General features: G+C 56.3%; 54 protein-coding genes and 4 pseudogenes (1 of these 58 cut by a window edge). 30 read left to right on the top strand and 28 right to left on the bottom strand.

Going from position 1 to position 56,867, the window contains the following annotated elements:
- The 3 genes from BLM14_RS31320 to BLM14_RS25345 form a co-directional block, all read left to right on the top strand.
- Positions 1-101, top strand: the 3' end of a protein-coding gene (locus BLM14_RS31320; protein WP_335672088.1) for an aspartyl/asparaginyl beta-hydroxylase domain-containing protein. 376 nt of this gene lie to the left of the window's left edge; only the last 101 of its 477 coding nucleotides appear in the window; its start codon lies beyond the left edge, outside the window; its stop codon occupies positions 99-101.
- Positions 102-380: 279 nt separating this feature from the next.
- Positions 381-566 carry a hypothetical protein gene (locus BLM14_RS25350; protein ID WP_100002824.1) on the top strand — a complete coding sequence of 62 codons (186 nt, stop codon included), beginning with the start codon at positions 381-383 and terminating at the stop codon, positions 564-566.
- A 409-nt stretch (positions 567-975) separates the two neighbouring features.
- On the top strand, positions 976-2,103 hold the full coding sequence (locus BLM14_RS25345) for a YihY/virulence factor BrkB family protein (RefSeq protein WP_237143645.1): 1,128 nt from the start codon (positions 976-978) through the stop codon (positions 2,101-2,103).
- 200 nt (positions 2,104-2,303) lie between these two features.
- Here BLM14_RS25345 and BLM14_RS25340 read toward each other — a convergent pair whose 3' ends face one another.
- The 5 genes from BLM14_RS25340 to BLM14_RS31315 form a co-directional block, all read right to left on the bottom strand.
- Positions 2,304-2,483 (bottom strand): YdcH family protein, encoded by a 180-nt coding sequence (locus tag BLM14_RS25340; protein ID WP_100002820.1) that lies wholly within the window; start codon positions 2,481-2,483, stop codon positions 2,304-2,306.
- 375 nt (positions 2,484-2,858) lie between these two features.
- Entirely contained in the window at positions 2,859-3,095 is a 237-nt protein-coding gene (locus BLM14_RS25335) for a hypothetical protein (protein WP_133123926.1), read from the bottom strand.
- Between the two features lie 213 nt (positions 3,096-3,308).
- Positions 3,309-3,665 carry a hypothetical protein gene (locus tag BLM14_RS25330; protein ID WP_133123925.1) on the bottom strand — a complete coding sequence of 119 codons (357 nt, stop codon included), beginning with the start codon at positions 3,663-3,665 and terminating at the stop codon, positions 3,309-3,311.
- 11 nt (positions 3,666-3,676) lie between these two features.
- Entirely contained in the window at positions 3,677-3,871 is a 195-nt protein-coding gene (locus tag BLM14_RS25325) for a hypothetical protein (protein WP_099998559.1), read from the bottom strand.
- Positions 3,872-4,391: 520 nt separating this feature from the next.
- Positions 4,392-4,562, bottom strand: coding sequence for a hypothetical protein (locus BLM14_RS31315; protein ID WP_157929598.1), 171 nt, complete (start codon positions 4,560-4,562; stop codon positions 4,392-4,394).
- Between the two features lie 660 nt (positions 4,563-5,222).
- Here BLM14_RS31315 and BLM14_RS25315 point away from each other — a divergent pair.
- The 3 genes from BLM14_RS25315 (at position 5,223) to BLM14_RS31310 (ending at position 7,466) form a co-directional block, all read left to right on the top strand.
- Positions 5,223-5,636 carry an NAD(P)/FAD-dependent oxidoreductase gene (locus BLM14_RS25315; RefSeq protein ID WP_237143644.1) on the top strand — a complete coding sequence of 138 codons (414 nt, stop codon included), beginning with the start codon at positions 5,223-5,225 and terminating at the stop codon, positions 5,634-5,636.
- Between the two features lie 355 nt (positions 5,637-5,991).
- Complete coding sequence (locus tag BLM14_RS25310; protein ID WP_100002810.1) at positions 5,992-6,780, top strand: sulfurtransferase; 789 nt, start codon at positions 5,992-5,994, stop codon at positions 6,778-6,780.
- Positions 6,781-7,319: 539 nt separating this feature from the next.
- Positions 7,320-7,466 (top strand): hypothetical protein, encoded by a 147-nt coding sequence (locus tag BLM14_RS31310; protein ID WP_157929597.1) that lies wholly within the window; start codon positions 7,320-7,322, stop codon positions 7,464-7,466.
- Positions 7,467-7,682: 216 nt separating this feature from the next.
- Here the strand turns inward: BLM14_RS31310 and BLM14_RS25305 are convergent, their stop codons facing one another.
- Both BLM14_RS25305 and BLM14_RS25300 read right to left on the bottom strand, forming a co-directional pair.
- Positions 7,683-8,660 (bottom strand): L,D-transpeptidase family protein, encoded by a 978-nt coding sequence (locus BLM14_RS25305; RefSeq protein WP_100002809.1) that lies wholly within the window; start codon positions 8,658-8,660, stop codon positions 7,683-7,685.
- Positions 8,661-9,127: 467 nt separating this feature from the next.
- Positions 9,128-11,053: an LTA synthase family protein gene (locus tag BLM14_RS25300; RefSeq protein WP_418314272.1), complete on the bottom strand. Its 1,926-nt coding sequence runs from the start codon at positions 11,051-11,053 to the stop codon at positions 9,128-9,130.
- 410 nt (positions 11,054-11,463) lie between these two features.
- Between BLM14_RS25300 and BLM14_RS25295 the strand changes: the two are divergent.
- Positions 11,464-11,900: pseudogene (locus BLM14_RS25295) on the top strand (YbhB/YbcL family Raf kinase inhibitor-like protein).
- 263 nt (positions 11,901-12,163) lie between these two features.
- On the opposite strand, the pseudogene BLM14_RS25290 reads toward BLM14_RS25295, so the two are convergent.
- Positions 12,164-12,334: pseudogene (locus BLM14_RS25290) on the bottom strand (NAD(P)/FAD-dependent oxidoreductase); the annotation flags it as partial.
- A 148-nt stretch (positions 12,335-12,482) separates the two neighbouring features.
- Entirely contained in the window at positions 12,483-13,130 is a 648-nt protein-coding gene (locus BLM14_RS25285) for a glutathione S-transferase family protein (protein WP_100002807.1), read from the bottom strand.
- Positions 13,131-13,347: 217 nt separating this feature from the next.
- Here BLM14_RS25285 and BLM14_RS25280 point away from each other — a divergent pair, with 217 nt between their 5' ends.
- The 7 genes from BLM14_RS25280 (at position 13,348) to BLM14_RS25250 (ending at position 20,277) form a co-directional block, all read left to right on the top strand.
- Positions 13,348-14,109 (top strand): IS5 family transposase, encoded by a 762-nt coding sequence (locus tag BLM14_RS25280; RefSeq protein WP_100002805.1) that lies wholly within the window; start codon positions 13,348-13,350, stop codon positions 14,107-14,109.
- Positions 14,110-14,354: 245 nt separating this feature from the next.
- Entirely contained in the window at positions 14,355-15,710 is a 1,356-nt protein-coding gene (locus tag BLM14_RS25275; protein ID WP_100002803.1) for an LLM class flavin-dependent oxidoreductase, read from the top strand.
- A 31-nt stretch (positions 15,711-15,741) separates the two neighbouring features.
- A complete protein-coding gene (locus BLM14_RS25270) occupies positions 15,742-16,629 on the top strand; it encodes an ABC transporter ATP-binding protein (protein WP_100002929.1) in 888 nt (295 codons plus the stop codon).
- A gap of 1 nt (position 16,630) precedes the next feature.
- Positions 16,631-17,707 carry an ABC transporter substrate-binding protein gene (locus tag BLM14_RS25265; RefSeq protein WP_100002802.1) on the top strand — a complete coding sequence of 359 codons (1,077 nt, stop codon included), beginning with the start codon at positions 16,631-16,633 and terminating at the stop codon, positions 17,705-17,707.
- A 96-nt stretch (positions 17,708-17,803) separates the two neighbouring features.
- A complete protein-coding gene (locus BLM14_RS25260) occupies positions 17,804-18,583 on the top strand; it encodes an ABC transporter permease (protein ID WP_237143643.1) in 780 nt (259 codons plus the stop codon).
- Positions 18,583-19,371 carry an ABC transporter permease gene (locus BLM14_RS25255; RefSeq protein WP_100002798.1) on the top strand — a complete coding sequence of 263 codons (789 nt, stop codon included), beginning with the start codon at positions 18,583-18,585 and terminating at the stop codon, positions 19,369-19,371. Before BLM14_RS25260 ends, BLM14_RS25255 begins: the two co-directional genes overlap by 1 nt.
- Positions 19,372-19,407: 36 nt before the next feature.
- A complete protein-coding gene (locus BLM14_RS25250) occupies positions 19,408-20,277 on the top strand; it encodes an NADPH-dependent oxidoreductase (RefSeq protein WP_100002796.1) in 870 nt (289 codons plus the stop codon).
- Positions 20,278-20,446: 169 nt separating this feature from the next.
- Here the strand turns inward: BLM14_RS25250 and BLM14_RS25245 are convergent, their stop codons facing one another.
- The 11 genes from BLM14_RS25245 to BLM14_RS25195 all read right to left on the bottom strand — a co-directional run bounded on the left by BLM14_RS25245 (position 20,447) and on the right by BLM14_RS25195 (position 30,965).
- Positions 20,447-21,901, bottom strand: coding sequence for an NAD-dependent succinate-semialdehyde dehydrogenase (locus tag BLM14_RS25245; protein ID WP_100002795.1), 1,455 nt, complete (start codon positions 21,899-21,901; stop codon positions 20,447-20,449).
- A gap of 13 nt (positions 21,902-21,914) precedes the next feature.
- Positions 21,915-23,000 carry an ABC transporter ATP-binding protein gene (locus BLM14_RS25240; RefSeq protein WP_100002793.1) on the bottom strand — a complete coding sequence of 362 codons (1,086 nt, stop codon included), beginning with the start codon at positions 22,998-23,000 and terminating at the stop codon, positions 21,915-21,917.
- Entirely contained in the window at positions 22,997-23,797 is an 801-nt protein-coding gene (locus tag BLM14_RS25235) for an ABC transporter permease (protein WP_100002791.1), read from the bottom strand. The genes BLM14_RS25240 and BLM14_RS25235 overlap by 4 nt, the downstream gene beginning before the upstream one ends.
- 1 nt (position 23,798) lies before the next feature.
- Positions 23,799-24,677 (bottom strand): ABC transporter permease, encoded by an 879-nt coding sequence (locus tag BLM14_RS25230; RefSeq protein ID WP_100002789.1) that lies wholly within the window; start codon positions 24,675-24,677, stop codon positions 23,799-23,801.
- A gap of 79 nt (positions 24,678-24,756) precedes the next feature.
- Positions 24,757-25,770 carry an ABC transporter substrate-binding protein gene (locus tag BLM14_RS25225; protein WP_100002787.1) on the bottom strand — a complete coding sequence of 338 codons (1,014 nt, stop codon included), beginning with the start codon at positions 25,768-25,770 and terminating at the stop codon, positions 24,757-24,759.
- A 41-nt stretch (positions 25,771-25,811) separates the two neighbouring features.
- Positions 25,812-26,141, bottom strand: a complete 330-nt coding sequence (locus BLM14_RS25220) for an NIPSNAP family protein (protein WP_100002785.1) — start codon at positions 26,139-26,141, stop codon at positions 25,812-25,814.
- 4 nt (positions 26,142-26,145) lie between these two features.
- A complete protein-coding gene (locus BLM14_RS25215; RefSeq protein ID WP_100002783.1) occupies positions 26,146-27,609 on the bottom strand; it encodes an aldehyde dehydrogenase in 1,464 nt (487 codons plus the stop codon).
- Positions 27,609-28,655 (bottom strand): LLM class flavin-dependent oxidoreductase, encoded by a 1,047-nt coding sequence (locus tag BLM14_RS25210; RefSeq protein WP_100002781.1) that lies wholly within the window; start codon positions 28,653-28,655, stop codon positions 27,609-27,611. The genes BLM14_RS25215 and BLM14_RS25210 overlap by 1 nt, the downstream gene beginning before the upstream one ends.
- Before the next feature lie 3 nt (positions 28,656-28,658).
- A complete protein-coding gene (locus BLM14_RS25205; RefSeq protein ID WP_100002779.1) occupies positions 28,659-29,588 on the bottom strand; it encodes a flavin reductase family protein in 930 nt (309 codons plus the stop codon).
- Positions 29,585-30,388, bottom strand: a complete 804-nt coding sequence (locus tag BLM14_RS25200; RefSeq protein WP_100002777.1) for an alpha/beta fold hydrolase — start codon at positions 30,386-30,388, stop codon at positions 29,585-29,587. Before BLM14_RS25200 ends, BLM14_RS25205 begins: the two co-directional genes overlap by 4 nt.
- The gene (locus BLM14_RS25195) at positions 30,363-30,965 is read right to left on the bottom strand and encodes an amino acid synthesis family protein (RefSeq protein WP_100002775.1); all 603 of its coding nucleotides are present in this window, start codon (positions 30,963-30,965) and stop codon (positions 30,363-30,365) included. Before BLM14_RS25195 ends, BLM14_RS25200 begins: the two co-directional genes overlap by 26 nt.
- 102 nt (positions 30,966-31,067) lie before the next feature.
- Between BLM14_RS25195 and BLM14_RS25190 the strand changes: the two genes are divergently transcribed.
- Entirely contained in the window at positions 31,068-31,778 is a 711-nt protein-coding gene (locus tag BLM14_RS25190) for a GntR family transcriptional regulator (protein WP_100002773.1), read from the top strand.
- A gap of 26 nt (positions 31,779-31,804) precedes the next feature.
- On the opposite strand, the gene BLM14_RS25185 is transcribed toward BLM14_RS25190, so the two are convergent.
- Genes BLM14_RS25185 through BLM14_RS25170 form a run of 4 tightly spaced genes read right to left on the bottom strand, consistent with a single transcriptional unit; the run spans position 31,805 to position 36,824 of the window.
- Positions 31,805-32,341, bottom strand: coding sequence for a sarcosine oxidase subunit gamma (locus BLM14_RS25185; protein ID WP_100002771.1), 537 nt, complete (start codon positions 32,339-32,341; stop codon positions 31,805-31,807).
- Complete coding sequence (locus tag BLM14_RS25180) at positions 32,334-35,291, bottom strand: sarcosine oxidase subunit alpha (protein WP_100002769.1); 2,958 nt, start codon at positions 35,289-35,291, stop codon at positions 32,334-32,336. The genes BLM14_RS25185 and BLM14_RS25180 overlap by 8 nt, the downstream gene beginning before the upstream one ends.
- Positions 35,288-35,560: a sarcosine oxidase subunit delta gene (locus tag BLM14_RS25175; protein ID WP_100002767.1), complete on the bottom strand. Its 273-nt coding sequence runs from the start codon at positions 35,558-35,560 to the stop codon at positions 35,288-35,290. The genes BLM14_RS25180 and BLM14_RS25175 overlap by 4 nt, the downstream gene beginning before the upstream one ends.
- Before the next feature lie 13 nt (positions 35,561-35,573).
- On the bottom strand, positions 35,574-36,824 hold the full coding sequence (locus tag BLM14_RS25170; RefSeq protein ID WP_100002928.1) for a sarcosine oxidase subunit beta family protein: 1,251 nt from the start codon (positions 36,822-36,824) through the stop codon (positions 35,574-35,576).
- Positions 36,825-37,010: 186 nt separating this feature from the next.
- Here BLM14_RS25170 and BLM14_RS25165 point away from each other — a divergent pair, with 186 nt between their 5' ends.
- The 12 genes from BLM14_RS25165 to BLM14_RS25110 all read left to right on the top strand — a co-directional run bounded on the left by BLM14_RS25165 (position 37,011) and on the right by BLM14_RS25110 (position 49,391).
- Positions 37,011-37,973: a GlxA family transcriptional regulator gene (locus BLM14_RS25165; RefSeq protein ID WP_100002765.1), complete on the top strand. Its 963-nt coding sequence runs from the start codon at positions 37,011-37,013 to the stop codon at positions 37,971-37,973.
- A gap of 94 nt (positions 37,974-38,067) precedes the next feature.
- Positions 38,068-38,721 (top strand): helix-turn-helix domain-containing protein, encoded by a 654-nt coding sequence (locus BLM14_RS25160; RefSeq protein WP_100002763.1) that lies wholly within the window; start codon positions 38,068-38,070, stop codon positions 38,719-38,721.
- A gap of 132 nt (positions 38,722-38,853) precedes the next feature.
- Positions 38,854-39,750, top strand: coding sequence for a class II glutamine amidotransferase (locus BLM14_RS25155; protein WP_100002927.1), 897 nt, complete (start codon positions 38,854-38,856; stop codon positions 39,748-39,750).
- 1 nt (position 39,751) lies between these two features.
- Positions 39,752-40,438: a GltB/FmdC/FwdC-like GXGXG domain-containing protein gene (locus BLM14_RS25150; RefSeq protein WP_100002761.1), complete on the top strand. Its 687-nt coding sequence runs from the start codon at positions 39,752-39,754 to the stop codon at positions 40,436-40,438.
- 17 nt (positions 40,439-40,455) lie between these two features.
- The gene (locus tag BLM14_RS25145) at positions 40,456-41,784 is read left to right on the top strand and encodes an FMN-binding glutamate synthase family protein (protein ID WP_100002759.1); all 1,329 of its coding nucleotides are present in this window, start codon (positions 40,456-40,458) and stop codon (positions 41,782-41,784) included.
- Between the two features lie 85 nt (positions 41,785-41,869).
- Positions 41,870-43,177 carry a type III glutamate--ammonia ligase gene (glnT, locus tag BLM14_RS25140; protein WP_100002757.1) on the top strand — a complete coding sequence of 436 codons (1,308 nt, stop codon included), beginning with the start codon at positions 41,870-41,872 and terminating at the stop codon, positions 43,175-43,177.
- A 46-nt stretch (positions 43,178-43,223) separates the two neighbouring features.
- Entirely contained in the window at positions 43,224-44,108 is an 885-nt protein-coding gene (purU, locus tag BLM14_RS25135; RefSeq protein WP_100002926.1) for a formyltetrahydrofolate deformylase, read from the top strand.
- Between the two features lie 118 nt (positions 44,109-44,226).
- Complete coding sequence (locus BLM14_RS25130) at positions 44,227-45,360, top strand: aminomethyl transferase family protein (protein ID WP_100002755.1); 1,134 nt, start codon at positions 44,227-44,229, stop codon at positions 45,358-45,360.
- Positions 45,361-45,363: 3 nt separating this feature from the next.
- A complete protein-coding gene (locus tag BLM14_RS25125; RefSeq protein WP_100002753.1) occupies positions 45,364-45,969 on the top strand; it encodes a dimethylamine monooxygenase subunit DmmA family protein in 606 nt (201 codons plus the stop codon).
- Positions 45,966-46,931 (top strand): PDR/VanB family oxidoreductase, encoded by a 966-nt coding sequence (locus BLM14_RS25120; protein ID WP_100002751.1) that lies wholly within the window; start codon positions 45,966-45,968, stop codon positions 46,929-46,931. The genes BLM14_RS25125 and BLM14_RS25120 overlap by 4 nt, the downstream gene beginning before the upstream one ends.
- A 35-nt stretch (positions 46,932-46,966) precedes the next feature.
- Entirely contained in the window at positions 46,967-48,007 is a 1,041-nt protein-coding gene (locus tag BLM14_RS25115) for a heme-dependent oxidative N-demethylase family protein (RefSeq protein WP_100002750.1), read from the top strand.
- A gap of 46 nt (positions 48,008-48,053) precedes the next feature.
- Positions 48,054-49,391 carry an NAD(P)-binding domain-containing protein gene (locus tag BLM14_RS25110; RefSeq protein ID WP_100002748.1) on the top strand — a complete coding sequence of 446 codons (1,338 nt, stop codon included), beginning with the start codon at positions 48,054-48,056 and terminating at the stop codon, positions 49,389-49,391.
- 52 nt (positions 49,392-49,443) lie between these two features.
- Here BLM14_RS25110 and BLM14_RS25105 read toward each other — a convergent pair whose 3' ends face one another.
- Positions 49,444-51,813, bottom strand: coding sequence for a DUF1989 domain-containing protein (locus BLM14_RS25105; protein WP_100002925.1), 2,370 nt, complete (start codon positions 51,811-51,813; stop codon positions 49,444-49,446).
- A 248-nt stretch (positions 51,814-52,061) separates the two neighbouring features.
- On the opposite strand from BLM14_RS25105, the gene BLM14_RS25100 reads away from it, so the two are divergent.
- Positions 52,062-53,846, top strand: a complete 1,785-nt coding sequence (locus tag BLM14_RS25100; protein WP_100002746.1) for an APC family permease — start codon at positions 52,062-52,064, stop codon at positions 53,844-53,846.
- Between the two features lie 254 nt (positions 53,847-54,100).
- Here the strand turns inward: BLM14_RS25100 and BLM14_RS31465 are convergent.
- Positions 54,101-54,235: pseudogene (locus tag BLM14_RS31465) on the bottom strand (IS630 family transposase); the annotation flags it as partial.
- On the opposite strand from BLM14_RS31465, the pseudogene BLM14_RS31460 reads away from it, so the two are divergent.
- Positions 54,173-55,038 (top strand): annotated as a pseudogene (locus tag BLM14_RS31460) (NtaA/DmoA family FMN-dependent monooxygenase); the annotation flags it as partial. The pseudogenes BLM14_RS31465 and BLM14_RS31460 sit on opposite strands and share 63 nt — an antisense overlap.
- 126 nt (positions 55,039-55,164) lie before the next feature.
- On the opposite strand, the gene BLM14_RS25090 reads toward BLM14_RS31460, so the two are convergent.
- Both BLM14_RS25090 and BLM14_RS25085 read right to left on the bottom strand, forming a co-directional pair.
- Positions 55,165-55,572, bottom strand: coding sequence for a helix-turn-helix domain-containing protein (locus BLM14_RS25090; protein WP_100002744.1), 408 nt, complete (start codon positions 55,570-55,572; stop codon positions 55,165-55,167).
- Positions 55,572-55,868, bottom strand: a complete 297-nt coding sequence (locus tag BLM14_RS25085; protein ID WP_100002742.1) for a type II toxin-antitoxin system HigB family toxin — start codon at positions 55,866-55,868, stop codon at positions 55,572-55,574. The genes BLM14_RS25090 and BLM14_RS25085 overlap by 1 nt, the downstream gene beginning before the upstream one ends.
- A gap of 624 nt (positions 55,869-56,492) precedes the next feature.
- On the opposite strand from BLM14_RS25085, the gene BLM14_RS31455 reads away from it, so the two are divergent.
- Positions 56,493-56,699: a hypothetical protein gene (locus BLM14_RS31455; protein WP_100002738.1), complete on the top strand. Its 207-nt coding sequence runs from the start codon at positions 56,493-56,495 to the stop codon at positions 56,697-56,699.
- The last annotated feature ends 168 nt before the right edge of the window (positions 56,700-56,867 follow it).

Raw genomic sequence — 56,867 nt, 5'->3', positions numbered from 1 at the left:
GCGCCTCGGTGGTACCCAACACGCCAGAAGACCATCGAGGCCTGGCCAACACGATCTTCGCAGGGCTCGCGCGCCCCTGCTGGCACGCAGCAAGGCACTGAAAGCGACGAATCGGTCATTATACCTCGTCATCAAGTGGTCGGTGAATATCCTGCTGTTGCTGCTGCTTCTGGGGCTGGTCGTGGGCGTGGTGCAATTGCTCGGCGGACTCGTCTGAAGGCATGGCGTGGTATGTACGGATGGCGTACGTGGCTAACCTGCACGTGGCGCTTCCCTCCGCGGGCCAGCAAGACCGGCATGGGTTAAGCCGAACAGTTGGTCGTGAATGAGCACCCGTCCTATGGTGCTAATGGTGATCATCCTTGTGAGGGCATACCGCTATGTACCGGCAGGAAGGCTGGGAGCGTTTTGATGAAACCAGCCCGGACTTCACGGCAGAAGAGCTGGCTCGAGAACGGATCGGATTCACGACTATCGGCCGTTATGACCAAGACCGGCTGCAAGGATTGGATCGCCTTGATTGGCGTCCATTCCTTGAGATGGCGTCCCGACTTGCTTCCATCTGAAGTGGACTTGGCGCTCTCTCGGTCCATTTCGACGGAACCAATACGTCTCGAAGAGAGTTGGCACCTGAAAATAACCTGCAGAGGAAGGATGAAGATACTGAAAACAAATGTCACTCTACACGAGCATGGCAAAGGCGGATACTTAGTGGAGTTCTTTGTGAGGATGGAAAACATGTCTCGATTAATTTGCGATCCGGGGACACTAAAGGTCGTGACGAGCAGGGAATTATCCTAAAGGCGAAGACGTTGTTGGACCGAGCTGACGCCAGTGGGGACAGAGGCGGGATGCCGTCCTATCACGTTCACGGCAAGGAAAATTTTGACCGGACTACAAAGCGTCTGCGACGGAGACGAGGACCGCATCTCACAAGGCAAACCTGGCGTGTTCCGCCGCGAAATTCGATGCTGCATGAGCGGCACGACAGGCCCGTTTGGCACGCGGCGAGACCAAGATGCTCAACCCTGTACCGTGATACGCACTAGAAATTTGGATCAAGTTTTTGCGATGGCCTCAACATCGAAGAAGGCAACTGCTCGTGAGACGCTACTGCGGCGCGCAAGGCAGCGCGGGCGGGGACGCCGTGCGCGCGCTCCTGCTGAAATTCCGACGAAGGGTTGGAAAGACGTGCTCTACCGAGTTTACGACGCTTTGTGGGAAGATCGGATTATGTTAATTGCGGCCGGGGCAACATTTTATTTGTTGCTTGCCTTGTTTCCGGCGCTGACCGCGTTCGTGTCGGTCTATGGCTTTCTGGCTGATCGCGCCACCGTCGCTGGCAACACCTCGCTGCTCATCGGCATTCTGCCGATAGACTCGGTTAATCTGATCCGGTTGCAGCTGGAGGCCCTTGCTGCCCAAGATACTAAGGTACTCAGTCTCGGCTTCTTCATCGGACTTTCCGTGGCGCTTTGGAGCGCGAACAATGGCATCAAAGCCATCTTCGAAGCATTGAATGTTGCATACAGCGAAAACGAAAGCCGCAGCTTCCTGAAACTAAATGTGGTGTCGTTTGTGTTTACCTTCAGTGGCATTTTTTTTGGGATCATTTTGATCACTACATTGGGTATTATCCCACGCCTGTTGACGCTGTTTGGCCTTGACGGGTGGAATGCTGCATTGGTTAGCTTGGCACGATGGCCGCTAACTGCTGTCGTTGTTGCTGGGGCGATCTCTGTTATTTATCGCTTCGGGCCGGATCGGGAACACGCAAAGTGGCGCTGGCTGTCGTGGGGAGCCGTTCTTGCAACCTTGGTGTGGATGATTACATCTGCAGGCTTCACATTCTATCTTACAAATTTTGCAGACTACAATGCCACCTATGGTGCGCTGGGTGCAGTCGCCGGCCTGATGGTATGGACGTGGATTTCGGTGATAGTCCTCATCCTCGGCGCCGAACTAAACGCGGAACTGGAACATCAAACCGCAATCGATACCACGACCGGGGATCCGCTTCCCATGGGAGAACGCGGGGCGACGGTTGCTGATACACTCGGCGAATCTGTCAATGAGACCGGAAGCAAAAAGCCATCCTCCTGAAGCGACTTGCCCTATGCCCGCCTGGCATTTGGTAGAGCGGTGCCGCTAGGGCGGTCGAAATTTCGGTTCGTCTGTGATTGACCGCAGACATGAGCCTCGTACGCCAAGGACTGAATGTTCCGTGACGTTTTCTATACGCGATTGTTATACGCAGCGAAAAGCCCGATGCACTGCCGGGAACTCGCACTGAGTACAACATTTCAGTGTCGGGTGATTTTGGCCTCGAGGTCGGTAATCTCCTCCTTTAGCTGCAGCTTTTCTTTCTTGAGCTGAGTGATATGGAGACTGTCTGCGGCTGGCGCTGCCTCAAGTGAAGCGACAGAACGGTCGAGTTCCTGATGTTTGCTGCGAAGTGTTGTCAGATGATTTTTGATGGACATATAGCCTGTTCCTTCTGCTCGTTGTCGATTAACGAAACGGGGGCCTCGGGAAAGTGGCGCAGAACGTGACACCATTTCCCATGTAGGAACAAGAACAGTCTGGTGCAAGCGATCAATGGACAAAGTTTTCTTGCCGGCTCAAGAGTCGGCCTCTGATCGATAGATTGCCTTGGCGCTCCGCAGCAGGTCGCTTCGGCTAGCGGACGTTTGGAATGGACATGTGGCATGACCTCGCAGAGGCGGAGGTTTCGTTCATTTTCAAACGCCGTGAGGCTCAATGCCATCTTGAGTGACGGACGGCAAAATATGACGGACGGTCCCGCACGATCCTCTCATGACCGGGATCATGCCGGTCAAGCATTCACGCAACATAGGTCAACTGCCTTTCGGACATATAGGACTCACATTGCCTTTTCCGGCGAAACCGCAAACAATCGCCTGTCGGTTGAACCAGTTCGCCGTAGCGAACCGAGCTTCGACAGCGTCAAATGTCGGGCTCAGCGCGCCATAGCCAACCACCCACAGCGGCTCCGCGCCGCATTCGTCGAGCAAGGCGGTGCGTATGACGTTCTGTTCGGCCTCAGTGAGGGACATTTGACGCGGTGGGGCCATCTGAGCCCGGTCCGTTGGCATGAGGTCCGATCATTGAGAGGATTCACGAAGACGTCAATACGGATGAAGCAGTGGGCCGCGCGCCTACGCTGGATTCGATGACGGCGATCCTATTTCTAATGGCTTTGATCGCCCTTTGATTACCAACCCGTTGGTGGGTGAAGATTTCACTGCTTTCGATCACGGTAAAATCATATCGCAAATTCGATAGCTCTACTCGAAGCTCCTCCATCGTCGGTTCATCTCTACCCATTTCTCCCTCCCAATCTGGAGGAAGTCCAACGCATTATAGCAGCAACGGTTCCAGTGGCGTCTGGGGTGCGGTGCGGGGTCGTCAGCTTTTTTCTTTAATTTTTTCAGTTCCGTTTCCACGGACAGCAGCACATTTTGATGTATCGCTAGAGTGGTATTGTCCGCTACCTCGATGATCGCTGCCAAAATCTCATCTTTGCTCCATCCCGCCTCGATGGCGTCTCCAAGCAGCTCAAACACATAGTCTTCAATTGCCCTTTGGCACTCGCTGAAACGATCTGGATGGCTTCTGGGTAAATGAGGCCGGACTACGGTCATTGCGGGTCCCCCTATTTCTTTTTCGCCTCGTGGCGGGCCACGACTTCCCTATAATGGGAAAGCAAACGCCGGTAGTGGTCCGCAGTCTGGGCCGAGATATCTTCCTTCTCGCCGTAGCGCGACGTTCGATGGATTTTGTCGTGACCGGATTCAAGCGCTGAAGCGATGGCTTCATATTCGGCGATCACGCCCTTGAGCCGCTCCATGAAAGCGTTTCGACTGCTACTTATGATCGGTCTCCACCATCATTCTGTCACCAAATGATACTCAATCTCTGGTTGTATGCAAGGAGTGTGCGCTACTGAGTTGGTGAGCCAGCGGAACATTCCTCGGCGCTTATTAGTTAAGACCCGATCACAAGGAGAAACTGATATGGGTGATCCGATACCTGGTCCGGAACCGGAACCGAAGCCAATACCGTTGCCTCATGAACCGCCCAACCCGATTCCGGGCCCGAACCAAATACCTCCCGTAAAGGAGCCACCGCCAGATCAATTGCCGGATGAGACACCCCTACCGAATCCGGATGAGGTGCCGGGAACCGAAACACGTTTGATTGATGCGAGGAAAGTCACTTCATCTCTGGCACTTCACCAGATTGAAACAAAATCGTCGGCGGCCCATATGCCCCGATCTCAGGCTGCGCATCACGTGACGTGTTTTGCAGCAACCGCGCGCATCCTCGTTGCCTTGTAATATCTGGAAAGAAGCAGGCCTGGCTGAAACTTATGTCCTAATACCCAGACGCTTTTCTTCCTGCTTGGCAAACTCTTTCGCGGCGGTCTCCGTACCAAATGGACGCTTCGTAACTAGTCCGCTCTCATGAACCGTTACGAACCATTTGCCATCCTTGGGTTCAATGCCGACGGTGCTGAGCCGCGGCTCTTCGAAAGTCATTTTTTCCTCCCGCGTCACTCTATGTCCGCACATAAGAACGCTCGGCACGAGAAGTTAGAACCGCGCGTCTTTGCATCTGGTGGCGCACTATGAAAAATAGCCAAACGATCACGATTAACTGCAATGACCGCTAATGGATAAATAGCAAGATCGCTTAAAAGAAGATCAGCTGGAAGAGTCGTCATGGCATGCGCAATCTTGATTGATATCGATTTCACAACTCGCTCAGAGCGCATCTGTTCCTGAGGGAACATTGAAGACCACGGTTGAGCAGTGCCGAATCAACGATCGATAACGGATACGCAGTGCGGAATGGAAATGCCGTCGCCTCTATTTTTAAAGTTAGAGGGACGGCGTTACATCTGCTCCTTGTAATAGATCAGATAGAGCAAGGCCGCCGAAAGTGTCACCTTAAGATAATAACGACTAGCATACTGTGACCTGCAACATCGACAGATTTGGGACGCTGTATTGGCCATATATTCTGATACTCGCTGCGGCGATCAAGTTTGGGAAGGCGGTTCATAGCGCAGAGATCGCAGGGACAACAACGTTCGCATTATGTGCCTCCAAAGTTGCATAATGCGTCGTATGGAACTGAACGCCATTTAACTGCAGGCGGGGGACAGGATCCCACTCGAAACCGAACGTGGTTACCATGTGGAATTCCAGACTGAAACTCCGCTGCTGCAGCGTCCGGTGTGTCCCGTCCATCTCGGATTTTATATGACGCCCATGACCGGCAGGCTTCGGGTGGCTGGCACTGTCGAACTCGGCGGAACCAGTGCTGGCCCTAATCCTTGCCAGTTTGAGCTTCTGGATCGCGGCGTACGCCAGTATTTCCCGAAACTGGACCACGCCTCAGCCAAGTGGTTGGGTTTCAGGCCGTCACTGCCGGATTCGCGGCCGGTCATTGGGCGGAGCCGCAACAGCAAAAATGTGATCTTCGCCTTTGGCCACGGCCATCTGGGACTGACCTTGGCTGCCATTACAAGTAGATTGGTCGCCAGCCTCATCAATGGCGACACGGATCCATTGACGACGGGCTTCACTCCGGACCGGTTTCCGAGCTGAACCGTACATCCGAGCCAACTTTCGCGTCAGGCTCACGATTCCATTGGAAGCCCTTCGAGGCCAATCTTAGAAAGATTGTTTTCGACGCCGGAGGCCAGCGCACACGGCGCACATTGAACGCTTCTATTGCGGAGCTGCAAACGGCTGATCCTGATTGTCAGGAGTGTATAGCACTCTAATTTTTCGGAGCCACCGATGCTGGCGAAATTACCTCCGTGCCTTCCGTGAGTTAATTTGCATGCATGGCACTCCCCCGTTGGTCAAACGACAGAATTATTTTCGCATCATTGCCCTTGCTCCCGTGCGATAGAACACCGACTTTGATGACAGCGTGTGCCCAGAGGAGTCCAGACCAATGCCGCAGGATCCCGTAATCGAAATCAAAGATGTCAGTGGTCTGTCCAACATCCTGCTGCTCGATGTGAGGGACAAATCGGCGTTCGATGCCGATCACGCAGAGGGGGCTGTTCGTGTCCCGGTCGAGCTATGGGTTGATGCGGCTAAGAACAGCGAAACGTCGTTCGCAGACGTCGGTTTTTGGCAGCAACAAATCAGAGATCTTGGAGTAAAGGCAAAGTCGTCCGCAATCGTGTTTGACGACGGGCGGCTGACCGAAGCGGCTCGCGTATGGTTCATTCTGCAATATTTCGGAGCAACCACCTATGTGCTGAATGGCGGCTGGGATGCCGTGAAAGGCAGCAGGATCACCAACGTTGCAACCCAATCCGGAACACAGAATCCGTTTATCGCGAAACCGGGTACTGGCAAAGTCGGTCTTATCGAGCGTGAGGCCCTTAGGGACGAGATTGGCAATGGGGCCGTCATTTTCGATGCGCGTACCCAGGCGGAGTTTGACGGCCTGGACCTGAAAAACAACGCGCGCGGCGGTCACTTGCCCGGTGCTCTGCTGCTTTCTCATTCCGAGCTGCTTGATGGCAAGCGACTGAAGGCAGCCGCGACCTTGCACCGTCTTATCGACCATACTGGTTTTCAGCCCGGCGATCATATCGTCACGCACTGCGATGGTGGCGGGCGGGCCGCTTTGGCGGCCGTGGCGGCTGTAAGGGCGGGCTATCCCGGCGTTCGGGTGTACTATCTGAGTTTTGCTGACTGGGCGAAAGACGAAAGCTGTCCCATCGTCTAACCTGCCAATTGCACGGGAAGTCCTCATCAGCATTGGCATGCGGCCATCGGAACATCAACAGCACCGGGCCGCTGCCGTTAGCGCGAGAAAGACCACAAAGAGTAGGCGAGAAATCATGAGCGAGTCCCATCCACACGAGTTTCGAAAAGCGGGCCTAAAGTTAGCCAACAGCCGTAGGCCCAGATCACTTACCAAGACGTAGATGATGCTGGGCCCTGTCGGGATGGTTTGTGAACTCGCTCACGCATCCCGGCAGTTCGAAAATGCATCTCAGCAAAAAAGGTTCCAAAGAAGGGAGGGTGCGGGCCGTGGCAGAAAGCGAACCATGATCAATTAGAATCTATCATTCAAGCAACCCAGTATGGCCTCTGAGTTAAAATTGACACATCGTCGTCTTTATCCCGCGGTATGGCGAGGCAATTGAGTCAACGATCTCCAAGGGGAGAAATGCCATTAATCTACACCTGCCCGACGTTACCCTTACGAGCTACACGAATGGCGAGATCGTCACTGGGCCAAATCGATTGAACTTTGAGGCCATGACGGAACTGATCAAGCCGGTCGTTGATTCCGATACTGAATTCGACAAGTTTGTCGAAGAACTCATGAACGAAGGCCGATCGTCGATCAAACCCAAGGACCGCCCGAATAGCGAGATTATCGTTGCTATGGTCCAATCGTCGTAGTCAAAAGTAGCCCAAACAGCCGATTTTGCGATACTTGATATCAGACGAGAAGTGTGCAGTCGGGGGGATTTTGCGGCTGCTGACCCAGGTAGAAAGATTGGGATGGAGGATACGCTGAAATCTTCGATCTACGTCACCGGCAGCAGGCCATTATGTGCCTCCAAAGTTGCATAATGGCTTGTGTGGAACTCGATCGGAACACGGCGGCCGATACCTTTAGTCGATGAACCGGACAACGACGCCCGGCTTCACCATTCCAGCTAGCTCCTCGGCGTCCCAGTTCGTCAGACGAACGCAGCCATGCGACCCGACTTTGTTGATAAGCTCGGGATCAGGCGTTCCATGAATGCCGTAGGTTGGCTCGGTTAGATCGATCCAGACACTTCCGACCGGCCCATTGGGGCCCTTGGGGATGGTGAGGACCTTGTCGTTCTTCCCTTGCTTAAAGTTGACCTTTGGGTTGTACCTAAAGACGGGCATCCGCGCGACGCCCTTCACCTTGTGCGTACCCCCTGGAGAAGGATTGTCCTCGCTGCCAACCGTCGCGGGATACGCCGCTAGAATGACATCACGATTATCGTAAGCCGTGACTAGCCCAGCCGTCTTGTCGGCTTCGATGCGGGCCACCTTTCCTTGGCGCGGGGGACCCGGCATCGCTACCTGGACTGTCTCCCCAGGGACGAAATCCGAACCTGGATTAAGCGCAGTCAGCAGGTCGATATGCATGTGGAAACGCTCTGAAAGCTTTTCGGCGACGCTGGTGTAACCCAAGCTGGGCATCTTCGCCTTTTCGCCGTAGTCTGCGGGAATATGGTCCACGAGGCCTTTCGCGTCGTCGGCCGTGACCGTGTAGGTGCCGATAATCGAGCCACCCGTCTCCAGCCTGCTGATTACCTCGGGGTCGATTGCGCCGTCCGGGGGCATCCCCGTCATCTTTTCGAAACTGGCCACCGCCTTGATAACGTTCTTTCCATAAATGCCGTCGATCACGCCCGGCGATGTACCCGCGCGGTCGAGGAGAACCTGAAGGCGGACGATCGCAGGATCGGGATCCGCTGATGGTTTGGAAGCGCGCTCCGCCGGGATTGTGGACAGGGATGCAGAATTGATCGCGTCGGGTTTGACGTCTGCGGCTTCAGCGACGATAACGGAAACGATCAGAAAGAACGTTGACATTCCAACAAATGTTTTCATGTTCGCTCAAATGGAGTTGCGATGAAGATGTTCCGAAAATAATTGTTCTTCTGTGGTTGCCGCCCGTTGTTAAGAAGTCTTTTGCGTGAACGTGTGATCAAGTACGCTCTTCGGTGGGGCCTTTGATTGCGGCATTTCGAGCGACCGCTAGTCGGTGCGGTGATCCGCGGATTGGTCCAGATCTTGTTCGCGAGCTCTGAGCTCCAAGATCTGTTCTGGTTTTCCCTACAGCAAATTTGCATCAGCCGTCGAAGAGCATCAATAAATCGCGGGATGGTTAAAATTCATTAGAGGAATCAAACAGGGGCTGTCACATCGCTAACGCGTACTGCCAGCAACACACCGGAACCCAACCGCTCATTGGTGGGCAACCACCGTGCCGTTGAATACGTATAGACGAGCGGATAGCCACTCCACCGTGGCAGCTCTCATGTAACTCAATACGCATTGAGCGTCCGAGCGCCATCTCACATCGCTGGTTGATGTGCATTCATTTCGGGGAAGAACCTATTCGTACCGTGCTGTGCGCCGAACATCATGTCATATTGCAGCAGGCGAAAATTTGCGATCCACGGGTTTATATGCGGGTTCCCCGCCCAATTTTCCTTAGCCTCGTCGTCGGAAGACCACAGAATGTGCCGGTCGATGACTTTGTAATGGTCGCGGACCGAACCGAGAAAACCCGTATAATAGGGATGGCCGATGCCGGCAAGTTCGAGCACATGCAACGGAAGGAATACGGGGCTAACGGTGCCGACGCCAAAAACCGTTCCGGTGCGGTTTGACCAGATGACCAGAGGCGTCTCATGCTGTTTCAGCATGTCGGAAAATGGTGCCCGCCGATCGGCGATCCGCTCTCTCATATAGCCGGTTGCTACGTAAGCCTGTCCGAGCGGAGGCAGATGATCGCCAAAGAAAACGAGGATTGTGGGACGCTCGCGTTTGTTGGCCCAATTCATCAAATACCTGAGGCTGCTATCGGCATCCGATACACCTTCGGCAAACGTACGAATTGTCGCACGTGCGGCTTCGCCGGCTTGTGTCGTCACGTCGATCGACGGATCCTTGTACCGGTGCGGTTCGTAAGGACCATGGCCTTGCAACGTGACGGCGAAGAAGAACAACGGTTGTTGCATCTCGTCGGCTTGCCTGATGATCTCTTCGGTCAGGGCCTGATCGGACACAAGCGGGCCGCGCTCGGCAAGCTTTGGCAGATTTCCCTCGGACATGAAGGTGTCGAAACCGAAGGCTTCATAAACGTTGCGGCGATTCCAGAACCATTGGCGAAAGGGATGGATCGCCTTGGTCACATAGCCCGCGCTCTTCAAGAATGTCGCCAGGGAGGGCAATGGCTGTCGCACATATTGCTGGTATGGAATGCTGCCATAGGGCAGGAATGCATTGGAGAAGCCGGTAAGCGCCTCGAATTCCACATTGGCCGTCATGCCGCCGAATTCCGGCGAAAAGATTGCGCCCGTCTGATTGGCGCGGACGGCAGGAATGGGATCCCGATTGAAATCCACTCCGGGCAACCGGGTCGGGTCCCAGAACGATTCGCTCATCACCATGATGATGTCGGGCTTTTCCGAGGCGGTGAAAGCGGTAGATGACGGTGCCGCAATCGCCTCGATCGCTTGTGCCGAATAGCCTTCTGGGGCCGTTACATTAGCCATTGGAACGTTGAGGGCGAAGGCCATAGTAAAGCCGTTGTAGGCATAGTTCTCTTTCTGGTCCCACATGATGGGCAGCACCCGCAGACGGTCCCTAGTCCAGGAAAACGTGGAATGGTCCATCGCCGAAACAAAAACCGCCAGCAAGGGGATGGTTATCCCAAGTCGCCAAAGCCTTGCTTTTAAGTTCAGAGGCAATGCGCGTCGGCGCAAGAGATGCCAGAGGAAGACAAGCAGAACCAGGGCGATGACCGCAGCGACGACGATACCCATTGCCGTCCAAGGCCGCTCGCGCGCAAGAAGGGGAAACAGGTCAACGAGTTGACGCGAATAAAGAAAATCAGAAGGATAAATCGGGTCGCCAAGATAGAGCGCTTTCTGCCGACCGATCCATGCAAACAGCAAAGCAAGGGGCGCGATCAACAGCAGCCCGTGGTGCGAGCGTCCCAAAACCGCATCAAGACCGATTACTATGCACGCATAGATGCCAACGGTCGTCCATGCCGGGCGATTTGTCTGCTCAAAGAACAGAATTGTGTCCACAAAAGAACCGCGCGCGATGATTTCAATTAAGAAGACCAGGATAGTTGACAGCACGCACGTCGCGATAAGATAGTCGGCGATGCGCAATGAACCTGTGAGCGCATGCGACAGGACGGACACTTTCTCCGGCCGCTCAATGCCATCCGTTTCAGGCTCAATCTGCCGGACTCTCTCGGCCAATAGCTGTCTCCCGCCGTTGGCGACGATGGTCGTTACATAATCGTCATCAAATCGTCATATAACAGCGTGTGCTCTCTGGAAACGAGGAATGCCGTCGCTTCGGCAAGAACCGATCACGAATGCAGAAACACTGTTACATAAGCGCGAAATCAGTGACTGATTGTTCAGCAGAGTGTGTCACGCCGCGGTTCGAGAACGATTAGGTCAAAAAAGACGTAGGTGCCAATTTTCGGCTATCATAAGGCGTAACGGCACCCTCGATGGTTCCTTTGCCGTCATTTTCTTGGAACAATTTCGTTCCTCGCATGTTGGGACAGTACCGGTAGAACAAGTCCAACCGGGCACGGTCTTCGCTAAAAGGAGGCCGCACGCGTGCAATTATCAATCAGAACACCTTGAAGGAATTCCCAATGGCCCTGACGCTACTGAGTCCAGCATTTGCGGATGGCGATCAGATTCCCCAAAATCCGAACCCATGACAACCTGTTTCCACCATTGAAGTGGAACGGTGTCCCTGATGCGATACGAAGTTTGGTGCTGGTTGTTGAAGACCGTGACGCGCCAAGCGGGCTCTTTCGACATTGCGGGATATTCAACATTCGGCCGACCTGGGATGGATTACCCGAAAGTGCCGATACTATTCCAGGCCCGGCACCGCGTTTTTCAGAAAACGACTTTGGCAATGCGCGTTAGGATGGGCCCCAACCGCCCAAAGGGTCACGGCGTTCACCATTACCACTTTCGTTTGGCCGCTCTTCGTGTCTCAAGCCTATCCAAGTTGATGTGGGAGGCAGCCCGCAAACACATGCTTGCGGAGGCGACTCTGACCGGAACATTTGAAGTGTAGTAATCCGTAGCCGCTGAATCGGCCGCTTAATGGCATCATGAAGGGCTACGCCAACAATGGCGTGGCCTTTACTTGGTTCTGTCGCAAAATTTTCTGAGTGTGGAATAAAATTTCCTGATCTTGCCTTGGCGAGCTCCTGGGTGATCCCGACCGTGGCAAGGCCAAGCGCGCTTCCCGTGAGCGTCGCGGCTCCGGCGTCTTCGGCAAATCTGGCGCAATGTCCAAACTTCACTGACTATCGCCCGCGCGTCTCACGAGCTGGCAATACCCGCGCGCCTCAGTGCGAAGGCAAAAGTTGCCCCTGTCTGCCCGCCACCAACAATCGTGACGTTGTGATCAATCCCATCAAAATCGGGAACCCAGTTCGGCGGTGCGTCGCCGATCAAGCGCAGCGTTTCCTGCGCCACAAAATCCGGACTGTCAGGTTTGGTCATTAATGCGACACCCGTGCGAGCTTCATACCCAGCGAGGCTAGGCGTCGTCATTTGGCCAGTCCAGCAACATATCCTTGGCGTGGTAGCTAGGGTCAGGACCCATAAACTGAACGAAAAACTCGGATGACGACTTCGAGCCGGACCTCAATCAGCCGGCCGGTGGCTTGTTGATAGCCAATTGCGCGTCGAAGGCACGCTTGTAGGCGGGCCGCGCTTCGCCGCGGGCCACATAGGCGGAGAGGTTCGGGTATTCGTCCAGCACACCCGACGCTGTCAACTTGAGCAGCACCGACACCATCATCAGGTCGCCCGCGCTGAACGCGCCATCGAGCCAGTCGGCATCGCCAAGGCGACGGGAAAGTTGGCCCAGCCGGTTACGGACGCGATCCTCGACGAGAGGCATGCGTTGCGCGGACCAGGACTTGTCGCCCTCAAGGAGCCTAGCGGTTCCGAGTTCAAGGATCGGCGGCTCCACCGTGCTGAGCGCGGCGAACATCCATGTGATCGCGCGCGCCCGGGCATTCGCATCGTCTGGCAACAGGCCCGCATGGCGCTCCGCGATATGGAACACGATCGCCCCCGTCTCGAACAAGCCGAGATCGCCTTCTTCGTAGGTCGGAATCTGCCCGAAAGGATGAACCGCTAGATGTGCGGGTTCCTTCATAGCTTTAAACGAAAGAAGACGAACATCGTAAGGCTGGCCCACTTCTTCAAGCGCCCAGCGAACGCGCATGTCACGCGCCAGACCCTTGCCGCCATCGGGCGACCGTTCAAAGGCCGTAATTGTAATAGTCATCGCTGTTCTCCATAGTTTGACTGTCTTGAAGACGATTGGCTAAACGAGATTCCGACACCCCATGCTCGAGATAATCCTCGCGGTCAGTTCAAATACAGCTCAAAGGACGCGTTCCTGCTGCTGACGAGCGTCAGCTTTCTCCGCATAGCAGACCTTGGTAAACTCAGATTCCATCTGATGTGACATCGTGATTCAAGCGCGGCAGGAGGACCTGCCGATGTCTGATCAATTCTGGCTGACTAAGGCTCAGCTTAAGCGCATTGAACCCTTTTTCCCGCGGACGCGTGGCATTCCGCGCGTGGACGACCGGCGTGTGGTCAGCGGGATAGTCCATGTGATCCGGAATGGTCTGCGATGGCGGGATGCGCCCGTGGTCTATGGCCCCCACAAGACGCTCTACAACCGGTTCGTTCGCTGGTCCCGCACGGGTATCTTCGACCGAATCTTCTCCAACCTAGCGGCCGAGAGCGGCCCGCCCGACCGCGTGATGATCGACAGCACGCATCTTAAGGCGCATCGGACGGCCGGCAGTCTGCTCAAAAGGGGGGATTCACCCCGTCTCATCGGCCGCACGATAGGCGGGCTAAACTCCAAGCTGCACGCGGTTTGCGATGGCGCCGGCCGGCCAGTAATCTTTCTTCTCACAGAAGGACAAATGAGTGACCATAAGGGCGCGACTCTGATCTATCCAATACTTCCAGACGCGGAGACGCTTATTGCCGACAAGGGCTATGATAGTGATGCATTCCGAGAGGCTCTCGCCGGCCGCGGCATCACGCCTTGCATTCCACCGCGAGCCAAGCGCCGGTTGCCCACAACATACTGCAAGACTTTGTATCGACAGCGCCACAAGGTCGAGAATATGTTCGCAAGGCTAAAAGACTGGCGGCGTATCTCAATGCGCTACGACCGCTGCGCCCACACATTCTTCAGCGCTATCTGCATCGCGGCAACCGTTATCTTTTGGCTCGGTCAATGAGTCCTGACCCTAGAATTGTTTTCCGGTTCAAAGGACTTAAATCAAGCAAGAAGGAACAAAACTAACGGCAGTTTGTGGATGCAAGCAGAATTGAAGCTGGGGCGAGATCTACAATCGAGTTCCATGCCGTTAGAACCGCGCGAACGAGAAAACCTCAATCGATCCAATTTAAAGAATACCGTTTCTGTCGAGATTAAAAATTGCAACCTAAGCTTTCCGGATAATTGTGATCGGGAAGCTGAACCATGAGCAAACGTGCGGGCCAATTGAAACTCGGAGCGTTCCTTTATCCGACAGGACATCATATTGCCGCGTGGCGTCACCCGCAGGCTCAGGCTGACGCCGGATCGAATTTCGCCCATTACGCCGAACTTGCCCAGATCGCTGAGGCGGCGAAGTTCGATTTGATCTTCATGGCCGATGGCGTCGGCACACGCGGCACTGATACGGAGGCGCTCAGCCGCACTGCAATCCGCTACGTGGCCCAGTTCGAACCGCTGACACTGCTTTCAGCTCTGGCAGCCCTAACCGAGCGAGTGGGGTTCGTTGCCACGGCTTCCACAACCTATAACGAACCTTACCACATCGCCCGCAAGTTCGCCTCGCTGGATCATATCAGCGGCGGACGCGCCGGCTGGAACCTGGTGACGTCAGCAAGCGAGGACGAAGCGCATAATTTCAATCGCGATCACCACGTCGCCCATGTCGAGCGCTACGAGCGGGCCGAGGAGTTTGCCGATGTTGTTCGCGGATTGTGGGATACATGGGAAGAGGACGCCTTCCTGCGCGACAAGGACAGCGGCATCTACTACGACCCATCAAAACAGCATCTCCTTAATCATCGTGGCACGCATTTCAAGGTCCGCGGTCCGCTCAATGTCGCGCGTGCGCCGCAGGGGCATCCTGTAATCGTACAGGCAGGCTCATCCGAGCCCGGCAAGGATCTGGCGGCGCGCACCGCTGAAGTCATTTTCACCGCGCACCAGAATATCGAGGATGCGCGTGCCTTCTACAGCGACGTCAAGGGCGGGCTTGCCCGCTTTGGACGTTCGCCGGACGACCTGAAGATCATGCCCGGCATTTTTCCGGTAATCGGTAAGACTGAATCCGAAGCAAACGAAAAATTCGAGCAGATCCAGGAGCTGATCCATCCAGCCGTTGGCCTGTCACTGCTCAACGGCATGGCGGGAGATGTCGACCTGTCGAAGTATCCGCTGGACGGGCCGCTCCCGAAAGTCACTGAGACCAATGGCAGCAAGAGCCGCCAGAAACTGATGATCGATCTTGCGCGCCGGGAGAACCTGACCATCCGTCAGCTTTATCTGCGTGTCGCCGGGGCACGTGGGCATTGGCAGATCGTTGGAACACCGGAACATATCGTCGACCAGATGGAAGATTGGTTCACCACGGGTGCAGCTGATGGCTTCAACGTCATGCCGCCGCATCTGCCTGTCGGCCTTACGGATTTCGTCGAGCACATCGTCCCCGAATTGCGTCGCCGAGGTCTCTTCCGTACCGAATATGAAGGCCGCACGCTCCGTAGCCATCTTGGCCTCCGTGAACCGCAGCATCCGGCGCGCTCTGCTGTCGCAGCTGAATAATCCTGTCGATTCAAGCAAGAAAGACGGCACCATGACCAGTAAAGCCCATATCAGGATTGGCAATGTGAGCCGGCGCTTCCGTGTCAATGGCGGCGATCTCACAGCACTTGATCAGGTCAGCCTTGATGTCCGGGCGGGCGAGTTTGTTACCATCGTCGGCGCCAGTGGTTGCGGCAAGTCGACGTTGCTGCGTCTTGGTGCAGGGCTCGATATCGACCATGATGGCACCGTAGAACATGATGGCAAACCAGTTACAGGACCGAGCCTTGATCGTGGCATCGTGTTTCAGGAGCCGCGGCTGTTTCCGTGGTTGACCGTTGAACGCAATGTGGCGCTCGGGCTAGAAAATGCGCCGTTCTCGAAGGTCGAGAAGCGTGAACTCGTGGCAAAGCAGATCGCGCTCGTGGGTTTGACCGGGTTCGAAAAGGCTTATCCACACCAGCTATCGGGCGGCATGGCGCAACGCGCGGGGATTGCGCGGGGTCTCGTCAATCGTCCGGATGTTCTCTTTCTCGATGAGCCGTTCGGAGCGCTCGACGCTATTACCAAGGCCCGCCTCCAGGGAGAACTGCAGGAAATCTGGGCCAAGGAACAGATTACCATGGTGCTTGTCACGCATGATGTGGATGAGGCGGTTTATCTCGGTGACCGCGTCGTTATCATGTCACCGCGTCCGGGCCGTATCAGGGAAATCGTGCCCGTGGACCTGCCGCACCCGCGTGAGCGCACGTCATCGCAACTCGCAAGCATCCGCAATCACATTCTCGAAATTCTCAACACAACAACTGGCAGCGATCAGCTAAAGACGGTCACGAAACAACCAACACCACAGACGCGTCCAGTTGCCAGGCCGGGACCGGTCCACGCTGCCTTGCGCGCCAATCCCGGCGGGCGGCCACTCTTTTCAACGGAGATTTGACATGAAGCTATCCCACTTCACCCGACGCGCGGTTCTGGCGACATTTGCTTTGGCCGCCCTTGCGTCGCCGGCCCTCTCTGAAGAACCCGTGACAATCAACGTCGGTTATGCCGCGATCGGGCTTGATAACCGCCCCTATGCCGAAGGAACGTCCGCCGCGACGGCGAGAGCCGGCGAGTATCTCGAAAAGGAATTTGCCAACGATCCAAACGTCAAGATCGAGTGGTTCTTCTTCAAGGGCGCCGGTCCGGCAGTTAACGAAGCTTTTGCCAACAACCAGCTCGACTTTGCCTATCAGGGCGATCTTCCGTCATTGATCGGCCGCGCCAATGGCCTCAAGACAAAATACCTGCTGGCAAGCGGGGCGCGCAAACCGCTTTATCTCGCAGTCGCCAAGGATTCTGACATCAAGTCGGTCGCGGACCTCAAAGGCAAGAAGGTAGCCTATCAGCGCGGCACTAATGGACATCTCGCAGCCATCAAGATCCTTGAGGCCAACGGCCTGACCGAGAAGGATATCCAAGTCATCAATCTCGATAGCGCCGGAACAGTAGCCGCGCTGACCAGCCAGGACATTGATGCCGCCTTTGGCGACACGACCTTGATAAATCTTGCTGCGAAGGGCAGTGCCAAGGTGATCTATACCACCAAGGGTGATGATCCTCGCTTCGGCCGCAACGCCGGTATCATCGCACGCGAGGATTTCATCGATAAACATCCGGAGATTACCCAGCGCGTTGTCGATGCGTTCGTAAAAGCAGCACAGTGGTCTTCGGATGAACCCAACCGCGCGGCGCTATTCGAACTCTGGCACAAGTCCGGTACGCCGATCCCCATTCTCGAAGACTATTTCAGCAATGACAAACTAGCCTATCGCAATTCGCCACTTGTCGATGCTTTACTTGTCTCGCAATACGTGGAACAGGGCGCCAAAGCCAAGGAATTTGGTTTGATCCGCCGCGATGTGAGCGTGGAAGGCTGGTTTGAACCGAAATACCTCAACGCTTCGTTGGAAAAACTTGGTTTGCAGAATTTCTGGCGGGCCTATGGTGCAAATGGCAAACCGCTGGGCTCCTAATCAGTACAGTAAGACTAGGCCGCAGGTCGCCGAATGAGCACTATTTCCGATAGCGTATCTGCTACTGCAACATCACGACGCAGTGTGGCCCGACTGATGCCACCGATAAGCAGTCGTGGACTCCGTCGGTTCGCCATCGCATTGATTTTGCCATTGGGCCTACTCTTCGCCTGGTGGATAGCGTCCAACCGGGGCTGGCTGCCGGAACAGATTCTTCCATCGCCCACCTATGTCTATTCCACGGCACTGGAGATGATTGCCTCCGGGGAAATCTTCTATCATGCCGGTGTCAGCTTGCTGCGCGTGGTTATCGGATTTTTGTTCGGGGCTCTCGCCGGGCTAACGCTTGGCATGGCAATGGGCTTATCACGCCGGATGGATGATTATATCAGACCGCTGTTTTTGGCCTTCGCTCAGATCCCGACGCTCGGATGGATACCGTTGCTGATGCTCATCTTCGGTATTGGCGAAACATTGAAGATTATTGTCATTGCCAAGGGCGCTCTTGTCCCGATGACGTTGAATACGGCAGCAGGCATCCGCGCAGTTCCTGCCAATCTCGTGGAAGTCGGCCATGCCCTTCGGTTCAGCCGCTGGCAGACTTTGCGTCTGATCGTTCTTCCGGGTGCAGCACCTTCCATTTTTACCGGCATTCGCTACGGCCTTACCCATTCCTGGACCGCGCTTGTCGGTGTAGAACTCCTCGCTTCTTCCGAAGGGCTTGGTTATCTGCTTGTGTGGGGACGCCAGATGTTCTGGCTTGACGTGGTGATCGTTGCGATGATTGCCGTCGGCATCATCGGTTTCCTTATGGACAAGGGACTCGACGCTTTCGAAACCTATATCCAGCGCTGGAAGCATGAGGAGGGTAGGTGATGTCTCTCGCAGCAGCCTTTCAAGCGAGACGCGCGGTTAAGATACGGCGCGGATTGACACTTCCTTTCCTCCTGCTCGTTCTGTGGGAAGTGTCCAGCCGCAGCGGCTTGGTAGATGCCCGCTTTCTGCCTTCGCTGGAAGTTGTATTTCTCACCGCCAAGCGTGAACTGATTGACAACAATCTAATCGGTGAACTCGGTTTCAGCCTGTTCCGGAATGTCGCTGGCTTTCTCATCGGGTCGGTCATCGGCATCCTTTTTGCAACACTGCTTGCGCTGTCGCGTACCGCAGATGCGTTGATTACGCCGACCTTCAACGGATTGAAGCAGATCTCGCTGCTCGCCTGGATTCCGCTGATTTCCATCTGGTTCGGGTTCGGCGAACAGGCAAAAATCGTCTTTGTCGCCATCGCCGCCTTCATTCCGGTCGTGCTCAACACTTATGAAGGCATGCGCAATGCGCCCCGCGACCTGATCGAGGTCGGTCACGCACTGAAGTTCACGCCGTTGCAGCTCATCACGCGCATTTTTCTCCCCGCCGCCTTGCCATCCATCGCAACCGGCGTTCACCTCGGCCTGATCTATTCCTGGCTTGCGACCGTGGGCGCAGAATATTTCCTGGCGGTTGGTCCGGGTGTAGGCGGCCTGATCATCGCCGGCCGCGAACGTTTCGACATGGCGCTCGTCATGGTCGGCGTGATCATACTCGGTCTGGTCGGCTTCATTCTCAATCGGCTCGCCGCTACCGTTGAGACCTATCTCCTCCGCTGGCGCGTCAGCGTGCACTGAACACCCGGCTTTAGCCGACAACAGGAAGCCAAAGAAATGTCCAAAGCTGCCGGTGAAGCCACCACTACGTCAGAAAAAATCGGGACTGACCTGATCAGTAAGTTGCTGCAGCAACGTTATGGGGCACAACAAAACTTGTCAGGCTCTCTTCCGGCGACGGACATCATCGAAACACTCCTCGCCCACCGGAGCGTGCGGTTCTACCTGCCGCAATCGGTACCAGTAACAGCGCTGGAACTTGCCGTCTCGGCGGCTCAATCCGCTCCGAGCTCTTCAAATTTGCAAGCATGGAGCGTGGTGGCCGTTGGAGACAAGGACCGCAAGGCGCGCATCAACGCCGTCGCCGGAAATCAAAAGCAGATCGATCAAGCCCCATTATTCCTTGTCTGGTTGGCAGACCTTTCCCGATTACGGAGGGTAGCTACCAATCAAGGATCAACGTCCGACGGACTGGATTACCTCGAGAGCTTTCTTCTTGCAGTTATCGATGCCGCGCTCGCTGCTCAAAATGCTGTCATAGCGTTTGAATCGCTTGGTCTGGGAACCTGCTATATCGGTGCCCTGCGAAACAATCCAATCGCTGTTGCCAAAGAGCTAGCACTTCCAAAAGAGGTATTGCCGGTGTTTGGTCTAACGGTTGGCTATCCCGACCCGGCGATCAGAACCGATATCAAACCCCGCCTTCCCAAAACCAAGGTGTTGCACAGCGAACAGTACGAAAACGATTCAAAATCTGCAGATTTCAGCGACTACAACGAGGTTTTGCGTGCTTTTCAAAAGATACAACTGTTGCCGGCAATCGATTGGACTGAACAAATAAGCCGGCGGATCGAAACGAAGGATGCGCTGAAAAATCGCCATGAGTTGTCGGCCGCAATCAAGACCCTGGGCTTCAAGCTTAAGTAGGGGTGTCTTTGCCGGTAGCCCGCTGCGCAATGGCTGGGCTGGTCTTGTTCGGGCCATTGCCACAATTGCTCGGATACGGCAAAATGACATTCTCGTTAATTGCCGCGGGGGAGCTTGAGGGCTCTGGCAATAGATATGTCAAATGTCTCAACGTTCTTGACGTGAACCGTCAGGCGATGCCGCCAAGACAGACGTACTTGATCTCGCTGAAATCATCGATGCCATATTTGGAACCTTCCCGGCCAAGGCCGGAGGACTTGACGCCGCCAAAGGGAGCTTCGGCTGTCGAAATCAACCCGGTATTGACGCCGACCATTCCGTACTCGAGAGCTTCAGCGATGCGGAATACCCGCGCTAGGTCTGCCGCGTAAAAATAGGCAGCCAGCCCGAACTCGGTGTCGTTTGCCTGGCGTATCACATCATCTTCGTTTACAAAGCGAAACAGCGGAGCCACAGGCCCAAAGGTTTCCTCGCTCGCGAGGAGCATGGCCCCAGTGACGTCGCAAAGCACGGTAGGTTCGAAGAACGTACCGCCCAATGAGTGCGCCTTTCCGCCCGAGAGGACGCGAGCGCCTTTGCTGATGGCGTCGGAAATATGGTCCTCAACCTTTTGAACCGCAGCAGCATTAATCAAGGGCCCAAGATCTACGTTGCTTTCAAGGCCGTTTCCAACCCGAAGTTTTGCCACCTTCGCCGAAAGTTTCTGTGCGAATGCGTCGTAGATACCGTTCTGAATGTACATGCGGTTTGCGCACACGCAGGTTTGCCCATTGTTGCGAAACTTGGCAATCATCGCACCTTCGACGGCGGCATCGACGTCTGCATCGTCGAAAACGATGAAAGGTGCATTGCCGCCCAGTTCAAGGCCCAGTTTCTTGATCGTGCCAGCGCTCTGCCGATAGAGTTCTGTTCCGACGTGGGTCGAGCCGGTGAATGTCAACTTGCGCACGATTGGGTTGGACGTCATCTCCGCTCCGATCTCTACTGCAGAACCGGTGATCACACTGAACAACCCCTCCGGTAGCCCGGCCCGTTCGGCAAGGACAGCAAGGGCAAGGGCAGAGAAGGGCGTCTGTGGCGCGGGTTTGAGGACCACAGCGCATCCCGCTGCCAATGCTGGACCAGCCTTGCGGGTGACCATGGCATTTGGGAAATTCCATGGGGTGATGGCTGCAACGACGCCTATTGGTTGCTTCATCACGAGAATACGTTTGTCCGGATGATGGCCGGGAATAATATCGCCATACACACGGCGAGCTTCCTCGGCGAACCACTCTATGAAACTTGCCCCGTAGGCAACCTCTCCCTCTGCTTCAGCGAGCGGCTTGCCCTGTTCTAACGTGAGTATCCTGGCAAGGTCCTGTCTGTGCTGCAGTATGAGTTCGAACCAGCGCCGAAGTATGCTGGACCGTTCTTTCGCTGTTCGCCGCGCCCAAGATTTCTGGGCGACCCTCGCTACTTCGATCGCCCTTCGTGTCTCAAGGGTTCCGAGTTCCGGCACATATCCCAGTTCTTCGCCGGTTGCAGGATTCCTTATCAGATTGGAGTTCGCCAGGTTTGCTTCTATCCATTGTCCTCCAACCAGCGCCGCCTGGCGGAATAAAGTTAAGTCCTTGAGGACCATAATCATGTTTCCTCTAGTCGCAGAAGGCGTGGGTCGTTGCCGGATCCCAGGTGATCCAGACTTTTTCACCTGTCGTCAGCCCATTGATTGCGGCATCGCCAAAGGGAAGACGCACGGAAAGCTCCTCGTTTGCGCCGGTCACGGTCGCGACGTGGGTGTTGTTGCCAAGAAAAGTAATGTCGTTGACCGTTGCTGCGATACCAGCGCGACCGTTACCCGGAGCGCGTGACAGATTAATGCGCTCCGGTCGCAACATGACGGCCGCATTCCCGCCGGTCCTTGCCTTTCCGTGAACGGGTACCCCCGTCACGACCGTCTCATCCCCAAGACGTATATCGGCCAGCCCGCCATTGGTGGCTGCAACAACGCCCTTGAGGAAATCACTGTCGCCGATGAACTGTGCCACGAAACGCGTAGCAGGATTTGCGTAGAGTTCGGGACCGGTTCCGGTCTGATCGATAACGCCCCGGCTGAAAACCGCGATGCGATCGGAAAGCCGCAATGCTTCTTCCTGATCGTGAGTGACGTAGAGGATGGTGACCGATGTTTCCTGGTGGATACGTCGGATTTCGTACTGGATTTCTTCGCGAAGTTTCTTGTCGAGTGCCGACAACGGCTCGTCCATCAAGAGGACTGGTGGGTCATAGGCTAGTGCGCGTGCCAAGGCGACACGCTGCTGCTGGCCACCGGACATCTTTGCCGGCATGCGGTCTTCATAACCTTCCAGACGCACAAGCTTGAGCATGCGGCGCACTTTTTCATCGATCTCCGCTTTAGGGAGTCTGCGCACCCGCAACGGAAACGCGATATTCTCGCCGACCGAAAGGTGCGGAAACAACGTGTATCGCTGGAACACCATTCCGATGTTGCGCTTATGCGAGGGCGTTTGGAGCAAAGTCCTGCCTTCAAGCAAGATATCGCCGCTTGTCGGATTTTCGAACCCGGCCAAAATATAAAGGGTGGTGCTCTTGCCGGAGCCGGACGGGCCGAGGAAGGTCAGGAACTCACCTCTCTCCACGTCCAGTGTCACGTCCTGCACAGCCGTTACAGCACCGTACTCTTTGCGAATGCCCCGGATTTGTAGAAAAGGTATCGTCATGATTTGAATCCTTTGCGCAGAAGTGCTGCGATGAACATCAGCAATACAGTAAAGACGACAAGCAATGTCGAGGCGGCGGCTATTACCGGTGTCAGGTCCTGACGCAAGGTTGCCCAGACCTTGACGGGAAGCGTTTGCAGTGTGGGGCTTGCCATGAATATGGCCACCACCACTTCATCCCACGAAACGAGAAATGAGAAGATTGCGGCGGCGAACAATCCGTGCCGAATGCCCGGCAGCGTAACGCGCAATTTGGCCTCCAGAGGATGGGCGCCGCAGAGCACCGCTGCATCTTCTATGGAGCGATCAAAGCCATCGAGCGCATTGCCGATCGAGATAATCGAAAATGGCAGGGCCAGGATAAGATGGGCGATCACGAAGCCCAGCAGGGTTCCGTTGAGCCCGACTTTCAAAAAGAATGCATAGAGGGCCACTGCGAGAACGACCACTGGCATGATCATGGGAGTCAAGAATAACGCACGGAGTGTTTCCCGCCCAGCGAAGCGGCCGCGTGTCAGGCCAAACGAAGCCAACAAGCCGAGGATCACCGAGCAGATGGTAACGATGATTGCAATCTTCACGCTTGTTAGTGCGCTTTCGAGCCAACGCGGATCGGCAAAAAGTTCCTGATACCAGCGCAGTGTCCAGCTGGGGGGCGGAAAGATAAGCCATTGCGATGACCCGAAGGAAAGCGCCACGATAAACAGGATGGGCAGCAGTAAGAACATGGCCACAAGAACAGAAAAACCGGTCAGGACCCATTTCCACATGCCAAGTCTTTCGAAATTCAGCAGCATCTTATTGTCCTTCCTGGCCGATACGCCCAATACCGAAAAGCCGCAGCTGGAGGGCGTAGAGAAGGAGTGTGGCGACGAGCAGCACGAGAGCGGCGGCTCCACCCATGCCCCAATTGACCAGCGACTGCACAAACTGGGCGATCATTTCGGCGACCATCATATTGGCCGTTCCACCGAGCAGTGCAGGCGTCACGAAATAACCGAGTGACATGACGAAGACCATGAGCGCACTGGACGCGATTCCAGGTAGGGCAAGGGGAATGAGAACCCGCCAGAGGCTCTGCCATTTCGTGGCGCCGCAGAGCGCCGCGGCTTGCAGGATGCCGGGCTCGATACCTTTGATGACGCCCCGCAGCGGCAATATGATAAACGGCAGCATGATGTACGTCATACCGATGGTCACGCCGATGAGGTTGTTGACCATGACCAGCGGCTGATCAATCACGCCGAGGCTGATGAGGGTCTTGTTAATCACACCAGTCCGCTGCAGTAGCACCATCCAGGCATAAGTGCGGGCGAGGAGATTGGTCCACATGGAGAGCAATATGATTGCAAAGAGTATGGATCCCCAACGGTTGGGTATGATCGCCAGGAGCCATGCCACGGGAAAGCCGATGACGACCGACAGTACTGTAACCAGCGCCGAAACCAGAAAGGTGTTGGCGAATATCCGGACATAGGTCAAGGAGCCGAAAAGTTCGACGTAGTTACCGATACCGGGCGACGGTTCGAGAACGCTGCGCATAAGCAGGGATGCAATCGGAACGACAAAGAACAGGATAAGGAGCAACAGCGCTGGCGCAATATAAGCGAAACCCGACGGACGCCGCCGTCGTACGGGCTCCTGAGCAAAGCGGGTCGTGCTGGTTATGATGCTCATCCTGACTATCCCTACGGCTGTCTCGATTTCAAGCGAACAATCGGCCCGGAACAGTGTCCGAGCCGAAATGCCTGAAGGCTTATTTCGCCTGCCATGCGTACCAGCGCTCGCCGATCTCATCGCGATGCTGCGCCCAGTAGCTCATGTCAGCGTTCACCTGGCTTGCTGCCTGCTGATCCGGAAGGGTCTTGCGTAGCGCCGCATCCATCAGCTGGCCCGACTCCGTATTGATCGGGGCATAGCCGGTAGCGGTCGCCATATCTGCCTGGCCCTTAGCGCTGGTCGCCAAAGCGATGAACTTCATGGCGAGATCACGGTTCTTGGCACTTTTGGGGACGACGAGTGCGTCTGCCGCAGTGATATTCTGCTCCCACGATTCGCCAACATTCACGCCTGTTGCTTTAAGCGCGGTAAGCCGGCCGTTCCAGAACATGCCATATGGTGCTTCAGCGGAAGCGAGAAGCTGTTGGGACTGGGCGCCGCCGCTCCACCAGATGATGTCCTTCTTGATGGTATCCAGCTTCTTGAAGGCGCGGTCGAGATCAAGTGGATAAAGCTTGTCCGGCGTTACACCATCGGCAAGAAGCGCGGCTTCAATCACGCCGGGTGCCGACCATTTGTAAAAAGTACGCTTTCCTGGGAACTTCGTTGTGTCAAACAGATCGGCCCACGTCTTCGGGCCTTCAGCACCGACAGCATCGGCGTTAAACCCGATGACGAAGGAATAATAAAAGCTCCCGACGCTGTAGTCCGTTACAAAACGCGGATCCAGTTTGGACTTGTCGATCACCGAAAAGTCGAGCTTCTCAAGCATGCCTTTATTGCCGGCCTGAACGGCATAATCGCCCTCCACGTCGACGACATCCCAACTCACATTGCCGGACTCGACCATGGCTTTGATTTTGCCGTAGTCGGTCGGACCGTCCTGAAGGACGTTGGTCTTGGTCTCGGCCGTGAATTTCTCCGCCCAGGCGGCTTTCTGTGCATCCTGGGTCGTACCACCCCAACTGGTGAAAACCATTTCGGCGGCATAAGCCGGTGCAGTGAATGCAACTGCGGCAACCGCAGCTGCCATGATGATTGATTTACGCATGTTCCCATTTCTCCATTCTTGTTGTTTGTATTTGTGTGCAATCAGGTTTGCGGACTCCCTTCCGCCGACCAGAACGCTGCCGGTTTCATGATCTTGTTTTCTGCGACTTCTATGAGGTCGCGGATGCGTGGCAGGAAAGCCTGCCAGTCAGGATCTGCCATCAGGCGGGTCCGTCTCTCCTCCCGTTCATCGAGGCTCTTGAAGGCCCAGATGTGGACGATTTCGTTGATCGGCCCGATCTCCGAATAAAAATAGCCGACGAGTTGGCCGAGGTGCTTCTTCTGGATCGAGATCCCGGTTTCGCCGACAACTTTCAGGTATTCGGGGATCGACCCGTTTTTCAGCCTGTATGTGCGTATTTCGTAGAACATGGCGTCACCGCATCACGAATGGATCGGGGATTGGATCATCGGAAGTCCGCAGCCACACCGTTTTTGTCCGCGTGAAGTCGAGTGCCGCTGCCATGCCGCCTTCGCGCCCATGACCGGACTGTCCATAACCGCCGAAGGGTGCGATGGGAGAAACTGCCCGATAGGTGTTGATCCAGACAATTCCAGAGCGGATTTGCCGCGTCATGCGATGTGCACGCGCCAGGTTTTGTGTGAAAAGCCCGGCAGCAAGTCCAAACGGCGTGTCGTTGGCAAGTGCTAGGGCTTCTTCTTCCCCAGTAAAAGACAGCACCGAAAGAACCGGCCCAAACAGTTCCGTTTCCGCAGATGGGGAGCGAATACCGTCGCAGTCGATGATTGTCGGACGGAAATAATAGCCGGCTTCATCTGGAGCGCTTCCACCGGTTACGAGCCTCGCTCCTGCTGCGATGGATTCCGATACAACCTGCTCAATCAACGTGCGTTGACGAAACGTGCAAAGCGGCCCGACCTCGGTCTCCATCCTGTCCGGTGCCCCGATCTGGATCGCCTCGGCTTTTGCTTTGAGGATTTCGATGAACTTGTCTTTGATCGAGGCTTCGACGATCAAACGCGAGCCAGCGACGCAACTCTGACCTGTTGCTGCAAATATGCCGGCGATCTGGGCGTTCGCAGCGCTTTCAAGATCGGCATCCGCGAAAACAATGAAGGGCGATTTACCGCCAAGTTCCAGCGACGTACTAGCCAGATTTTCCGCCGAATTGCGTACGATATGACGGGCCGTTCCGGGTCCACCGGTAAAGGCAATATGTGCGACCTTGGGATGGCGCGTAAGCGCCGCGCCACATTCGGCACCAAATCCGGTGATGATGTTGATGACCCCAGCTGGAAAGCCCGCTTCGTGGACGAGGCGTGCGAATTCAAGCAGCGGAGCCGGACCGTCTTCCGAGGCTTTGACAATAAGCGTGCAACCAGCGGCTAGTGCTGGACCGATCTTGACCGCGGCAAGAAAGAGCTGACTGTTCCAGGGTACGATGGCTGCAACAACACCAACCGGCTCTCGCTTGAGCCAGACTTCCATGTCCGGCTTGTCGATTGGCAACGATGCGCCTTCGATCTTGTCGGCGAGGCCCGCATAGTACCGGTAATAATCGGCAACGTAGGCGATTTGCGCCGATGTTTCACGAATGATCTTGCCGGTATCGCGGGTTTCCAATTCTGCAAGGGCAGATGCATGTGCGGCCACGAGATCCGCAAGGCGATAGAGAAGTTTTCCGCGCGCAGTAGCGGTCATGGCCGCCCATGCCCCGCTTGTCAGTGCGCGCTCGGCGGCGCTTACGGCGCGGTCAACATCACGTGACTTTGCCTCTGGCATTTCAGCCCAGGCTATGCCCGTTGCTGGGTCGATGCTCTCAAATCTGGCTTCGCCATCTTCGAACACACCATCGATATAGTGCTGAAATTTGCGCATTAACTGGCCTTCGCAAAAGCTGGCATGACCTCATTGATGAATCGTTCGAGCGATGCCTTCTTGCGGGCAAAGCTCATGCCCGTATCGATCCAGAAGGAATATTCGTCATAGCCGAGCGCCTCATAGTGTTTCAGGCGTGCGATCACCTCATCCGGCGCGCCGACGACATTGTTCTTGCGCATGGCTTCCGGCGCATACATCACATTCCCGGCGATTTCGTCTGGGGTAAGCCGCTCGATCAGTCCCTGGCTGATCGGCCTTTCATTTTTGAACCAGGCACCGAAATAATTGTAGTAGACACTGATTTCGCCCGCTGCCTGCTGGATGTCCGCTTCATCTGTTCCAACGTACGTATGCCGCAGGACCATGATTTTCGGGCGCGGTGTGTCCGGATATTTGGCGCAGGCATCGTTGAAGCGCTGCATCAGGCTCTCGACTTCTTCGTCGCCGAACCAGAGCGGGGTGACCTGAACGTTGCAGCTGTTCGCGACAGCAAATTCATGCGAATTGGGATCGCGGGCAGCAACCCAGATCGGCGGATGAGGGTTTTGCACGGGCTTGGGTGCCGAAGTGGTGGAAGGGAACGACCAATATTCGCCCTGATGGGCATAGTCACCGGCCCACAAGCCCTTGATTGCAGGGATGATCTCTCGCAGACGTTGCCCCGCTCCCCAAGCATCGAGGCCGGGTGAGAGGCGTTGATATTCGAAATTATATGCGCCGCGCGCAATGCCGATATCGAGACGCCCGCCCGTGATGATATCGGTCATGGCAGCTTCGCCGGCAAGCTTGATTGGGTGCCAGAACGGTGCGACCACGGTACCGGTGCCGAGCCGTACATTTTTCGTTCGGCGGGCGAGGTCTGCGAGATTAATGAACGGATTGGGAGCGATGGTGAAATCCATCCCGTGATGTTCGCCGGTCCAGATGGCATGCATCCCGCCGCGATCAGCGATTTCACACAGTTCAATGAATTCGTCGTACAGACTTTGCTGGCTTTGGCCGGCGTCCAGACGCTCCATATGCACGAAAAGCGAGAACTTCATGGATCAGACCTTTCTGCCAATCTGGTGCACCTTGCCGGTGCGTTCGGTACCGAAATAGACGCCAAAATTTCCGATGCTGCTTTCAGCGGCAAACCGCTGGACGATGTCACCGGTTGCTGGTGTTGCCATGCGGGCAATCGGTAAACCTTTGATGGAAAAGAACTGACCGGCCTTTGGAACTCCGTTACCCGCCGTACAGCGATAGACAATATGCTGACGTCCTGCTGTACGGTTTTCATAGACCGAGTAGATCTGCCCAACCGAGATCGGAAGGCCTGTCGTCATTGTCAGATAATCGTGCAATCCGTCCGGTCCTGCAGCCCCGGTGATGATGCATTCGGGCAGCCCGAACTTGTCTGCCTCATTCCGCAACAGCAGAATCTCGCCATCCCGCTCCACGACCCCACCGACCATGACGTCGGAATCGGAGGCAGCTGCGGATACCGCTTGGCCAGTTAACGACGCGGTAAAATATGTGCCCCGCGCATAACCGAGGCCATTGGCGAGACCGTTTGCGAAGGCCTCCACCTTGCCGATGAGAATGACGTGATCGCCGCCTTCCACGATCTTGTGCAGCGAACAGTCGAACCAGGCAGCAACGTCAGAGAATACGGGTGAGCCGTGCGGGCCCTTCTGCCAGTCGACATGGGCGAAGCGGTTCTCTACCGGCCGAGCGAAGGTGTTTGAGACCTCCTTCTGTCCCTCCGACAGAATGTTGACAGCAAAGCCTTCGGCATTCGTAAGCGTTTCGAAATTACGTGATGTGCGCGCAAGACAGACTATCAGCAGCGGCGGATCAAGCGATACGCTGGTGAACGAGTTGGCTGTGAAGCCGATCGGCTCTTCATCCTGGTTGTAGGTCGTCACAACGGTGACGCCAGTCAAAAAGGCTCCAAATGCATCGCGAAGCGTTCTTGGATCGATGGCTGTCATAATCGTTCTGGCGCCTCCCTTGCAAGCCACTCGCGCATGATGGCATTCACTGCCACTGGCGCAGTCAGATTGACCATATGCCGTTCATTCTCGATGAGCCGAAAATACCCATGCGGCGCCGCATCTGCCATTGCCATCGCCATGGCCGGAGTGGAATTCGGATCATCTGCTCCAGTCAGGAACAGGGCAGGGCACAATACCGATGGCCACCAATCAGCATAAAGTGCATCGCCTTCGGCGAATGCGGAATAGGCGGTCGCATAACCCTGGGGATCGACATCCGATAGCCAGCTGCGCGTGAGGCGGTAGGCTTCAGTATTCTGGCTATCCTCGCCAAACCACCGCAACAAAGGGCCATCATGGTCGATCTGCCCATCCGAGATTTCAGCCGCTCGGGCAAGCACCGCAGCGCGCGCATCGGGGCTTCTGCGGTAAACGCCATTCAGCAGGGCGACGCGGCGGACCCGATGCGGCTGCGTTGCGGCAATTCCGCCGGCGATGAGTGCACCCATCGAATGACCAGCCACGTTCACGCTGTCGAGACCGAGATCGTCAATAACGGCTGCCAGCCATGCGACAAAGCCGTCGAGTTTGGCGTCGGACGCGATCCTTTCACTTCCTCCATGACCAGGCATGTTGATAGCGATGACACGGTGTGTGTTGGAAAACGCCGCAATCTGCGGACCCCATGCTTCAAGCCGCATGCCAACGCCATGGATGAGCAGAAGCGGCTCGCCCGCGCCCGTTTCGAGGTAGGCAGCGCCGTTGCGCGTCCTAGACCGCTGCAGGGTTGCCAACATCACGGCCCATTTCCTTCAAATCCTGATAGCGGTCGCCAATACGGTGGTGCGGGCGCCCACCCACTGATGCGCCAAGCGCCACGACAATTTCGTTTGCCGTAGGTGCGTCGGGAATTGCGGTTTGGATGGTCAGATAGTGCGAACGGCGGCCTTCATCGTTCTTATCCATAAGAGGGATCATGATTGGCGCGTTTGCACCGCCGCGTGTGTTACAGAAGGCAAGGTAGGATTTTGCGCCAACGGCTTCACGATAGTGGTTGCCGAAACGTAGTGTGTGGATGAGCGCTGAGGCATGCTCCAATTCACCGTCCAGGCCGACGACAGCTGCTTTTCCGTAAGCTTCGACGGCATCTCCTGATCCCACGGCGTCAATGATCATCTTGGTCAACAATTCACCGAGTACCGGTGCGGCAGCGTGAATTTCGGGCCGGAGGTCTTCGACATATCCGCGTCCAGCCCAAGGGTTCGTGACAACCGCGGCGGCGGTATACAGCGTCAACGGCTGTGAGGAGGATTTGCCACCCTCGATAAGAACCGACTCCACCTGCAGTAGAGTCTTGCGGATTTGAATTGTCATCATCGTCTCCAGAACAGCTTTCTTGTCTCCTCATATGATGGTATACCATAAGACCGAGTGTCAAGACCTTGTTTGCTTCTTCTTTTCAGATTAAGAGAGATCATGAAAAAAACCGGACTGGAATCACTGAAAATTGCCACCCACCCGGCAACCTTGCGGGAGATCGCCCTCGAGCGGCTTCGTGATGCAATCATCGCCGGTTTGTTCGAACCGGGGCAGCGCCTCGTGGAGCGGACATTGTGTGACCAGCTGGGGGTAAGCCGTTCGGTCATTCGCGAGGTTATCCGCCACCTTGACGCCGAGGGTCTGGTGGAAATGCTGCCAAAACAGGGGCCGATCGTTGCGCGGCTGGATTGGGATCATGCCCGGCAGATCTACGATATCCGAGCTGCGTTGGAGTCGGCGGCTGTTGCCGATTGTGCGCGCAGCGTGGACGCGGCGACAAAGACTAGACTTCGAAATGTGCTGAACGATCTCGACCGTACGTCGCGCAAGAACGATCCAACCACAATCCTTGACGTGACAACGGAGTTCTACGAGATCATTTTCAAAACCGGAGGACATGATATTGCCTGGGAGATTGTACGGCGTTTGAACAGCCGCATTTCCCGACTGCGTGTGATGACGCTGAGCACCGGCGACCGAATCGTCGCAGGTCCGGCGCGGATTCGGGAAATCTTCGCGGCGATCGAGCGCAATGATCCCGAAGCCGCGGCGAAAGCCTGCCGCGACCATATTGAAGAGGCGCGAAATATTGCAGAGTCCATTCTGAAAAAGACGGAGCCTCGGCCTGAAGGTGTAGTCGGACGCTGAGCGGCCGTTCCTCGCCCTCGAAATACTCAGTTAAACTCTACGCTCATGCGGTTGAGATCGTTCCAAAGATCTTCGGCAAAACTCCGCAAGACGAGGATTTCAAATCCGTCGGGGGCGACGCGTGTAAGGTGTACAGAGATGTGTCCGACAAGTGTCATAGCCGTCTGACCGGCTTTGAAGGATCGCTCCTCGACGTCAACAGCTGTGCCCTTTGCTAGAAGGGCTTCTGCGCCGCTGCCGCTGACACCGATTCTGACCCGGCCATGACTCTGATCCACAAGAACGGCCCTGCCTTCAAGCCTTGATTCAATCGTCAAGAATTCCTGCGCGGAAAGCGGACGGTCACCGACAACAAACCACTGCCCCGGACTAGCGGCACGAACGGCATGGGTAGTGCCATCGCTGATCTCGAACAGCGAGGAGCGAATATCGGCCATGCCCTTTGCACTGAAGACCTGTAGCACATGACCTTCCGGTAAAGGCTGCAATATCAAGGACGCGCCAAATCGCGTGGCTCGAGCGGACGTGAGGGCGGCGCGAGGGAAAAGCGGGAAATCACGCATGAAGCTTCTCGTTCTGCGGATCAACAAAGACCGGGCTGCATAGCATGGCCTTGGTGAACTCATTCTTGAGGCCGTTCCATACGGTGACAGTTTCTCCCAAGCGCTCTGGCCCCCGCTTCACGAGAGCCAGTCCGATCGTGTGCTCGAGATTGGGGGAAAAGCAGCTTGATGTGACATAGCCCTGATCGTTTTCGAGTGATGGGGGCGCGGCGTTCGCCAGAATATGCGCACCGGTGCGAAATGTTTCCTTGGGATCGATAGGCTTGACGCCAACGAGCTGGAGCCGATCCGGCGATTGCAATCCCTCACGCTCCAGCATTGCCTTGCCGATAAAGTCCGGTTTTGCCTTGGAGACCATCCGCCCGAAACCAAGGTCGCCAGGTGTAACAGTGCCATTAATTTCGGAATGGGTGACATGACCCTTTTCAATACGCAGTACACCCAGCGCTTCGGTGCCGTAGGGAGCGATGCCATGCGCAGCACCAACCTGCATGATCGCGTCGGCTACAGATTGTCCGTAACCCGCGGGTACCGCGAGTTCAAACGCCAGCTCGCCGGAGAAGGAAATGCGGAACAGGCGACCCTTCAGCTGGCCGCCGAAAAGTGTCACCTCCCTTGCCGCGAGAAAAGGGAAGGCCGCATCCGAAATGTCGTCGACAACAATCGCCTGGAGAATCCCGCGCGATTTTGGCCCGGCGATTGCCATCTGCGCCCATTGGTCTGTCACTGACGCCATCTGCACATGCAGCTCCGGCCAGAGCACCTGAGAACAGAATTCGAGGTGGGTCATCACGCCCGCCGCGTAGGCCGTCGTGGTGGTCATGAAGAATCGGTTTTCGCTGAGACGGCTAGTGGTTCCATCGTCATAGATGAAGCCGTCCTCGCGCAACATCAGGCCATAGCGCGCTTTTCCGACTGGCAGTTTCAGAAAGGCATTGCAATAAATCAGGTTGAGAAACTCGGCCGCATCCTTGCCGAAAATCTCGATCTTGCCCAAGGTCGAAACGTCGCAAAGCCCGACATTTTGCCTGACGTTCAAGACCTCCCTGTCGACGCTTTCCCGCCAGGTCTTTTCGCCTTCGCGCGCAAACCATGCCGAACGGTACCAGAGACCAGCCTCAACGAAGATCGCCCCATTTTTTTGCGCCCATTCATGCAAAGGCGATTTGCGTACCGGCTGAAAATGCGTGCCACGATGTGCGCCAGTCAGAGCGCCGAAAGAAACTGGCGTATAGAACGGACGGAATGTGGTGGTGCCGACGTTGCCCGGAGATATGCCACGGGTTTCCGCCAAAATACCGATCGCGTTAACATTGGATAACTTGCCCTGATCGGTCGCCATGCCACTGGTCGTGTAGCGCTTGGCTAGCTCCACATGTCCATAACCTTCTCGAACAGCAAGATGGAGATCGTTGAGATGTACGTCGTTCTGGAAGTCGACGAAGGCTTTGCCCTTGGAACTGGGGACGGACCACAGCGGTTTGCCATCGCTGTGCTCGTCCCTTTCGAAGGCGAAAGCGGGTGCAGTACTCGCAAACCCCAACCTTCCAAGGATAGTATGTGCTTTCCCCGCCCCATCGCCGAGACAGGCCTGAAGGATTTCCATACCGGCAGCGGAGCCCGCGATTGTCAGCCCGTCCTGTTCTGCGGGCGCAAGAAAAGCTGACCTCGCATCCGACCATTGCGGTTTGGCGCCGCGATGGCAGGCGAGATGAATAACAGGACTCCAGCCGCCGGACATGGCGAGTGCATCGGCCGCTATCCGCTCTGATGCACCGTTGCTTGATATCGTCACTCCCGTGACAAGCTTGGCACCATGTGCATCGCTGACGACAGCGCCGGCTATGACTCGTGCTTTTCCGCCCCAGACTATCGAAACATCGTTGCGACTGTCGATGATTGCCGCGACGTCGAGCCCTTTGGCTTCGAGGTCCGCCGCAGTCCGGTATCCTGCCGGGCCATTGGTGAAGATGACCGTGCGTTTGCCCGGCGCTATGGCATGGCGGTTGAGATAGGAACGCATTGCTCCGGCCAGCATAACACCCGGTATATCATTGCCGCCGAACACCAGCGGTCTTTCCTCTGCGCCGGTGGCCAGAATGGCGTGTTTCGCGGCGATACGCCAAAGCCGTTCGACCGGGCGATTTGCGTCGATGGTGCGAAGATGTTTCTGCACTCTTTCGACGGCGCCGAAGACATTGCTGTCATACCAGCCGAATATGGTCGTCCGGGGTAGAAGGCTGACATTTGGAAGACTCCCAAGCTCAGCAAGGATGTTCTGCGTAAGTTCGCCGGCCGTCTTTTCACCAATTGACGCCGTTTCGTGCAAAAGAGAGCCGCCCAGTTCGAAACCTTCATCGACGAGAATGACACGGGCTCCGGCGCGCCCTGCGGTCAATGCGGCGGCAAGCCCGGTGGGACCCGCGCCAATCACCAGCAAATCGCAATGACCCCATGATTTCTCGTAGGTGTCCGGGTCCTTTTCATAGGCGGCGCGGCCAAGACCCGCAGCCTTGCGGATCAATGGTTCGTAGATTTTCTCCCAGAAGCCGGCGGGCCACATAAAGGTCTTGTAGTAAAATCCGGCGCTAAGGAAGGGCGACAACAGGCCGTTAACCGCGCCTATGTCGAAATCTAGCGACGGCCAACGGTTCTGGCTTCGTGCTTCCAGACCCTGGTAAAGCTCCTGTGTCGTCGCACGTGTGTTAGGTTCGGTTCTTCCCCCCGTTCCAACGGTGACAAGCGCATTGGGTTCGGCTGCGCCCGTCGTCAGTATCCCGCGGGGTCTGTGGTATTTGAAACTGCGTCCGACAAGCTGCCTGCCGCTTGCCAGCAGTGCCGAGGCAAGCGTATCGCCAGCACAGCCTTGCATGGACTTGCCGTCAAAGGTGAAATCAAGCGGTTTCGCGCGATCGATGCGCCCGCCCTGCGGAAGACGGAACGATGTCAACGCTGTACTCCTTCGATGGCAGCGTCTGATACGTCCCGCACGACATGAGTGACGGTATCGCGCTCAACCACCAGCCATCTTCGGCAGCCGGAGGTGTGGTGCCAGTATTCGCGGTGAGGTCCCTTTGGGTTGTCCCGCAGGTAGACATAAGCATACCAGGTCTCGTCACCTGCATCAGGTGCCGGACGCACCAGATTGGCATCGCCGCGAATGGTGAATTCTTCTTTGGGACGTGGTCCGCAATGCGGGCAGGAGATGAGACTTGCCATCGTTCAGATATCCTCAATGGAGATTGGGCTGGGCACCGACGGCCTTTTCATCAAGCAGGAAACCCCGGGCGAAACGGTCCAGCCGGAAGGCGCGGGCGGTATCATGGGGTTCCTCCCTGGCTATCAGATGGGCGAAGCAGAAGCCCGAAGCCGGCGTTGCCTTGAAGCCGCCATAGCACCAACCGGCATTCAGATAGAGATTGTCGATGTGGGTGCGGTCGATAATGGGCGAACCGTCCATGCTCATATCCATGACACCGCCCCAGGAACGCAAGACACGTACACGGGAGAGGGACGGGATCATCGCGACGCCCGCTTCGGCAACGTGCTCAACGGTCGCCAGATTGCCGCGCTGCGCATAGGAGTTGTAGCCGTCAATATCGCCGCCGAAGACAAGCCCGCCCTTGTCGGACTGCGAGACGTAAAAATGCCCGGCGCCGAAGGTGACGACATTGTCGATGAACGGCTTCAATCCTTCCGACACGAAGGCCTGAAGGACGTGACTCTCAATGGGAAGGCGCAGACCTGCCATATCGGCAACGACGGTCGAATTGCCCGCTGCTGCCAGTGCAATCTTTCCGCAACCGATAAAGCCTTGGCTGGTCTCCACGCCGGTCACGCGGCCATTTTCGCGACGAATGCCGGTTACTTCGCAATTCTGGATGATGTCGACGCCTCTGCTATCGGCGCCTCGCGCATAGCCCCACGCAACCGCATCATGGCGCACGGTTCCGCCACGCCGCTGAAGCAAACCGCCCTGTATAGGAAAGCGCGCATTGCCGTAGTCAAGAAAAGGCAGCATTTTGCGCACCGCCTCGCGGTCGAGAAGCTCCGCATCGACGCCGTGCATTCGCATGGCATTGCCACGCCGCATATAGGTGTCCCGCTGAGCGTCCGAATGATAAAGGTTCAACACGCCCCGTTGCGAAACCATGGCGTTGAAATTGAAATCCTGCTCCAAGCCTTCCCAGAGCTTCATAGAAAATTCGTAGAAGGGGTTGTTGCCGGTCAACAGATAGTTGGAACGAATGATGGTGGTATTGCGGCCGATATTGCCGGAGCCGAGCCAGCCCTTTTCCAATACAGCCACGTTGGCAATGCCAAATTCCTTGGCCAGATAATAGGCTGTCGCCAGCCCGTGTCCTCCCCCGCCGACTATGACAACGTCGTAATGCGATTTCGGAGACGGACTTCGCCACGCCGGTTTCCATGCCTTGTTGCCACGCAAACCATTGAGAAAGACCGAAAGGGCAGAATAGCGCATGACAACAAAATCCGCTGTTCGCACATGACCCTATCGAGAGCATGCTCCGCTCAATGGCCATTGGCTGTTTGACTGTTGCGTGCCTTGCACCCATTCGGGAGGAGGGCGGAGGATCACAACGCGCATCATTGCAAATCATGGGATTTAATCTTGCATGTAGAAGACGATAACTTGTATAAATAGGACATGGTCCGTGAAAAAGACAGGCATGTTCAGGAGGTCGGGTTCATACTTCTGCCCGGCTTCGCGCTCATGTCCTATGCATCTGCAACCGAACCGCTTCGGGCTGCCAACCTTCTGGCAGGCAGGGAGCTCTACCGGCTTCACACATTCAGTTCCAGCGGACAACCGGTCACGGCGTCGTCCGGCGCCATCGTGCCAGCACGCCCTCTTTCGCAACGAACCGGCGCTTTGCACTCTGTCTTCGTCTGTGCGGGCGGTGGTCCGCCGCAGTGGCAAGAGCCGCCGGTGCATGTTGCCTTGCGTCAGCTTGCCCGCGAAGGCGTGCGGATCGGTGGTATATCGGGTGGCCCCTATCTTTTGGCGGCAGCCGGGCTTTTGCAGGGCCGCCGTTTTACGATCCATTGGGAACATGCGCCAGCGTTGATGGAAGCCTTTCCGGCGCTTCAGCCGGTTCAGGCCCGTTATGTGATCGATGGCGATCGTATTACCTGTGGCGGCGGTATCGCTCCCCTCGACATGATGCATGCCATGATCGCAGAGCGCATGGGAGCCGACTTCGCGCGCCGCGTCAGCGACTGGTATCTGCACACGGTAGTGGGCGAACCGGCGGGGCCCCAACGTGGCTCTCTCGCGGAACGCTACGGCGTTCATCATCCTGCCTTGCTCGGCGTGCTCGAGAAAATGGAGACCACAATCGAAAGACCCCTCAATCGCAGCGCAATGGCGCGTTTTGCCGGAATGACGCCGCGCCATCTGGATCGGCTCTTTCGCGATCATATGCGCTCGACATTTTTGACCGAGTATCGCCGGCTGAGACTCGATCATGCGCGGCGTCTACTGCAGCAGAGCCCGCTTTCCGTCGCGGAGATTGCCTTTGCAACCGGCTTTTCAAGTGCGGGCCATTTCTCCCGCTCCTATCGCGAAACGTACAATCAATCTCCTCGAGAGGCGAGGATTGCAGTATAATCATGGGGTTCAAATTTCTCAGGAGTTGAGAAATGTTCACTCTCAGGATAGAGCTTGGACAATAGAGACAACAGCCGAGAGAGTGATTTGGCCTATGAAGCAAAAAGCAATGTCAGAGCCCGGCAAGCCCGTTTTATCACAAGATCCGCATGCGTTGCGCGAGCCGAAAGTCAACAATCTCGAGATCGCAATCGGGCACGAGGTTCGCGCCTTCCGCAAGAAGCTTGGAATCACAGGTGCAGATCTTGCCTCGGCTACCGGCCTTTCGTTGGGGATGCTGTCAAAAATCGAGAACGGCAACATCTCGCCTTCGCTTACGACGCTTCAATCTCTCTCCAAGGCGCTGGGAGTGCCTGTGACCGCGTTCTTCCGCCGATTTGAGGAGCCGCGCAACGCCGTATTCGTCAAGGCGGGCGAGGGGGTTGAACTGGAGCGTCGCGGCACCCGTGCGGGCCATCAGTACAATCTGCTCGGCCACATCGACAACAATTCAAGCGGTGTCGTCGTGGAGCCCTATCTGATCACGCTCACGACCGGTTCCGACGTTTTCCCGACGTTTCAGCATGAAGGCATGGAATTCCTTTATATGCTCGAAGGCGAGGTGGTCTATCGTCACGCCGACCAGCTGTTTACCATGCAGCCCGGCGACAGCCTGTTCTTCGATGCGGACGCTCCTCACGGTCCCGAGATTCTGGTGACGCTGCCCAGCCGGTACCTGTCAATCATTTGCTATCCGCAGCATCGCTAAAGATGGCCTTCAAGCAGGTGTCTCTCGCGCTGATATCTTGCTTAAGAGGAAAATTTTATTCGTGACAGTTGAAATTATAAATCAGAACTGTTAGCAGTCCGATAGATGATTTTTTCGGAAGGTCTCCTCGGCATGTGCGGCATTGTTGGATTGTTTCTCAAAGACAAGAATCTGGAGCCGCAGCTTGGCGCGCTACTGTCGGACATGCTCATCATCATGTCGGATCGCGGTCCTGACAGCGCCGGGATTGCGATCTACGGCACACCGGCGGATGGCGTCGACAAGCTCACGCTACAGTCGGCTGATCCACGGGCGGATTTCACCGGTCTTGAAGAAATCCTTGCGTCAGCGAGCGGCGAGACTGCCAAGGTGACGGTCAGGAGCACGCATGCAGTTGTCACGTTCGACTCCGAGTACCTGATCGCCATCCGTTCGGCTCTTGCCGAAGCCTGCCCCAACATCCGCATTATGGGCAGCGGAGAAAGTGTCGAGATCTACAAGGAAGTCGGTCTGCCGAAGGATGTGGTTGCGCGCTTCGATATCGCTGCCATGTCCGGGAGCCACGGTATCGGTCACACGCGCATGGCGACCGAGTCCGCCGTTACAACGCTCGGAGCGCATCCCTTCTCCACTGGTGCCGATCAGTGCCTTGTTCACAACGGCTCGCTGTCCAACCACAACAATCTGCGCCGCGATCTCAAGCGTGAAGGCATGATTTTCGAGACCGAGAACGACACGGAAGTTGCTGCTGCGTATCTCACGGCGAAACTGGCCGAAGGCAAAAACCTCGGCGAAGCGCTGAACGGGGCGGTCGATGATCTTGACGGTTTTTTCACCTTCGTTGTCGGCACGAAATCCGGTTTTGGCGTGGTGCGCGATGCCATTGCGTGCAAGCCCGCCGTCATGGCCGAAACCGATCAATACGTGGCATTCGGTTCGGAATACCGCGCGCTGGTCAACCTGCCGGGCATCGATACGGCACGGGTTTGGGAGCCAGAGCCTGCGACAGTCTATTTTTGGGAGCATTGAGATGCCGACGATCGACCTTGCCGTAACTCCTTTGCGGGAACTGAATCAAACCCTTCACGCAATTCCGGCAGGGAGCAACGACATCAGTTTTGAAGTTCTCAATCCGCGTGGAAGCCATTCCGTCGCAGTCGGCATCGATGCCCCGGTGAGCGTCGAAGTGCGTGGCAGCGTCGGATATTATTGCGCCGGCATGAACAGTGAGGCCACTATCACGGTGCATGGCTCGGCGGGTCCGGGGGTTGCCGAGAACATGATGTCGGGTGCCGTTTTCGTGAAGGGTGATGCCAGCCAATATGCGGGTGCCACCGGCCGCGGCGGTTTGCTGGTGATCGAAGGCAATGCGTCATCCCGCTGCGGCATTTCGATGAAGGGCATGGATATCGTCGTTCGCGGCAATGTCGGGCACATGTCGGCCTTCATGGCGCAGTCCGGCAATCTTGTCGTGCTGGGAGATGCGGGCGATGCATTGGGAGATTCGCTGTACGAAGCCCGGCTCTTCGTGCGTGGCTCCGTCAAAAGTCTCGGCGCTGACTGCATAGCCAAGGAGATGCGTCCGGAACATCTGGACATTCTGCGGGGTCTGCTCGATCGTGCCGGCATCACCGATGTGAGCCCGAAAGAATTTACCCGCTACGGCTCCGCACGCACGCTCTACAATTTCAACATTGATAACGCCGAAGCCTATTGAGCGTGAAGGGGTAAGACATGAGCTATCACAATCCCGCAACCACACCGCGCAAATCGGCGACGTTCGATGATTACACGATGTCGGAAATACGCCGTGCTGCCGCTACCGGGATCTATGATATCCGCGGCTCCGGCGCCAAGCGCAAACTCCCGCACTTCGATGATTTGCTCTTTCTCGGCGCTTCGATCTCCCGCTACCCGCTGGAAGGCTACCGGGAGAAATGCGAAACCTCAGTGGTCCTTGGATCGAGATTCGCCACGAAGCCGATTCACCTGAAAATCCCGATCACGATTGCGGGCATGAGTTTCGGCTCACTCTCTGGACCAGCCAAGGAAGCGCTCGGCCGCGGTGCGACGCTTGCGGGAACATCGACGACCACGGGTGATGGCGGCATGACGGAAGAAGAGCGCGGTCATTCGCAAACGCTCGTTTATCAGTATCTGCCGTCCCGTTATGGCATGAACCCAAAGGATCTTCGCCGCGCCGATGCGATCGAGATTGTCATTGGCCAGGGTGCGAAGCCGGGTGGCGGCGGGATGCTGCTCGGCCAGAAGATTTCAGACCGCGTGGCGGAAATGCGCACGCTCCCGCAGGGCATCGATCAACGCTCTGCAAGCCGGCATCCTGACTGGACCGGTCCCGACGATCTTGAAATCAAGATACTCGAACTGCGCGAAATCACCGACTGGGAAAAGCCGATTTACGTCAAGGTCGGGGGCTCGAGACCCTACTACGACACGGCGCTCGCCGTTAAGGCCGGGGCCGATGTCATTGTGCTTGATGGCATGCAGGGAGGCACGGCAGCGACGCAGGAAGTCTTCATCGAGAACGTTGGACAGCCGACGCTCGCATGCATCGGTCCCGCTGTCAAAGCGCTGCAGGACCTCGGCATGCATCGCAAAGTGCAACTGATCATCTCTGGCGGTATTCGCAACGGTGCCGATGTAGCCAAGGCGCTGGCTCTCGGTGCCGACGTGGTGTCCATCGGGACGGCGGCCCTCATCGCCATTGGCGACAATGATCCACGCTGGGAAGAAGAATATCAGAAGCTTGGTACGACTGCCGGCGCTTATGATGACTGGCACGAGGGCAAAGACCCCGCTGGCATCACCACGCAGGACCCAGAACTGGCGAAACGGGTGGATCCGGTTGCAGCAGGTCGCCGCCTTGCCAATTATCTCAAGGTCATGACCCTCGAGGCGCAGACTATCGCCCGCGCCTGCGGCAAGAACCATGTCCATAATCTCGAACCGGAAGATCTGTGTGCGCTCACGATCGAGGCTGCGGCCATGGCGGGTGTTCCGCTTGCCGGCACCAGCTGGATTCCCGGAAAGGGAGGGTTCTGACGGCCAATATAACTGAGCGGAGCATTTGGGAGGATGCGGTCCGGTCTCTTTGAAAAGTGTCTAAACAAATCCAAAGGGGAACACTATGACACTGGATCTCTCGTCCTATGCCCGCGAGAACGGCATCAAATATTTCATGATCAGCTACACCGATCTATTCGGCGGTCAGCGGGCAAAGCTTGTCCCGGCCGAGGCGATTGCCGATATGCAGAAGGACGGTGCCGGGTTTGCCGGATTTGCCACCTGGCTCGATCTGACGCCTGCTCATCCGGACCTGTTTGCAGTACCGGATGCCGCTTCCGTTATTCGCCTTCCGTGGAAAAAGGACGTGGCATGGGTGGCCGCCGATTGTGTCATGGAAGAACAACCCGTGGAACAGGCGCCCCGCAACGTTCTCAAAAAGCTTGTTGCACAAGCAGCGGAGGCCGGGCTTCGCGTGAAAACCGGTGTGGAAGCCGAGTTTTTCCTCATCTCCACCGACGGTTCCAGGATCTCCGATGAATATGATACGGCGGAGAAACCCTGCTACGACCAGCAGGCGGTGATGCGGCGCTATGATGTCATTGCGGAAATCTGCGACTACATGCTCGAACTCGGCTGGAAGCCCTACCAGAACGATCACGAGGATGCGAATGGCCAGTTCGAGATGAATTGGGAGTTTGATGATGCCCTGAAGACAGCAGACAAGCATTCCTTCTTCAAATTCATGGTCAAGTCGGTCGCGGAGAAACATGGGCTTCGTGCCACATTCATGCCCAAACCCTTCGAGGGTCTGACCGGCAACGGTTGCCATTGCCACATCTCCGTCTGGGATATCGATGGCGGCACCAATGCCTTTGCCGACAAATCCGCCGAGTTCGGGCTTTCAAGCCAGGGCCGCACATTCCTCGGCGGCATCATGAAGCATGCCTCGGCCTTGGCCGCCATCACCAATCCGACCGTCAATTCCTACAAGCGCATCAACGCGCCACGGACAGTTTCCGGAGCGACGTGGGCGCCAAATTCGGTGACCTGGACCGGCAATAACCGCACGCATATGGTGCGCGTTCCCGGGCCCGGCCGCTTCGAATTGCGCCTTCCCGACGGCGCGGCCAATCCCTACCTTTTGCAGGCAATCATTATCGCTGCGGGCCTCGACGGACTGCGCTCCAAGGCCGATCCCGGTCCTCACCGCAACATCGACATGTATCACGAGGGGCATACCATTACGGATGCGCCGAAACTGCCGCTTAACCTCCTCGATGCGTTGCGCGAATTCGACAAGGATGAAGGTCTCAAGACCGCCATGGGGTCGGAATTCTCGGCAGCCTACCTGAAATTGAAGCAACGGGAATGGAATGCCTATGCCTCGCATTTCACCCGTTGGGAGCGCGAAACAACGCTGGATATCTGAGACGGCATCCCGCATCGGAGATCAGCAAGGGGAAACTATGACTGTGATGAAAACCTATGTGCTGACGGTCAGCTGTCAGTCGCGGCGCGGTATCGTTGCCGGCGTTTCCGGCTATCTTGCGCAAATGGGCTGCAACATCGTCGATAGTTCGCAGTTCGATGATCTCGACACCGGCAAATTCTTTATGCGGGTAACTTTCGTGAGCGAGGAAGGCACGACACACGAGCAGATCGAAGCCGGCTTTGTCGAGGTGGGTAAAGTATTCGACATGGTTTTTGAGTTTCACGATAGCGACAGGCGCATGAAAGTGCTGCTGATGGTATCGCGTTTCGGCCACTGCCTGAACGACCTGCTCTACCGCTGGAAAATCGGCGCATTGCCGGTCGACATTGTCGGCGTGGTCTCCAATCATTTCGATTACCAGAAACTGGTGGTCAATCACGACATCCCGTTTCACCATATCCCGGTAACCAAAACCAACAAGTCACAGGCAGAGGCACGGCTGATGGACGTGGTAGAGCAGTCGGGCGCAGAACTGATCATTCTGGCCCGCTACATGCAGGTATTGTCCGAGGCAATCTGCAAGAAAATGTCTGGCCGGATCATCAACATCCACCATTCGTTCCTGCCCTCGTTCAAGGGCGCGAATCCATACAAGCAAGCCTATGAACGGGGCGTCAAGCTGATCGGTGCAACGGCGCATTACGTTACCGAAGACCTCGATGAAGGTCCGATCATCGAACAGGACCTGGCCCGTATCACCCATGCACAGAGCGCCAACGATTATGTTTCGATCGGACGGGATGTCGAAAGCCAGGTGCTTGCGCGGGCAACCCACGCCCACATCCATCACAGGGTGTTCATGAATGGTAACCGGACGATTATCTTTCCGGCCAGCCCCGGCAGCTATGCCTCCGAGCGGATGGGATGAACAGTGTTGGCGCCATGTGCCTTCAGGAAAACGCTCCGCAATGCGGCTTGCGTTCCGGTAAAACGTAACTATACTGAAGAAATAAATATTCCGTACAGTAAATAAAATGGGGAATAGCATGGCACTGAGTTGGCGGTTTTCAGCCCTGGCCGAGCGGCATCGGGCTTTGGGTTCGAAGCTTGAAGACTGGAGCGGCATGGGAACCGCCTGGACCTATGAGAAGGATATCTATGAAGAGCACATCGCGATCCGTACCAAAGCGGGATTGATGGATGTCTCAGGTCTGAAAAAGGTCCACCTCACAGGCCCGCACGCCATTGCAGTGCTTGACTATATCACCACCCGCGACATGACGAAGATTTACCCCGGTCGCTCGGTCTATGCAGCCATGCTGAACGATCGCGGGCATTTCACCGAGGACTGCATTGTTTATCGCACGGCCCCCAATTCCTGGATGCTGGTGCATGGTTCCGGGTCCGGCCATGAGGAAATTGTTCGCCAAGCCATGGGTCGCAATTGCGCGGTGCTTTTCGATGACGATCTTCATGACCTGTCGCTACAGGGACCGCTGTCTGTCGATTATCTCGCTAAATATGTGCCTGGCATTCGCGATCTGAAATATTTCCATCACATGCAAACGACGCTGTTCGGCGCGCCGGTGATGATCTCGCGGACGGGATATACCGGCGAGCGCGGTTACGAGCTCTTCGTGCGGGGCCAGGATACTCCGATGGTCTGGGACCGGATCGTTGAGGAAGGCAAGGAGATGGGCATCATTCCGTGTTGCTTCAGTGTTCTCGACATGCTGCGCGTGGAAAGCTACCTTCTGTTCTATCCTTATGACAATTCGCAGATGTACCCGTTTGCGGATGAACAGCCGGGCGACTCTTTGTGGGAACTGGGTCTCGACTTTACCGTCAGCCCCGGCAAGACCGGTTTTCGAGGCGCAGAGGAACATGCACGTCTGAAGGGCAAGGAACGCTTCAAAATATTTGGTCTCCTGATCGATGCCGACGGTCCGGCTGATTTGGGCGATGAGGTCTGGGCCGATGGCAAAAAAGTGGGGGTCATCACCTGCCCAAGCTATTCCAAACTCACCAACCGCTCGATGGCGATCATGCGGGTGGATGTCGACAAGGCAAAGCCCGGAACGCCGCTCGAAGTGCGCGGTAAATCCTTGGGTGCCACGGCAACGGCGCACGCCCTGCCTTTCGACGATCCGGAAAAGAAAAAGCGGACGGCCCAGGGGTAGGATATGCTCGTCGAGGGGATCAAGAGCCGTCCGCACTACAAGGGGATCTCAGTCGATCACTATGCGCGCCGCCACCTCTTTGCTCTTGAGGGGGAGGGTGCACTCGCCCTCTTGAAACAAGTGGATGCTGCCGGTGGCGATGTTCTTGCCAAGAGCGAAATCCTCTATGTGGCACGCGGTTCGCAGGGAACGAACCACGGAGCGTCGTTGGCAGCTCTCCCGGCGGATATGTTCTGGACCGGACCGACGATTGCGACGCTGCTGTTCCGGCTCAAGGGCTCGCTCAACACCGCGACGATGGGCACGCGCCTCTATATCGCCGGGACGGAGGGCTTCATCGGGCAGGTGATGCAGGTCGCGCTGGACTTCGGCATGGATCACAATTCCATCCCTACAGAACACTGCGGCTCGCTTGCACGCCGGGTCCAATGCGTCCACTGCAAGGGCACCACCGAGAATGTGACGACCAATCCTGTCTCCTGCAGCCACTGCGGCCTGGCGCTTTTGGTGCGCGATCACTATTCCCGCCGTCTGGGTGCCTTTCAGGGCGTCAATATCGACGCGGAAGAGCCCGGCACGGCCCCCGACCCTGAGGAGCTGTTCCTGTGAGCGCCAGTACGGATATTCCCGTCCGCGTTGCCAAGGTCACGCAGGTCGCCGACCGGATCAAACGTTTTCGTTTCGAGCGACTGGATGGCCGCCCACTTCCATTCTTCTCGGGTGGCGCGCATGTCGTCGTGTCCATGACGGACGAAGGTCTGTTGCGGCGCAACGCCTATTCCCTCATGTCGCCGCCCAGTGATCCTTCGGGATATGAGATCAGCGTGCTGAAGGTTGAGGAATCGCGAGGTGGTTCGCTTTTCATGCATGGCAAGGTCAGAGAAGGCGATGCGCTGACGATCAGCCAGCCGGTCAACCTCTTCGCCCCCGATTGGCGCGGCCGCAAGCACATTCTGATCGCCGGCGGCATCGGCATCACGCCGTTTCTCGCGATGATGGCACAATTCGCACGCGCCTCCATCCCCTTTGAACTCCACTACGCTATGCGCTCGCGCAGCTACGGCGCTTACTGGCGCGAACTGATGGAGCAATATGGCGAGCACCGGGTGAAAGTCTACTTCAACGACGAGAACAGCATGATCCCTGTTGGTGTAATCCTTGCCAACCGGCCTCTTGGCACGCATCTTTACGTGTGCGGGCCGAGCCCAATGATTGACGGCATCCTGACGGCGGGACGCGAGGCGGGCTGGCCGAAGGAGAATCTGCATTTCGAGCGGTTTCTCGCGCCGCCGCCTGGCAAGCCGTTCATTGCAGAACTTATCCGCTCGGGCATGTCCGTTCCGGTGGGAGAGCATCAAAGCCTGCTCGAAGCGATCGAGGCCGCCGGTATAGATGCGCCGTTCATGTGCCGGGGCGGCGCCTGCGGGCAGTGCGAAACATCGGTGGATACCTGTGAGGGCACGCTCCTTCACAACGACATCTATCTATCCGATGAGGAGAAGGCCTCCAGCCGGAAAATCATGATCTGCGTGTCCCGCTTCAAGGGAAAAAGACTGTCACTGGACCTCTAGGTAAATCCAGAGCCGCGAGGCAAGGAGAATGGCGAATGGCGATTGAGTTCAAGCGCGAGACCTTCCGGGAGGATTTTACCTATCGCAACAGTCCGCAATACATACCGCGCTTCCCGTTTCCCTTTGCGGAAGACAATTACATGTACTCGGTCAACATGGAGCCGCATGTGCCCGGACCGAAGGGGACGGTGTTTGAAAGTCTCATCGACGTCGATGAACACTACATTGCCGAGATGGAGGACCGCGCGCTGGTCCTGAAAGAAGATCCGCTGCGCTGCCAGGCTTTGCCGCACATGATGACGGCGCAATGGGACACGCTGGAACTGCTGATGGAACAGCAGGCTGCGGGCAATCCTGAACATTTCACCCTGATCAGAAACGGTGACCGCTGGCGCTGGATCAACCGGCCGCTCAATATCGACGACACTTTCACTTTCGGCGACAGTTCGACGCTGCCTTACGAGCCGATGGAATATATTACCCGGCAGGCGCAGGGCGATTTCTGCATCGTCGATCAGCGCGACGGAAATCTCTGGATGGATGCCGGTATGGTGACGACGCAGGCCGACTGGTCGCTCGACTTCGATATCGGCATGAATTTCATGGAATGGCACGGCCCAGTGCCGCTCGCGCACCAGATGGGTGTCTTCGAGCGAGCGCTGAAGTTCCTCATGAACCTGCAGCAGGGCAAGCCGACGCGGCGGTTCAACTGGACGATGACGATCAATCCGCGTCTCGATACCAGTCCAGAGAACTACGCTAAATGGGGACCGGACCGCACCACGGTTACACCGGAGAACGTCGGCGAGAAAGTACACCTGCGCGTGGAATTGCAGAGCTTGTGGCGGCTGCCGCGCTCAAACGCCATCCTCTTCGTCATCCGATGCTATCTGATGAGCATGGACGAACTCGTGACGGTGCCGAAATGGGGCCGGCGCTTTCCACGCGTGCTGCGCAGCCTGCCGCCAGAACTCGTCGACTATAAGGGGCTGACCCGGTTCCGCGAAATGACTGTCGACTGGCTCTCGCAGCACGACGATGGGGCGCCTACCAGCCCCGGTATTTTCCCCGATTGATGTCCGGCCTGAACAGTACGACCTAACCAGAACAAGGGAACGATCCATGATCAGAGTAGCAGTGATAGGTGCCGGACCATCAGGACTGGCTCAGTTGCGTGCTTTCCAATCGGCCGCCCGGAAAGGCGCGGAGATTCCGAAAGTCGTGTGTTTCGAAAAGCAGTCGGATTGGGGCGGCCTGTGGAATTACACCTGGCGCACCGGGCTCGATGAATATGGCGAGCCGGTGCATGGCAGCATGTACCGCTATCTCTGGTCGAACGGCCCGAAGGAGTGCCTGGAATTCGCCGACTATTCCTTCGAGGAGCATTTCGGAAAACCCATTGCATCCTATCCGCCGCGCGCTGTGTTGTGGGATTATATCAAGGGCCGGGTGGAAAAAGCCAAGGTCCGCGACTGGGTGCGGTTCAACACGCCGGTTCGAATGGTGCGCTATGACGAGACGGCCAAGACCTTCACGGTGACGGCCCATGACCGCGTCAACGACCGCATGTACGATGAGGTATTCGACTATGTGGTTGTGGCGAGCGGGCATTTCTCGACACCGAACGTACCTCGTTTCGAGGGTGTCGAAAGTTTCAATGGGCGTGTATTGCATGCGCATGATTTCCGCGATGCGCTCGAATTCAAGGACAAGAATGTCCTGATTGTCGGCCGCAGTTATTCGGCTGAGGATATAGGCTCCCAATGCTGGAAATATGGCGCCAAATCGGTCACGGCCAGCTACCGTTCCAAGCCGATGGGATTCAAGTGGCCCGAGAATTTCGAGGAGCGTCCGCTGCTGGAGAAGCTCGTCAACAAGACGGCCCATTTCCGGGACGGTTCGACCAAGGAAGTAGACGCGCTGATCCTTTGCACTGGATACCAGCATCATTTCCCGTTCCTGCCGGATGATCTGAGGCTGAAGACGGCCAACCGGCTGTGGACGGACGATCTCTACAAGGGGGTTGTCTTCGAACCCAATAACAGACTGTTCTACATTGGCATGCAGGACCAGTTCTATACGTTCAACATGTTCGATGCGCAGGCGTGGTGGGCACGTGACGTGATCATGGGTCGTATCGCCCTGCCGACAGCAGATGAGATGAAGACGCATTTCGACGCCTGGCGCGCTCGCGAGGAACAGCTTGAAGATGCCGAGCAGATGATCTGGTTTCAGGGTGATTACGTGCAGGAATTGCTCACTGAAACCGACTATCCGAGTTTCGATATCGAGGGCACAAACAGGACCTTCATGGACTGGGAGCACCACAAGGCCGAGAACGTGATGGGCTTCCGCGATAACTCGCACCGTTCGCTGATGACGGGAACAATGTCACCAGTGCATCATTCGAAATGGGTCGATGCGATGGACGACTCGATGGAATCCTATCTGCGCAGCTGATCCATCCACCCTGAAACAAAGCGGACCGTGAGATTTCCGCGGTTCGTTTTGTTCAAGAACGGGGCCTCAGCTTTTGCGGATCATACTGCACGGTGGGCACGATCGCTGCCGGCAGACGCTTTTGCTGTCCGTCGAGCTTGCCGATTTCTACCGCCGTACCAAGTGCGGAATTCAGCACATCGACCCGCGCAAGTGCGATCGATTTTTTGAGGAGCGGTGACCGGGTGGCACTGGTGATAACACCGACCTGTGCCCGGCCAATGAAGACCGGATCGCCGTGGCCGACAGCCTCGTTTGAGTGGATATCGAGCCCGACCAATACATGGCGCGGGTTCTCCTTGCGCCTGATCAGAGCGTCGCGGCCGATGAAGTCGTCAGTCTTGGTTTTCAGAGGCACCGTAAAGCCGATTCCGGCTTCGAAAGGATCGGTCTGATCAGTAAATTCATGATGGGCGAAGATGAGACCGGCCTCGATGCGCACCATGTCCAGTGCTTCCAGCCCCATCGGCTTCAGCCCGTGCTTTTGTCCTGCCTCCCACACGGCGTCAAAGACGATCAACGCGTCTTTCGGGTGGCAGAGAATTTCGTAGCCGAGCTCGCCCGTAAAACCCGTACGGGATACGACGACTGGAGCGCCTTCGAAATGACCGATCCGGCCGATGGTGAAGCGAAACCATTCGAGTTCGGCGATCGCAGGCTGGCGCGGCGCGGTCCAGATGATCTCCTTCAGAATGTCGCGACTGTTCGGACCCTGAACGGCGATATTGTGAAGCTGGTCCGTCGACGACCGCACCCAGGCTTTAAAGCCCATCTTCTCCGCCTGCTGGCGCAGCCAGATTCCACTGAAATCGTCTCCGCCGATCCAGCGGAAATTATTATCGCCGAGCCGGAAAAGTGTGCCGTCATCGATCATGCCGCCATTCTCGTAGCACATGGCCGAATAGACGACCTGACCGGTCGATAGCTTGCGCACGTCGCGCGTCAGGCAGTATTGCAGGAGTGCTTCGGCGTCCGGCCCGGTCACTTCGAACTTGCGCAAGGGCGACAGGTCCATCACCACTGCCTTTTCGCGGCAAGCCCAGTATTCCTCGACCGGGCCGTCGCCCAGAAAGCGGTTCGGGAGCCAATAGCCGCGATATTCCGTATAGTCCCGGGTAAGCGCGGAAAATCGTGGATGAAATGCTGTTTCTCGTGTCAGCTCGGCATCGGCGTCAGGAGTCATTCGAAAGCCCACCGCTCGTGTGAATTTTTCTTGGTCCGAATAGGTGCGGATATGGATGTCGGTCGGATCCCAGCCATTGGCCGCATCGATGTCGTCCGGGCAGGAGGAGGAGACGCAGACCAAATCCGTCAACGCGCGCATCAGTACATAATCTCCCGGGCGCGACCAGGGTTCATCCAGATAAAGCTGATTGTTATGGTCGATCGCCGTGTTGTAAAAATAATTCAGCGCCTCCCAACCCTTGCGCGGCGCGATGCCATAGGGCTCCAGCACCACATTGAAATTATCCGTACAGTTGGCATGGCCCGGATAACCCATGTCGTCATAATAGCGGGAATTGCAGGCGGTGGCGAAGGCGTCATGGCGGCCAACCGTGTCCTGCACGATTTCCACCAGTGGCTCGAAATCGCGGTCGAATGCTTTGGAGGGCAACCCCGGCATCGGATAACTGCGGCCAAGCAAGGTTCGTGTGACGGTTGAATCCAGTGCCAGATCGAGGCCCTTCTCTACTTTTCTGGCTGAAAAGGCCTGGAAATCCGTGCATTGCCGACCGAAGACGTCGATTACCTGAATGAATTCTCCGGCCCGGACGAAATAGGCTGAGGCAGTCGCGGCCTTAATCCGCAGATCGTGGATCGGGTCGGCCAGTAACTCCGGCAGGCAGGCATCGTAGCTCCGTTCAGCACTGCTGCGCTCAATCCGTATCTCGATCGGCGTTGCCGTGTCTTGCTCCCATGGCGCCATAGGCTTGGCGGGCGCCGCAGCGATGAGAAGCCCTTGGCTTGTAATAACCAGGCTCGCCTGGCTGCCCGGTGTCGAATCTTCGCCAAACAGCCTCAGGGCGCCAGCCTCGCCCAGATCGACGCCGCGCCGTTGCAGTGACAAAAGCGTCCGTCTCGCGCTGGGCTCACCGGACGACAGAATGGTCTTCAACCCTTCCGAGCGATTGGTGAATACTGTTCCGAGCCCGCTCGCGTTGAAGCGGCCTGCTTCATCGACAAAGGTGATCTCGCAAGGTTGACCACCTTCCGTATCGATCACGGTTATCCGGTCACCCGGCGCGACCTGCACAACAGCCGAACCGCCGCCCTTGATGCGATAGCGTTCGGTGGCGGACCGCGTGGACTGCAGGCCCGGATAGCGTGTCAAGCTAGGGCGGGGAGGCTGCAGGCTCCCGGCGAAACGATCCACTTCTTGCATGAAGCCTCCGCGGCTGCTCTTCAGCATTATCGACACTTTGCATCCTACGAAGCGACTCCGCAATGTAAAGCGTTCTATTGACTAAAAAGAAAATTTATTTACTGTACGTGAATATCGAAGATCGCCGCATCTGAGCAAGAAAAAGAAAAAATCGATCAGATTGCAGCCAAAGAATTTCTCAGTGGGAAGAGAACATCAAGGAGACATGCAGGAACTGCCGTCAAACAACTGGTTGGGGAACTTGATCAATGACAACTGTGGAAGAAGCCGGGATCGCGACCGGCACTGAGGGTAAACTGGTCCGCGCACTGGACTGGAAAGGTGCTTTCTGGGTGGCTGCCGGTGTGCCGCCACTGGTTCTTTTCTCTATCGGCGGTATCGCAGGAACAACAGGCAAGTTGGCCTTCCTGGTCTGGATCATCTCCATGATCATGGGTTTCCTGCAATCCTTTACCTACGCTGAAATCGCCGGCATGTTCGGCAACAAATCCGGCGGTGCCTCCATCTACGGCGCGACCGCGTGGCTGCGTTATTCGAAATTCGTCGCGCCACTGTCTGTCTGGTGCAACTGGTTTGCCTGGTCCCCGGTTCTGTCGCTTGGTTGTGCCATTGCAGCGGGTTATATTCTCAACGCGCTGTTCCCGATTCCGGCAGTCCACTCCGAGCTTGTTCAAAGCTGGATTGCCGCACACGCCGCTTCGATCACGGTCGACAGCCCTCGCGTGGCCGAGTGGCTGGCTGCCCATGCGGGCTCCACGCCTCCGGATGCAGTCAAAGCTCTCCTGGGGCTCGATGGTGTCGCAGCATTCACTCCGGCAATCCGAAATTGGTCGCTGTTCAGCTTCCGCATTCCCTTTCTGGCGCAGGCCAATATCAATGCGACCTTCATCATCGGCGCCATTTTGATGTTGATCATCTTCGCAATTCAGCATCGCGGCATCGCTGGCACCGCAACCGTTCAGAAGTGGATGGCCATTGCCGTTCTCATTCCGCTGCTGCTGATCGGCATCTTCCCGATCGTCACCGGTTCGATTGACTACTCCAACGTTATGGGCCTCGTCCCGCCCTCGGCGGCATATTCCGGCGTCGACGGCACATGGAATATTGGCGGCTGGACGCTATTCCTTGGCGGGCTCTACATCGCGGCTTGGTCGACCTACGGCTTTGAAACCGCCGTCTGCTACACGCGTGAGCTGAAAAATCCCAAGACGGATACGTTCAAGGCGATTTTCTATTCGGGACTCCTGTGCTGCCTGTTCTTCTTCCTCGTGCCGTTCGCCTTCCAGGGTGTGTTGGGGCATGCCGGCATGCTGGCTCCAGGTATCGTTGACGGGAGCGGTGTGGCCGAAGCCCTTGCCGGACTCATTGGCGGCGGGCGCATCGTCACCCAGATCTTCGTGATCATGATGATCGCAGCTCTTTTCCTGGCGATCATGACCGCCATGGCCGGGTCGTCCCGGACCCTTTATCAGGGGTCAAAGGATGGCTGGCTGCCGAAGTATCTAGACCATGTGAACGAACACGGTGCTCCGACCCGCGCTATGTGGACGGACTTTGGCTTCAACCTGATTCTGCTCGCTATTGCGTCCGATACCGGCGGCTACTTCTTCGTCCTCGCAGTGTCGAATGTGGGCTATATCATCTTCAACTTCCTTAACCTGAATGCCGGGTGGATCCACCGCGTCGATTCCGGTCACATCGAGCGTCCCTGGAAGGCGCCGACAGTGTTGATCGGCATCAATACGGTCCTGGCTTTCGTCAACGCCCTGTTTCTGGGTGCCGGCGCCAAGGTCTGGGGTTATGACAACGCCCTCTATATCGGCTTCATATTCGCGGCTCTCATTCTGCCAGTCTTTGCATACCGGCATTACGTCCAGGACGGCGGTAAATTTCCGAGTGGTGCGATGGAGGAACTGGGTCTCGCTGGACATGATCTTGGCGTGCGCAAGGCAGGCATTCTACCCTATTTAGCCCTTGCCGCCGGGTTGGCGATTGTCTTGATATCCAATGTGGTGTTCCAGCTTCCGAGCTAGCTGTTACAGCAATTTGGAGACTGCGCGACGACCGATCGCGCAGTCTTTTGCCACATATCTACAAGAGTGGGAGAGACCGGGAGCGGCAATTTGCCTGTCGTTTGGGCGATTGACTTTGGTGCTGAAGATATAGTCGAGTGAGCTGTCGAACAGCTATCGAGGCATTGATGATTGATTTGAGTTCTTTTGAGAAGCTGAAGAATTCGGACAGGCCAGTCACGATCGGTTTTCTGCTCGTTCCAGATTTCCCTCTGCTAGTGGATGGAATCTAACACTTGGTGCCCGCGCTTGACGGCGGCGATGATGTCGTCGGGATCGGCGGTCCAGATGAACGGTTTCGGTTGCTGGTTGTGTTCTGTGAGGTATCGGTTGATGGCGGCCTGGAGGACGGTGCCTTCCCGAAACACAAGGCAACCGGTATCTACGCCGATGCCAGCAAGCTTCATATTCTCGATCACACGGGTAAGTATTTTTCGGTCAATGGACCGCTCAATGCGTCGCGTCCACCACAAGGTCATCCTGTCATCGTTCAGGCGGCTCTTCCCGCCCGGGGCAGGAACTTGCAGCGAGAACCGCGGACATCGTCTTCACCGCCCAGCAAAGTCTGGAAGAAGCACAAACCTTTTATCAGAGGCAAAAGGAGCGCCTGGTGGTACATGGCCGTGATGCGGATTCCCTTTCAATCATGCCGGGCTTTCTCCCAGTCATTGGCCGGACGTTTAACGAAGCGCGCGACAAGCTGGCGTTGCTTGACGGCTGGACAGATCCTTTCAACGCCATGCCGCTCCTTGCCGAAAGGTTGGGACATGATCTGTCGGGCTTTGATCTTGACGGGCCATTGCCTGATCTGCCGATTTCAGATGAGTTGCAGAGCCGCGCGAAGCTCCTGACCGATCTGGCGCGGCGCGAGAACCTGACCATCCGTCAGCTTGCCCTACGCGTGGCTGCGGGGCGCGGACATCACATTATCCTTGGCACACCTCTTGAAATTGCCGACCGGATGGAGCTTTGGTTCGAGGAGAGAGCTGCTGATGGTTTTAATGTCATGCCGCCCTATTTCCCCGGCGGATTTGATGACTTCTGTGATCTCGTGGTGCCGATCTTGCAGGAGCGAGGATTGTTCCGCACCGCATATGAAGGAATGACGCTGCGCGATCATCTTGGGATTTCTCGACCAATCGGTCCGCAATAAAGGTAGGCGTTACATAGATAGCGCCTTCTGTTGCAACTGGGTACCGACAGATTAGATGCAGGCTATGAGACGTTTGATTGACCAGGAAACTATCTTCTCTATTTCGAAAGCCTTCCAATCAACTTATCATTCGCGTCTACGCACTCTGCCTTCATCGTCATTGGCGAGATGATAAGGCTGAATGAGGACCTCCGCAGGAATATGCCATTGCTGAACAAGTTTATACACCATGTCCATCGTGAGCGCCCGTTTTCGAGAGATTACTTCAGATGCCCTCGGCGCAGAGCCAAACACTTCGGCCAAGGCTTTCTGTGTTAGGCCACTCATTTCCATGTGGGCAACGATAGTGGCAACGGGATCGGGTGCAACTATAGGATAATGTTCATCCTCGTAGGCCTCGATCAGCGTCGCAAGTACATCAAAACGATCTCCATCGGGAGTTCCAGGTTCGGGCTGATTGTCAAAATAGTGGGTGATCTCAGCAATCGCCCAGTTGTAATCGTCTTGGGTCTTAATGGGTCGAATGTTCTTCATCACACAGTCTCCGGGTTAATCTTGTCGTACTCTTTATGGGTTCCGACAAATTTAATGAGCACACGTTTGAACGGGTATGCGACATGGACGATAAGGCGATACTTGTTCCCCGCGATGTCAAAGATGACTCTGTTGTCACCAACAAAATCGACAGAAGCTCCAAACATCGCTTTCACGTCAGCTGGCGTCTTCCATTCAGCTTTGCTCACCGCAAAATACCAAGCAGTTAGCGGAGCCTCGGCCTGATTATGAGTGATCCAGAATTCCCGCAATGCTTTCTTCGCAATGATTTGCATGAGACATATGTAGCATTTTCCCAAATTGGGAACAAGGGTAAAATTCCCAATTTGGGAAAAGAGTAGATAGATACTTCGAAATTGCTCTACCTTGGCGTGATTGACCTCACCTGTTAAAGAACAATGTCTGGTAGCGTGATAGTGCAAGTACAGTTTGGTCCGATCTGGAACACCGGATGGGTCCAGTCAGTTTTGTAGTTGCCTTATGTACGCGGCCGGTGAGACATTGGGTCGGCCCGATGTCTCATCATGTAGACGAGCCAGCTCATCAAAGAGACGTTGGGGTCACCTGCGATTAGAACATCTGTGTAATCGTAGTACTGGGTAGCCCCGAGTTTTCGCAAGATAGTCGATTTCCGGGAAATCAGCCAAAGGGATAGGCCGTGGCGCTCTTCCAGGCGGTTCAGAACTTCGCCGCATGCGTCTAGGTCGCCCTGAACGTAGGCAGCGTTGAACTCGCGTTCTAGCTTGAGAAACTCGCGGACTTCAGGGGCAAATTTGCTATGACCTCGCCCAGCCAAGAGAGATCCGCAACGACGCCACACGAGACGAGCCTCTTCGTTGCCCACAAACTGGAGAACTTCCGTGTGCGCGGTTAGCCAAGCATTGTGATGTGCATTCGGAATGTTGACGCGCTCGATGTTGGTGTTTGGCCAGCTAACGGCTATCCTCCGATCGGGCCGCAATGCGAGGCATGCCGGCAGCGCCACGCCGCCTGCGGATGAGGCAGGGCAGCGTTTCATTGGCTGTTTCTGGCCTTCAGTCCGTATCAAGCTACTGATCGCCGGCACGGCATGTCTTGCACATGGTTTCGTGGTGCCGATCGAATGATGAGACGTTGACCAAGGTCTTCGTCATCTCGCTTGAACAAGCCCTTTGTCGTTTTGGGTGTCGATCGATTGGGCACTAGGCCCGGCTGTCCAGAATGCAACGGGGCTGACAAATGATTTTCCCCTGGCTTGCCGCCATTCCTCGCGAGGCAAAATCATCCGCTGCGCT

Origin of the sequence: Phyllobacterium zundukense (genome assembly GCF_002764115.1) — a bacterium.
Classification (GTDB): Bacteria; Pseudomonadota; Alphaproteobacteria; order Rhizobiales; family Rhizobiaceae; genus Phyllobacterium; species Phyllobacterium zundukense.
The sequence above is the reverse complement of the archived record's forward strand: the minus strand, read 5'-3'. Positions and strand labels throughout refer to the sequence as shown.

Excerpts from the sequence above, each read along its gene's own strand:
- BLM14_RS25150 (WP_100002761.1), top strand. The coding sequence starts at position 39,752 with ATGCCGACGATCGACCTTGCCGTAACTCCTTTGCGGGAACTGAATCAA.
- BLM14_RS25175 (WP_100002767.1), bottom strand. The coding sequence starts at position 35,560 with ATGGCAAGTCTCATCTCCTGCCCGCATTGCGGACCACGTCCCAAAGAA.
- BLM14_RS25100 (WP_100002746.1), top strand. The coding sequence starts at position 52,062 with ATGACAACTGTGGAAGAAGCCGGGATCGCGACCGGCACTGAGGGTAAA.
- BLM14_RS31315 (WP_157929598.1), bottom strand. The coding sequence starts at position 4,562 with ATGACTTTCGAAGAGCCGCGGCTCAGCACCGTCGGCATTGAACCCAAG.
- BLM14_RS25090 (WP_100002744.1), bottom strand. The coding sequence starts at position 55,572 with ATGAAGAACATTCGACCCATTAAGACCCAAGACGATTACAACTGGGCG.
- BLM14_RS25215 (WP_100002783.1), bottom strand. The coding sequence starts at position 27,609 with ATGCGCAAATTTCAGCACTATATCGATGGTGTGTTCGAAGATGGCGAA.
- BLM14_RS25125 (WP_100002753.1), top strand. The coding sequence starts at position 45,364 with ATGCTCGTCGAGGGGATCAAGAGCCGTCCGCACTACAAGGGGATCTCA.
- BLM14_RS25275 (WP_100002803.1), top strand. The coding sequence starts at position 14,355 with ATGAGCAAACGTGCGGGCCAATTGAAACTCGGAGCGTTCCTTTATCCG.
- BLM14_RS25085 (WP_100002742.1), bottom strand. The coding sequence starts at position 55,868 with ATGCAAATCATTGCGAAGAAAGCATTGCGGGAATTCTGGATCACTCAT.
- BLM14_RS25310 (WP_100002810.1), top strand. The coding sequence starts at position 5,992 with ATGCCGCAGGATCCCGTAATCGAAATCAAAGATGTCAGTGGTCTGTCC.
- BLM14_RS25330 (WP_133123925.1), bottom strand. The coding sequence starts at position 3,665 with ATGACCGTAGTCCGGCCTCATTTACCCAGAAGCCATCCAGATCGTTTC.
- BLM14_RS25220 (WP_100002785.1), bottom strand. The coding sequence starts at position 26,141 with ATGTTCTACGAAATACGCACATACAGGCTGAAAAACGGGTCGATCCCC.
- BLM14_RS25260 (WP_237143643.1), top strand. The coding sequence starts at position 17,804 with ATGCCACCGATAAGCAGTCGTGGACTCCGTCGGTTCGCCATCGCATTG.
- BLM14_RS25130 (WP_100002755.1), top strand. The coding sequence starts at position 44,227 with ATGGCACTGAGTTGGCGGTTTTCAGCCCTGGCCGAGCGGCATCGGGCT.
- BLM14_RS25160 (WP_100002763.1), top strand. The coding sequence starts at position 38,068 with ATGAAGCAAAAAGCAATGTCAGAGCCCGGCAAGCCCGTTTTATCACAA.
- BLM14_RS25270 (WP_100002929.1), top strand. The coding sequence starts at position 15,742 with ATGACCAGTAAAGCCCATATCAGGATTGGCAATGTGAGCCGGCGCTTC.
- BLM14_RS25230 (WP_100002789.1), bottom strand. The coding sequence starts at position 24,677 with ATGAGCATCATAACCAGCACGACCCGCTTTGCTCAGGAGCCCGTACGA.
- BLM14_RS25240 (WP_100002793.1), bottom strand. The coding sequence starts at position 23,000 with ATGACGATACCTTTTCTACAAATCCGGGGCATTCGCAAAGAGTACGGT.
- BLM14_RS25205 (WP_100002779.1), bottom strand. The coding sequence starts at position 29,588 with ATGACAGCCATCGATCCAAGAACGCTTCGCGATGCATTTGGAGCCTTT.
- purU (WP_100002926.1), top strand. The coding sequence starts at position 43,224 with ATGAAAACCTATGTGCTGACGGTCAGCTGTCAGTCGCGGCGCGGTATC.
- glnT (WP_100002757.1), top strand. The coding sequence starts at position 41,870 with ATGACACTGGATCTCTCGTCCTATGCCCGCGAGAACGGCATCAAATAT.
- BLM14_RS25225 (WP_100002787.1), bottom strand. The coding sequence starts at position 25,770 with ATGCGTAAATCAATCATCATGGCAGCTGCGGTTGCCGCAGTTGCATTC.
- BLM14_RS25340 (WP_100002820.1), bottom strand. The coding sequence starts at position 2,483 with ATGTCCATCAAAAATCATCTGACAACACTTCGCAGCAAACATCAGGAA.
- BLM14_RS25110 (WP_100002748.1), top strand. The coding sequence starts at position 48,054 with ATGATCAGAGTAGCAGTGATAGGTGCCGGACCATCAGGACTGGCTCAG.
- BLM14_RS25210 (WP_100002781.1), bottom strand. The coding sequence starts at position 28,655 with ATGAAGTTCTCGCTTTTCGTGCATATGGAGCGTCTGGACGCCGGCCAA.
- BLM14_RS25145 (WP_100002759.1), top strand. The coding sequence starts at position 40,456 with ATGAGCTATCACAATCCCGCAACCACACCGCGCAAATCGGCGACGTTC.
- BLM14_RS25350 (WP_100002824.1), top strand. The coding sequence starts at position 381 with ATGTACCGGCAGGAAGGCTGGGAGCGTTTTGATGAAACCAGCCCGGAC.
- BLM14_RS25325 (WP_099998559.1), bottom strand. The coding sequence starts at position 3,871 with ATGGAGCGGCTCAAGGGCGTGATCGCCGAATATGAAGCCATCGCTTCA.
- BLM14_RS25165 (WP_100002765.1), top strand. The coding sequence starts at position 37,011 with ATGGTCCGTGAAAAAGACAGGCATGTTCAGGAGGTCGGGTTCATACTT.
- BLM14_RS25345 (WP_237143645.1), top strand. The coding sequence starts at position 976 with ATGAGCGGCACGACAGGCCCGTTTGGCACGCGGCGAGACCAAGATGCT.
- BLM14_RS25335 (WP_133123926.1), bottom strand. The coding sequence starts at position 3,095 with ATGGCCCCACCGCGTCAAATGTCCCTCACTGAGGCCGAACAGAACGTC.
- BLM14_RS25250 (WP_100002796.1), top strand. The coding sequence starts at position 19,408 with ATGTCCAAAGCTGCCGGTGAAGCCACCACTACGTCAGAAAAAATCGGG.
- BLM14_RS25235 (WP_100002791.1), bottom strand. The coding sequence starts at position 23,797 with ATGCTGCTGAATTTCGAAAGACTTGGCATGTGGAAATGGGTCCTGACC.
- BLM14_RS25105 (WP_100002925.1), bottom strand. The coding sequence starts at position 51,813 with ATGCAAGAAGTGGATCGTTTCGCCGGGAGCCTGCAGCCTCCCCGCCCT.
- BLM14_RS25285 (WP_100002807.1), bottom strand. The coding sequence starts at position 13,130 with ATGACTATTACAATTACGGCCTTTGAACGGTCGCCCGATGGCGGCAAG.
- BLM14_RS25185 (WP_100002771.1), bottom strand. The coding sequence starts at position 32,341 with ATGCGTGATTTCCCGCTTTTCCCTCGCGCCGCCCTCACGTCCGCTCGA.
- BLM14_RS25245 (WP_100002795.1), bottom strand. The coding sequence starts at position 21,901 with ATGGTCCTCAAGGACTTAACTTTATTCCGCCAGGCGGCGCTGGTTGGA.
- BLM14_RS25155 (WP_100002927.1), top strand. The coding sequence starts at position 38,854 with ATGTGCGGCATTGTTGGATTGTTTCTCAAAGACAAGAATCTGGAGCCG.
- BLM14_RS25190 (WP_100002773.1), top strand. The coding sequence starts at position 31,068 with ATGAAAAAAACCGGACTGGAATCACTGAAAATTGCCACCCACCCGGCA.
- BLM14_RS25265 (WP_100002802.1), top strand. The coding sequence starts at position 16,631 with ATGAAGCTATCCCACTTCACCCGACGCGCGGTTCTGGCGACATTTGCT.
- BLM14_RS25305 (WP_100002809.1), bottom strand. The coding sequence starts at position 8,660 with ATGAAAACATTTGTTGGAATGTCAACGTTCTTTCTGATCGTTTCCGTT.
- BLM14_RS25195 (WP_100002775.1), bottom strand. The coding sequence starts at position 30,965 with ATGACAATTCAAATCCGCAAGACTCTACTGCAGGTGGAGTCGGTTCTT.
- BLM14_RS31455 (WP_100002738.1), top strand. The coding sequence starts at position 56,493 with ATGTTGACGCGCTCGATGTTGGTGTTTGGCCAGCTAACGGCTATCCTC.
- BLM14_RS25170 (WP_100002928.1), bottom strand. The coding sequence starts at position 36,824 with ATGCGCTATTCTGCCCTTTCGGTCTTTCTCAATGGTTTGCGTGGCAAC.
- BLM14_RS25255 (WP_100002798.1), top strand. The coding sequence starts at position 18,583 with ATGTCTCTCGCAGCAGCCTTTCAAGCGAGACGCGCGGTTAAGATACGG.
- BLM14_RS31310 (WP_157929597.1), top strand. The coding sequence starts at position 7,320 with ATGACGGAACTGATCAAGCCGGTCGTTGATTCCGATACTGAATTCGAC.
- BLM14_RS25115 (WP_100002750.1), top strand. The coding sequence starts at position 46,967 with ATGGCGATTGAGTTCAAGCGCGAGACCTTCCGGGAGGATTTTACCTAT.
- BLM14_RS25280 (WP_100002805.1), top strand. The coding sequence starts at position 13,348 with ATGTCTGATCAATTCTGGCTGACTAAGGCTCAGCTTAAGCGCATTGAA.
- BLM14_RS25200 (WP_100002777.1), bottom strand. The coding sequence starts at position 30,388 with ATGTTGGCAACCCTGCAGCGGTCTAGGACGCGCAACGGCGCTGCCTAC.